A 57099-nucleotide genomic window follows, 5' to 3' on the forward strand; every position below is an offset into this window, starting at 1 on the left:
AAGCTTGTCCGAAATCCGGTTGAGATAGTCGACAAATATACCTGCCATCTTCCCTTCCCCGGTATCAAACGCGAGGGGGACCCGGGAGTCGTGAAGGCCGATGCGGAAAACCTCACGCCCCTGCAGCCATTGCAGATCGTCACTGCCAAGAACCGGTGCGGGTGATGGCTGGGGGGGATCCGCGGCAGACATTCCGGATACCAGCAGGCAGTACGCTACCAACAGAAAATAAAAGGCAATCCTCACTGGATATCCTCACCGGTTTGTCTACAGTTCAGGGAACCATACCCGTAAATTCTTCTGATTGCATTCAGCGGGTTACCCGATTTACGGTGAACAGACACGCAGTCATTGACCAAACGGGAGAACCAGCACAATGGACACCAGCAAGCACACGTTCAGCGCCCTTTTTGAACAGCTGGGCATACCCTCTGACAAGCAGAGCATCGAGGATTTCATTGCGAAACACTCACCCCTTCCTTCGGAAATTGCCCTGCAGGATGCCCCCTTCTGGTCCGAGAGCCAGTCCCACTTCCTGGAAGAAGGTCTGGAAGAAGACTCGGACTGGGCGGAAATCATTGATGAGCTGGACGCGCTGATGCGCCACTGATTCAACCCTCAGCGGGTTTCGACCCGCTGACAAATACCCTGTCGCGCCCGGCATCCTTGGCCAGGTAGAGAGCCCTGTCCGCACGGTCAAACGCCTCGTCCTCGTCGTCACCTTCTGCAAATTCGGCCACCCCGGCGGAAAATGTCACGGATACCGGCTCACCCCGGAAATGAAAAGGCAGTGCCGCAATGTGCTCTCTCATGCCGTCAAGAACCGATCTGGCGGTTTCCGATGGCGTTTCCGGCATCAGGACAACGAATTCCTCGCCACCAAAACGGGCGATGAAATCCGTCGTTCTGAGCCTGTCACTCAGGGCCTTGGCCACCAGCTGTAAAACCCGGTCACCGGCCTTGTGGCCGTAAGAATCATTGACCCGCTTGAAATAATCGATATCCAGCACACCAACGGTCAGTGGATGACGGTACCGCTGCCAGCGCTGGTATTCGAAGGCGAGACGCTCCTGCCAGGCTTCCCGGTTGGGCAACTGGGTCAGCACATCCCGCAACGCTTTCCGGCGCTCTTCTGCCAGTTCGTCCTTGACCTGTTCCGAGTGCGCCTCCACCGCCGCCAGTTTTTCATGCATCAGTTCCAGCTGTCGGGACAGGTTCTTCTCACGCTCCGACTCCTGGGTGCGGAAGCGCTCAACAGCACCACTGATGGATTCAATGTGCTGGCCCACCGATGCCTTCAACTGGCCGAAATCAGAACTGGATTCCACCTGTTCACCAAAACTCTGCAGCTCATCCCGGATTTCCCGATCCAGGGCCTGGGAAGCGTCCAGACGACCCGCCTGTGCCGCGGACTGATCGGAAAAACACTGTCGCAGCGACTCCAGCCGTTCATCCAGGCGCCGAAGAAAGGCTTCAAACTCTCTCTGGCTTCGGGTAACCGCGGCAATCACAAGTTCTGCAACACCGCTCAGCCCCTCACGCAGCTCATCCCAGTCATTACTGTTAAGAAGCGATTCCTGAAGCCGCCTGGCCCTGGCCTCGGACACCGGTTCAAGGGAAACCTGTCCCAGCATGTGCCCGAGCAGTTCACCAACCCGCCGGGCAATCCGCAAACGCTGCGTCGACTCCTCCGCCTCGACCTGGTCCAGCGCTGCTTCTTCCGGGCCCGAAGAAAGCGGCTCGCTGCCAGAAGATGCCTTCGGTGGACAGGTATCGCTTTCCCGGGCACCGAATAACTTGCCGAACATGCCGGTTTTGCCTGCCGGCTCCCCGGTGCCTGTCAGCCCGTTTTCAAGCACACCGGCCAGATCTGTTAGCCACGCCGTAAAGTGCAGTTGCAGGGTTTCCGGTTTGCGGAGCCTTTTCTCCAGTTCGCGAATACGACCCTTGCTGTCGGCAAACAGGCCGTGGCCGCGGAGCGTGGACAACAGCTGTTCAAGGGTCGTCCTGATACGGCGGGCGGAATCCGCTTTCTGTTCGTCCAGGGCAGACAGCTGACGATCAATCTGGTCCTGCAGCCTGTGCCAGCCCACTGAATCCGGAGCCTCATGGCGCAACTCGCTGCGCAATCGCGCCAGCATGCGATCCAGCTCCGGATTCTGCCCCTCGGCAGCCAGGCTTGTGCGAACCAGCATGCGCTGGAGCTGGTGCTTCTCGGTGCCCCAAAGGGATTCACGCTCTTCCGAGGATTCAAGCGCCTTCAGGTACTTCTCCTTCCAGTTTGAATCCGACGTCATTCAGCTATCCCCGCCTTTGTTACGGCCGCGGCGGGCACGTGGATGGCTATGGTCATAGACCTTTGCCAGATGCTGGAAATCAAGATGGGTATAGACCTGTGTGGTCGCAATGTCCGCATGGCCGAGCAATTCCTGCACCGCCCGCAGATCACCACTGGATTCCAGCATGTGACTGGCAAACGAGTGACGTAAAAGATGGGGGTACAGGCGTTGATCCGCCCCCTTGGCCAGGCCCCAGCGGCTGAGCCGCGACTGGATGCTGCGGGTGCTTAACCGGTCTCCCCGGCGGCTTACGAACAGGGCATTCTCGCCCTCGGGAGCCATGGCCGGCCGCACTCCGAGCCAGCTTTCAAGGGCTTCAAGGGCCTTTCGTCCCACCGGAAGGATCCGCTCCTTGCTGCCCTTGCCCAGTACCCGCACCTCGCCACCGCGAAGATCCACGGAGTGCAGGTCCAGCCCGGCCAGTTCCGACAGCCGCAGGCCGGATGAATACATCAGTTCGAAAATGCTCAGGTCGCGGATTTCCAGTGGGTCGTCAGGCGTGGCATCAAGCAGGTGGCTGAGCTGGTCAACGTCCGCTACCCTGGGAAGGCGGCGCCCGGCCTTCGGAGCCCGGATATCCAGGGCCGGATTATCCGTGGCCAGCCGTTCACGCAGCAGGAATTCGTAAAAGCCGCGGATCGCGGACAGGTGCCGGGCGATACTGCGCCCCCCGAGGCCCTGGCGGCTCAGCAGGGCAACGTAGCGCCGCAGGTCATGGCCGGTAATCGCCTGCAAATCCGGGGCCGGCTGTTGCCCGACCCAGTCAAGGAACCGTTTGAGGTCATCGCGATAACTGCTGCAGGTGCGCGGAGAGTGCCGCTTCTCCGAGGACAGATAACGCAGAAATCTGTCCAGCGGCTCCGAAAGCGCGGCAACCATGCCCATTTCATCAGCAGCCGGATACATGTTCAGCGAGACTCCGCCACCACATCCGTCACCGGTACTGCAGCCGTATGCCGCTGAAGGATCGGCGGCAGCAGCCGGCTCAGGGTATCGCTGATGTAGGTCAGGAAAAGTGACCCCATACTCTGGTCGAAATAGCCGGTTTCGCAGCTTCCAACCGCAAATACCCCGACCAGTTCGTCATGCCGCAAGGGCACCAGGGCGACGGAGGCAATGGGTTCTTCCCTGTCAGGGAACAGGAAGCTGCGCTCGCTTTCGCGGAACTGACCACACACCGCACGATCGCCCTCAAGCAGGCCACCGAGGCGCGCTTTGGCGACCTCCGGCGCAACCACGTGCAGAGCACCCTGTGCCGCCGCGGGCAGTTCGGAATCGGTAAACAGAATGACGGACGCCGCATCCAGGCCAAAATCACCACGGATACTGTCATCAATGGCAGCCGCCATGTCATTCAGGTTGCGGGCCTCGATCACCTGCATGAGCAGCCGCTTGCTCTTTTCAAACAGACGGTCGTTATGGCGTGCAATCGAAACCAGTTCAACCAGCTCACGGCGAAGCGTATCCCGCTGTTCCCGGAACAGGTGCACCTGACGCTCCACCAGTGATATGGCGCGGCCGCTGTCATGGGGCAATGTCAGGCTGCGCAGGAGTTCGTCCTGTTCAATGAAGAAGTCGGGATTGTCGCGCAGGTATTCTGCAACGGTTTCCGGTGTGAGCTCTCCGGCCTTCTTGTGGGCCGCTTGGTCTGTCATGCTGCTCTCCTGATGGTCAGGGCTTTGATGTAACTGGTTGGCGATGGCGATTCGGCTGCCGCTGCTGCCCCGGCCTGGAATCGGCCTGGCGGGTGTTCTTCCGACGTCGCGGGGACGGGTCTCCCGGCAGGCGAAGCTGGCCTTCAAAGACGCTGGCCGTGGGGCCATCCATCATAACAGGGGTCCCCTCACCCTGCCATTCAATCACCAGATGCCCGCCCTTGAGCTCCACATCCACCCGCGGATCAAGCAGGCCCCGCAGGCACCCTGCAACAACGGCGGCACAGGCACCACTGCCACAGGCCATGGTTTCACCGGATCCGCGCTCGAATACCCGCAAACGGGCGTGGGTACGGTCAACAATCTGCAGGAACCCGATGTTGGCCCGGGCCGGGAAGCGGGGATGATTTTCCAGCCGGGGGCCAAGTTCCAGGACCGGTGCGGTATCCACATCATCCACCAACAGCACCCCGTGGGGATTGCCCATGGACAGGGCGGTAAGCTCGACGGTATCACCGCCCACTTCCACGGTGTAGACATCCTTCCGCCGGTCGGCGGCAAAAGGAATGGCCGGGGGATTCAGCTCCGGCACCCCCATGTCCACCGTGACCATGCCGCCGCGACCAACCCTGAGCTCAATCACGCCCTTGGCGGTCTGTACCCGGATGACCTTCTTGTTGGTCAGGCGCTGGTCGCGGACAAAGCGCGCGAAACAACGGGCGCCATTGCCACACTGTTCCACTTCCGAACCGTCGCTGTTGAAGATGCGATAGCGGAAGTCCACGTCCGGCAGCCCCGGGGGCTCCACCACCAGCAGTTGGTCGAAACCGATGCCAAAATGCCGGTCTGCCAGTTCCCGGATCGTCTCGGGGCGCAGCCGGAACGGCTGACTGATGGCATCCACCACCATGAAATCATTCCCGAGACCGTGCATCTTGGTGAAGCTGAGCATGGGGCCCTGCCCGCGTCGAGCTTGACTCATAGCATCATCCCCACTCATTCCGGCAAACAGCTTTCAGGACCAAGCTGCTCGTCCAGGGTTTCCCTGCGGCGCACCACGTGCACCTGGTCGCCATCCACCATCAGTTCCGGCGGACGATTACGGGTGTTGTAGTTGGAGCTCATGACAAAACCATAGGCGCCAGCGGAGCGAACTGCCAGCAGATCCCCTGCCTGGAGTCGCATTTTGCGGTCCTTGCCCAGAAAATCGCCGGTTTCACACACCGGGCCCACCAGGTCCCAGCTCTTCTCCTCTCCATCGTTCCGGGGCGTGACCGGTATGATCGACTGCCAGGCGCTGTAGAGGGCGGGGCGGATCAGGTCATTCATCGCCGCATCAATAATGGCGAAATTCCGGTGCTCCGTGCACTTGAGGAATTCCACCCGGGTGAGAAGGATGCCGGCATTGGCGGCAATGGAGCGCCCAGGCTCCATGATCAGTTCCAGCTTCCGGTCACCAAGGCGCTCTGCCAGTGCCGTCACATAGTCCGACGGTTGTGGCGGCTGTTCCCGGTCGTAAGTGACACCCAGGCCGCCGCCCATGTCCAGGTGGCGGATCACAATGCCCTTTTCCGCCAGCGAATCAATCAGTACCAGCACGCGATCCAGGGCATCCAGGAACGGGGTTACCGAGGTCAGTTGGGAACCAATGTGGCAGTCCACACCCTGTATATCCAGGTTCGGCATGGCCGCGGCGCGCTCGTAAACGGCAGGCGCTTCGGCAATGTCGATACCGAACTTGTTTTCTTTCAGACCGGTAGAGATGTAAGGATGGGTACCGGCATCGACATCGGGATTCACCCGCAGGGAAACCGGCGCCTTCACGCCCAGCTCCCCCGCCACCTCGTTGAGCCGGTCCAGCTCGGTGTCGGATTCCACATTGAAACAGCGAACACCCGCCTCCAGCGCCCGGCGCATTTCCCAGCGCTGCTTGCCCACACCGGAGAACACGGTCTTGCCGGGCTCACCGCCGGCACGGATAACCCGCTCCAGCTCACCGGCGGAGACAATATCGAAGCCTGCTCCAAGCCGTGCCAGTACGTTCAGTACGGCGATATTGCTATTGGCTTTTACCGCGTAGCAGACAAGATGGGGACGGCCGGCCAGGGCATCATCGTACGCATGATAATGACGCTCCAGGGTGGCGCGGGAATAGACATAGGCCGGTGTGCCAAAGCGCTCGGCAATGGTTGCGACCGGTACATCTTCGGCGTACAACTCGCCGTTACGGTAATTAAAGTGATCCATGGAAATCCTGAGTCTGTTGGCGGGACACTAGCTGTCGCCGTTATCATCGTCCCGGCCCTGTTCTGTGTCGCTGGCCTGTTCAGTGGCGGTATCGTTTCCGGAAGGTGCCTCCCGATACAACGGCCCTTTCTGACCGCAGCCGGCAACAAACCCGGCCATCACCAGCAGGAACAGGATTGTCTGTACTGGCTTCATGAGAAGCTGCCCCTGTCATCTGTATGGGCGAAGTATACCTGACCGGAACCGCACCCGGCGAGACGCCAGGGGCACTGATTCGCCGGCTTACAGGTGCTGGTTCAGGGCATTCTCCAGTTCCGCACGGTAGTACAGGTACTGGATCGTCTGTATGTCCTGCTGGTAAACCCGGGGGTCGAGGTCGTGAGGCAGGTGAAGGTCGGTCAGGTACACCGGATAACGTTCAGGGCTCTGGCGCTGGGAACGAATGTAATGGGCCACCGCCGGAATCAGTTGATTGCCATACTCCTGCACCGTGAACTCCTGGTCGCCACAGAAGATGTCAAAACGGACCCGGGAATCCCCTTCCTGAATGCCGACCGCCTGCACATCAAGCCCCGGCAGGGGCAGATTACTGTCGGCATCAGGGCGACGCTCGGCACGCCACTGGCCATCGCGAAGCAACACCTCGTAACACCGGGGGCGACCGAAATCCGCTACCGCATCCAGTTGCCGCAACTGGCGACGCTCCGCCAGGTTCTCCAGAAACCGCAGTAACGGCACCAACAGATAGCGTCGGTTGACGTATCCCTGCTCCCAGGAAAACACGGAGCCAAGCTCATCGACAACCCACACCCGGGCCTTGTCACCACTGGCCCGGTAAAACACCTGGATGTTGCCGGGTTCGCTGGCATGACAGACTGTCCGCAATGGCAGGTCATCCAGCAGGGCATGGCGGTCAAACACCACCGGCACATAGGATTCCTGTGGCTTGGCCAGGTATTCCATCAGGGCTCCGCTGTTGTCCAGGGCAACAAAGCCCGGCTCGGTTCCGCTGAACCGAAGCACGAAGAAGCGCCGGTCCATCTCGATCACATAGCGCAGAGGATGAGGGCCGGCCCCACCCGCGAAGAAGTGACGCATGACATCGGTGAAAAGCTCATGAACCCGCCGCGCTATGGTGGCGCCGTGGCCCTTGTTGTGGCTGTGCACCATGATGTCAGGCAGCCGTTCCGGCGCTCCAGCCACCGAGGCCAGCACATTCTTCAGGCACTGGATCAGGGTATCACCGGCCGCGTAGTGCTGAAGACTGACCTCGTGCCAGCTGTTGAAGGTAACCTGGTCAATAGTATTCACCAGGTTTTCCCGGCCGCCACTGAAGCCCAGTGAGTCGTGCCGGGCGCTGAGCTTGTGCAGCCCCCGCTCGGTCAGGCGGGCCTGTGGGTCGAGGCCGACATTGACAAACAGCAGATTCCGCAGTGGGTGCACCGCCCTGGACAGCGCCTCCCGGCCTGCAGGTTCCACAGGAAAGGGCAGAAAGGAGCCCAGCGCATCGAGCATTTCCCGTAGCTCCGCCACGGATGCGGTACTGGTGCCGGCACGCACATTCAGACGGGTGGAACGGCTCAACAACCCGTTGCAGTAGCACCAGACCATCAGCTCGGTGAGATTTCCGGACCGGCGGATCACCGGCTGCCAGAAGGCATCCGAGGGATCCTCAAGATCCCGGTATAGCAACCAGCCTTCGTATCCTGCCGCTCCGCCCTGCTCCGACTGATGGTGAAAGGCCAGATTTTCCTCCGCCAGGGAAGGCGCCAGCCCGGGATTGATCTGCTCGATCTTGCCGGCCTTGCGCTGGAAGGCGGCATACAGCTTTCGCCCCAACAGGTTCATATCGTTACTGCTGATAGCCGCTCGGGTACCGTGGTCCCGGGCGAGACGCGACAACAGCCGGTAGCTGTGGGTCAGTTCCGCCACCACCGCCCGGCGCAATGTCACAACGTCCTCCGCACGCCAGCGGGTTCGGTTATCCAGGTTCTCCAGTTCCGCAGCCGACCAGCCCCAGTGATCAACCAGCGACTGCAACAGGCCGGTTCGCCAGCTGGAGCCCGGCTGGGCAGACCGGGTCAGGGGCAGGCCGGCTTTCAGGTAGAGACTCTGTCGCACCAGTGCCAGGCGCTCGGGAGCGTCTTCTCCCAGCAGCCAGTTCTCCAGCCGCTCGTAGAGCAAAACATAGGGATCAAGCCGGTCGGGATTGGTTTCCCCGGCATAGATTGCCGCCTTGAAAACCCGGGACAACAGCGGCTGCCCCTCGCTCCGGGCATAACATTCAATAAGCAGCAGTTTGAGAATCGATTTCCAGGGGGCATCAATGCCCTTGTACAACTGCCAGACACCAGCGCCCAGGAACTCCTCTTGCGGTATGGTCAACGCAGGCCCGAAATCAATGTACTCGTCACCCCGGATAAAACGACAGTCGATCAGCTGCCTGGCGCACTCGTCATAGCGCCCTTCATCTTCCACCGGAACCAGCCACCACAATGGGTAGCAACCTCCGAGGTGAATGCCGGTGCGATAGAATTCATCCAGCAGAAGATAATGCTGCGCGCTGCCACAGTTCTCGCCGGTGACTTCAGCGCGCTGCCGACCGGCCCGCCAGTCGGCGGCAGAAAACACGAAGACATGAAGCTCCACCCCCAGGGAAGATGCCCACTCGGAAAGATTTCCCGCCTTCCGTTCGAGGCAACGCACCCCGCGCTCGGAAAGGTCCGGGCGGTGACACAACCAGATATCCAGGTCGCTCGCCACCGAATGGCCCAATGTACCGGGGCTGCCCATCAGAAACAGGGCTTCCAGATCCGGCTTTCGTCGCCCTTCATCCTTGAGAGAGAAGGTCCGCGCCAGCCGCCTGGCCGCATTCAGCGTGGTTTCCGTAGGCCGGTAATGCCCCAGCCCGTAGGGGCAGTCGCTGTCGAGGTAACCCGGAAGCGCCGGATGGTTAAGATGAAACACCAGCGGCAGCACTTCAAGTACGGACTGTTGCCGGTAGGTCAGGGCTGAGTGGGCACGTTCCCACCGGTGCTGGTTGACAGCCACGAACCGGTCCCGCAGCCGGCGCAGCGTTTTTCGGTCTATACCCTCGTCAAAATCCAGGGCAATGGGAGCGGTATGGGTGGTCACGTCGACTCCGCGGGAGAGGTTCTTTCCGATATCATAATCAGTATGATGGACGCATCGTGGCAAAACCGGCAAAAAAATAAAAGCGGGACTACTTTTTGACACTCCCTGTAACACCCCGCGGCAAAACTGGCTGAGGTTATTGTGTCGTGAAAGAATTCTTTATCCGTCGAAACCGGTCTGACGCCCCCCCGGGCACTGAGCGCCGTACCCTGATCCGCATCAACGATGAAGGCGCCATTGTCTTTGCCGACCACCATGTGGAGTCGGTTCTGGGTTATGAAGCCAGCGAACTGGAAGGTCGCCCCGTGCAGTGCATTCTTGCCGCCCGCCAGGACGACCCCTTTGCCCCCGCCCATCGCCACCGCATTGAAAATGGCGAATCGATACTGATTACCTTCCGCCACAAAGAGGGTTTTTTCTTCACGGCCGGCCTCAGTCTGCGCATGGACATGCGCGATTCGGATCAGGCCGCCAGCGCCGGTATCAGACAGCGTGACCACTCTCCCGTTGACCACCGCCTGATACGGCTGATGGAACACTCGGCAAACCTGGGCCTGTGGGAACTGGACATCAACAGCAATGAAATGACCTGGACCGATGGCATGTATCGTCTGCTGGAGTTGCGACCCGGCAGCGACATCACGCCGGAGCAGGCTCTGTTCTATTGCCAGGCCAGCCAGGGCCGTATCCGCGCACTTATCCGGCGCTGCATCCGCAACGGCCAGCCCTTCTCGATGACCCTGGAGCTGCTGACCGCCAGGCAAAAGGTGCGTCAGGTGATGCTGACCGGTCGCGCCCTGAAAACCGGGGAACGGATTCAACGCCTGGGAGGCACCCTGATTGACCAGACCCGGGAGCAGCATCAGCTTCTTGCCCGCAGGCGAGCCGAGCAGCTAATGGGGGCCACCATCAACGCCACCGCCGATCTGGTAGTGGCGGTGGATCGTTCACTGAACCTGCTGCACTTCAACCAGGCCTTCAGCCACCAGTTCGAGCGGTCCTTCGGCCAGAAGCCGGAACCCGGCAACAACCTGGACGCCCTGCTGCAGGATTACCCCAACGAACGGCGGCTGATTGGACGGCTATGGGCCCGGGCCTTCGAGCGGGACAGCTTCGTGGTGGAAATGCCCATGGCCCAGCAGCACCAGGAACTTCCCCTGTACGAGATTCATTACCAGCGCCTGACCGACGATTCGGGTGAAGTGATTGGAGCGGTTCACGTTGCCCGTGATATCTCCGATCGGCTGCAGAACTCCTCGAGCAGTGAATACCGGATCCGGCATGACCCGGTAACGGGGCTGATGAATCGCAAGGCCTTCCTGGCCCGCCTGCAGCGCAGCCTGGAACAGAGAGCCGGGCGCGATGGCGGCGACAGCCTGCTGTATCTTGACCTGGACGGTTTTGATCACTTCAACGAGGTTGCTGGCAGTGGCACCTGCGACCGCTACCTGCGGGAGCTGGCTGGCAATCTCGGAGTCAGGGTCCGGCAACGGGATGCGCTGGCAAGACTGGCGGGGGATACCTTCGCGCTGCTGATTGAAAACTGCCCCGAGGCCCGGGCCCGCAAGATTGCCGACGGTATTCTGGAGCTCATCGGCGGATTTGTTTTCGATTGGCAGGGTAAACAGCTGCAGACAACGGCCAGTGGTGGCCTGTTGTTCCTCGAAAACGAGATGCCAATGGACCCGGAGCAACTGCTCACACAGGCGGCGGACCTGTGCCACACGGCGAAAACCTCCGGCCGGAACCGCATTCATGCCGCCCGGGCCATGTCACTGTCGATAGACGAAGGCACAACCCAGGGGGTGCTGGAACAACTCCAACGGGCACTCGACAGTGGTCATGTCAGGCTTGAATACCAGTCGCTGCGGCCGGTTGCCAGCGCCACCTGGGGCGACCATATCGAGATTCTTACCCGTATACCCGGCGAAACCCCGGACAGCCCGCCCCTCACTCCCGACGCATTCCTGCCGGTTGCTGAACGGTTTGATCTGGCCAAACGCCTTGATCGCCAGGTGATCCTTCAGACCCTGGCCTGGCTGGAGCAACATCCGCTACTGGAACCGAGGCTCAAGTACTGTGGCTTCAACCTGTCCCTGGCCAGCGTGCTGGATGACACCTTTGCCGACTTCATGGAGTCCGTGCTGAACGGCTCGTCCTTTGCCCCGGGATGTTTCTGCCTGGAAATCCGCGAAGCCCACGCCACCCAGTACCCGGATGATGTAGCCGTACTCTGCGACACCCTGCATCGCATTGGCTGCCGGGTGGCACTGGACGGGGCCGGGGCCTCGGTGGAAAGCTACGGCCTGGCGGCGAAGCTGCCCGTCGACATCATCAAACTGGACCACAAGATCATGCAACACCTGAGCGACGATCCGGTGCAGCAGGTGATGGTGGAGGCACTGCACAAGATTGCATCCGCGTCGGGAAAAGTCACGGTGGCGACCTTCATCGAGAACGACGACACCTTGCGCAAGGTGCGCACACTGGGCATTCATTATGGTCAGGGCTTCCGCCTTTACCGGCCCCGCCCCCTGGAGGAGCTGAAACCGGCAGAGGTCACCCTGACCACAGGGAAAATCGGCGGCTAGAGTGCTTTCCGGGCACGGGCCACGGCAGCACGGACCTGTCCGGGTGCCGTGCCCCCGAGGTGATTCCGTGCCTGAACCGAGCCTTCCAGGGTCAGCACATCGAATACGTCCTCGCCGATCACGTCCGAGAAGCGAGCCAGTTCTTCCGTGGTCATTTCTGACAGGTCCCGTCCTTCGGCCACACCAAAGGCCACGGCCTTGCCCACAATCTCGTGGGCATCACGAAAGGCGACGCCCTTCTTGACCAGGTAGTCCGCCAGATCCGTCGCGGTGGAGAAGCCCCGCTTGGCGGCCACCCGCATGTTGTCGGCCCGGGCCTCAATGGCGGGGATCATGTCGGCATAGGCCTTGAGGCAACCCTTGACGGTGTCCACCGTGTCGAACAGCGGCTCCTTGTCTTCCTGGTTGTCCTTGTTGTAGGCCAGCGGCTGGCTTTTCATCAGTGTCAGCAGACTGATCAGATGACCGTTCACCCGGCCGGTCTTGCCACGCACAAGCTCCGGCACATCCGGATTTTTCTTCTGGGGCATGATGGACGAACCGGTGCAGAAGCGATCCGGCAGGTCGATAAAATCAAACTGGGCGGAGGTCCAGAGCACCAGTTCCTCACTGAACCGGGACAGGTGAGTCATCAACAGGGCAGCAAAGCTGCAGAACTCGATGGCAAAGTCCCGGTCGCTGACCGAATCCAGCGAGTTCTCACTGGGACGGTCGAAGCCCAGCAGTTTCGCAGTGATGCTGCGATCAATCGGGTAGGTGGTACCGGCCAGTGCTGCGGCACCCAGGGGCATTACGTTCACCCGCTTGCGACAGTCCTGCAGCCTTTCGGCATCCCGTACCAGCATTTCGTACCAGGCCAGAAGATGATGGCCGAAGGTAACCGGCTGGGCAGTCTGCAGGTGGGTAAACCCGGGCATGATGGTCTCGGCCTCGCGCTCGGCCAGATCCAGCAGCCCCGTTTGCAGGCGCTTGAGCTCTTCGGCGATCACATCGATTTCGTCACGCAGATACAGGCGGATATCCGTGGCCACCTGGTCGTTGCGGCTGCGGCCGGTGTGAAGCTTCTTGCCGGTGACGCCGATCCGGTCCGTCAGCCGTGCCTCGATGTTCATGTGCACATCTTCCAGGCTCACCGACCACTCGAAGGTACCGGCTTCAATGTCGGCCTTGACCGCATTCAGGCCCTCAATGATGGTGTCTCGCTCTTCGGTGGTCAGCACGCCCACTTCCGCCAGCATGGTGGCATGGGCAATGGACCCGATTATATCGTGGTGATAAAGACGCTGATCAAAGCCAACGGAAGCGGTGAAACGCTCCACAAAGGCATCGGTGGGTTCGGTAAAACGACCGCCCCAGGGTTTCTCGGCGCTCTTGTTCTGATCCGTCATGGTCTATCTTTCCTGCTGACAGCCCGGCATCATTCTGCGGGAATGGGTAAATTGAACGTGGCGGGATTATAGCATTCTGCAGCTGTCCGTTGCCCTTCTCTGATTCAGGAAAACAGGATCCAGCAACAGCGGCCCAGGAACAGATTCAATGCCAGCAAGACAGAACAGGGAACAGCCGGTACCGGTACCCGTAGCGAACACCGCCGATTTTTACGTACCGGACCTGTGCCGGGTAAGGGCCGTGTTCATGCTGGTGGTGACCAGTGAACTGCTGGTACTGGTGATGTCCATTGTCCAGGCGGAGAACCACTGGATTGACTGGAACTACTTCGGGCTGCTGTCGCTTTTCGTACAATGGACCGTCCTGACCAGTGCAGCGCTGATCTGCCTGTTGCGACGATGGCTCTCGGGCCTGACCACCCTCCGTGCCACCGCCGTAATGGTCACCATCGTATTGCTGGATGTGCTGGCCTTCAGCCTGTTCGCTGACAGCGTGCTGCACCCACGTCCCGGAGTAGGGGCCTGGCAGGCGGTGGCCAAGAAACTGTTACTGGCCCTGCTGATTACCCTGATGGTGCTGCGCTACTTCTACCTGCAATTCCAGTGGCAGCAACAGCGGGAATCGGAGATGCAGGCCAGGCTGACGGCACTGCAGGCCAGGATTCATCCCCACTTCCTGTTCAACAGCATGAACACCATCGCCAGTCTGATTGCGGTGAATCCCGAGCGGGCCGAAGACGCGGTACTGGATCTTTCCGAACTGTTCCGGGCCAGCCTCCGAACCGGGGACCGCCTGATCCCGCTGGCTGCCGAGCTGGATCTGTGCCGGCGTTACCTGGCTATCGAGAAGCTGCGTCTCGAGGACCGCCTGACACTGGACTGGCACATTGAGGACGGCCTGGACCAGCAGGCCATACCGCCCCTGACCCTGCAGCCGCTGGTGGAGAATGCCATCTATCACGGTATACAGCCCCGCCCGACCGGTGGCACGGTGAAGATCGAAGGCTACAGAAAAGGACCATACGTCTATCTTCTGGTGCAGAACCCGCGACCGGCTCCCGACCACGGCAGCCATAACGGCAACCGCATCGCGCTGGCCAATATACAGTCACGCCTTCACGCCCTGTTCGGAGAACCTGCCGTGCTGAAACACAGCCATCAGAATGATATATATACCGTCACCCTTCGTCTGCCCTGGCAGAAAGCCAGTGGCAATGGTAAACCCGCAACAGGGAGCAAATAGGCAAGCATGGCCGATGCAAACAGCCGCAGCGTACTGATCGCCGACGACGAACCCCTGGCCCGGGAGCGCATCCGCAGGCTGGTAGAAGCCCTGCCAGGCTATGAAATCTGCGGTGAGGCCGGCGACGGCGAGGAGGTGCTGGGAGAGATTGCCCGGCAGGCGCCTGACATCCTGCTGCTGGACATTCGCATGCCCGGCATGGATGGCATGGAAGCCGCCGAGCGAATTGCCGCCCTGGAAGCGCCACCGGCCATCATTTTCTGCACTGCCTACGACCACTACGCCATACAGGCGTTCGACGTCCATGCAGTGGCCTATCTGCTCAAGCCGGTGCGCCGCGAAGCCCTTGCCGAAGCACTGAAACGCGCGGGCCGGGTCAATCGGGTGCAGATGCAGGCACTGGCGGAAAAAGATCCGGGTACGGATGGACAACTGGCCATCCGTACCCATCGCGGCACCGAGCTGATTGATCTGCAGAGCATCCTGTACTGCGAGGCCGACCAGAAATACGTCACCATCCACCATCTTCGCGGCGAGACAGTGACCGATTTCACCCTGAAGGAACTGGAGAACAACTATCCCCGGCACCTGCTCAGGATCCACCGTCATACCCTGGTTGGCGTGCGGTTCATCCAGGCCCTGCTGAAAACCAGTGATGGCCACAACGTCATCGATCTTACCGACCATCATGGTCGCCTGCCGGTAAGCCGGAGACACACCGCCTCGGTGAGGCAGTGGCTGAAGGAACACCGCCCGGGGTAGCCCCGCAGACCACATTGCGGAGGGACAATTGGCTCCACAATTGCCTTCACAAAGGTTACCCTTGGCATACCATTTTCCAGATCCGGCTACGAGTACCATGTCAAAACGAACCCTTCGCATTGCAACCCGCAGCAGCGCACTGGCGCTATGGCAGGCAGAATTCATCAAGTCCGAGCTGGAACGGCTCCACGACAACGTGGACGTCGAGCTGGTCAAGATCAAGACCCAGGGCGACAAGATTCTGGACGTGCCACTGGCCAAGATTGGCGGCAAGGGCCTGTTCGTCAAGGAACTGGAAGAAGCCATGCTGGCTGGCAGTGCGGACCTCGCCGTGCACTCCATGAAAGACGTGCCCATGGAGTTTCCGGAAGGCCTCGGGCTTGTAGCCATCTGCGAGCGGGAGGACCCCACCGATGCCTTCGTCAGCAATGACTTCGAGAATGTGGACGCCCTTCCCCAGGGTGCCGTGGTGGGAACCGCCAGCCTGCGCCGTGAAGCCCAGTTGCGGGCCTATCGCCCGGACCTGCAAATCCGCACCCTGCGGGGCAACGTCAACACCCGCCTGGCGAAACTGGACGCCGGCGATTACGACGCCATCGTGCTGGCCAGCTCCGGCCTTAAACGCCTGGGCTTCCACGACCGCATCCGCTACTGCCTGCCGGACAGCGTTTCCCTGCCCGCCGTCGGACAGGGCGCGCTTGGCATCGAGTGCCGGCTGGACGACGCCGAGCTGATCGCCATGCTGGAACCGCTGGACCACCGTGACAGTTCCGACCGGGTCAGGGCAGAACGAGCACTGAACCGTCGTCTGCAAGGTGGCTGCCAGGTGCCCATTGCGGCTTACGCTCTGCTGGAAGACGATGACACACTGTGGCTTCGGGGCCTGGTGGGCGCCGTGGACGGCACCCAGGTATTCCGGGTGGAAGGCCGGGCCCATCGCAGTGAAGGCGAACGCCTGGGGCGCGAGCTTGCAGAAGACCTGCTCGCCCTGGGTGCGGACAAGGTGCTGGCTGAAATCTATGGCCACACCCCGACCTGATTCGTTGCCGCTTGAGGACCGGCGGATCCTGATCTGCCGGCCACAACCGGAGGCCGACCGGCTGGCCGGGAGTTTCCGCAATGCCGGTGCCGTTGTACAGGTACTGCCCCTTATCGCACGGGAGCCTCTGCCTGAGGACCCTGCCACCCGCACGATTATCCTCAACCTGGATGAATATTCCCACGTGATTGCCGTCAGCCCCTATGCCGCCAGCCTGCTGCTGGAGTGGCTGGATACCTGGTGGCCACAGGTGCCGTCGGGCGTCCACTGGTACGGTGTCGGAGCGGGAACCGCTGCCGTCCTGGCCGGTTATGGCCTGAACACACGGCAGCCGGAATCCGGCCATAGCAGTGAGGATTTGCTACAGTTGCCTGAACTGTCCACCCTGAACCATGAGAAAGTCCTGGTCGTGCGGGGACAGGAAGGCAGGGAACTGATCCCGCAAACCCTGGAACAACGGGGCGCAAGGGTCACAGTGCTGCCACTTTATCGCCGTTACTGTCCCGACTATGATGAAACCACACTGAAAGCGATGCTGAACGACTTTTCGCCCGAGGTCATCGTCACACTGTCGGGAGAAACATTGAACAATCTCATCGCACTAAGTGAAAATACCGGCCATAATCTTGAAGAGACTTTGCTGGTCGTCCCGGTCGAGAGGATTGCCCAACAAGCACGTCTGGCCGGCCTGCGGCGAACGTGTATACCAGGAAGCCTTGCCGATAGCACAATTGTGGCTGCAGTTGCCGAACAACTTGCCAGCCCGGACGGTGGCTCCGGAAACACCAAGTAAGGATGCCCGTGACAGAATCAAAAGCACAACTGCCCGCCCCGATTGAAAAGCAACAAAAAACACGGCAACGGCTGTGGCCACTGTGGATCATCACGCTGCTGGCACTTGCCCTGGCAATAGCCCTGGCGCTCTGGAGCTGGCAGCAGTGGAATAACTACCAGTCCCTGCAGCAGTCCATCTCCAGCCTGGAAGAGGATACCGACCAGCTCGACCGGATGTATGGCCAGACCGGCAACGAGCAGAGTCAGCGCCTGCAGGCCCTGGAAGACAAACTGTCTGAACAGCGTGATCTCATTGCCACCCAGCAGCGCCAGATCGACCACAATGCCCGGGAACTGCTGGAAGCCGGTAACCGTACCCGCACCGACTGGCTGCTGGCGGAAGCCGAGTACCTGCTGCGGGTCGCCAATCAGCGCCTGATGATTGAAAAGGATATCCGGGGTGCCCTGGCGGCACTGGAGTCCGGCGACGAGGTACTGGCGGAGTCCGACGATATCGGCGTTTATCCGGTACGTCAGCAACTGGCAAAGGAAATCCTCGCGCTCAAGGGTATCGCAGACGTTGACCGCACCGGCCTCTACCTGAAGCTGGAAGCGGCTATCGACAGCGTACACCAGCTCACAGACAGCGCTCTTACCAATGACCGCGCTCCCGGTTTCGTCCCGGATGAAAACGACAGTAGCGCTGAAAACCCGGATTCCCTCCAGGGTCTGGTGGCTGAAGGCTGGGATAAAGCGAAGCACACGCTGTCGCAGGTCGTGGTGGTCCGCAGGCTTGATGAGCCGGTCAAGCCGCTGCTGTCGCCGGAGCAAAGCGCCTATGCCCGCCTCAATCTTCAGCTGATGCTGGAAGAGGCCGAACTGGCGGTACTCCGTGGCCATCAGGAACTCTATTCCCGCTCCCTTGCCAAGGCAAGCAACGCCATCAACAACTGGTACGACAGCACCAACAGCCGCATTATCGCCCTGTCCCAGAGCCTGGATGAACTCTCTGAAAAGAACGTGGACCCGGAACTGCCCGACATCAGCCGCTCCCTGGAACTGCTCAAAGCGCGGCTGGCGGGCCGGCTGGACAATGGCGATGAAGACAACCCGGAGAACAGCGGCGACGCTGAACAGGGAGATGACTCATGATCCGCATCCTGCTGGTCATCCTGATTGCCCTGCTGCTGGGCACCGGGCTGTCACTGGGGCTGCAGTACGACCTGGGTTATATCCGTATCAGCCTTGGCAACTATCTGATCGAAACCAATTTCTGGGTGGGGCTGGCGTTACTGGTGCTGCTGGTGATAGTCACCGTGCTGGCCATCAATCTGTTCCGTCGCCTGCGCCACGGCACCGGCATGGTTGCAGGCTGGCTGGCACGCAGCAACGAACGCCGTGCCCGGCGGCGTACCACCCAGGGGCTTCTGGCACTGGCCGAGGGCAACTGGCCCCGCGCGCGCAAATTGCTGACTTCCTCGGCGGAACACGCCGACACCCCATTGATCAACTATCTGGCCGCCGCCCAGGCATCGTTCGAATCCGGTGACCACGACGCTGTCGATGAATTGCTGCGCAAGGCTTTTGAAAGTACGCCCGGCTCTGACATGGCCGTGGGCATTACCCAGGCTCAGCTGCAGCTGGCTGGCAATCGCCTTGAACAGGCCCTGGCAACACTGCTGCGACTGCGCAAGCAGGCCCCCCATCATCCATTCGTGCTCAAGCTGCTGAAGAACACCTACGTGCGCCTGGAAGACTGGCGCGAGCTCGCCCGCCTGCTGCCGGAGATCCGCAAACGCAACCTGATGGAAAGCGAAGAACTGGGAAATCTGGAGCGGCTGGTGTGGCACAACCTGCTACAACGTGCCGCCGAGGAATGCCGCCGCCATTCCGGTGAGCCTTCCGCCTCCCTGGAGCCACTGACAAAGCTCTGGGATGAACTGCCGGGGTTCCTCCGCCGCGACGAACACACCATTCGCGAATATGCCCGACTGCTTGCTGATCTGGGCGATGAAGCCCAGGCGGAAACCCTCCTCCGGAAAGTGCTGCGTAACCACTGGGGTGACGACCTGATCAACCTCTACGGCCGGGTAAAAGGCCTGAAACCGGATGAACAGCTGTTGATTGCCGAGCAATGGCTGAAGGACCGACCCAATAACGCCGAACTGCTGCTGGCACTGGGCCGCCTGAGCCTGCGCAACGAACTCTGGGGCAAGGCCCGGGAGTACTTCGAAACCAGCCTGAAACTACGCCGCAGCCGCGAGACCATGGCCGAGCTTAGCCGCCTGAATGCCCATATGGGCGAGGGTGAGCATAGTGTGAAGTTGCTGATGCAGGGGCTGGTCAAAGACAGTGGCCTGCCGGATTTGCCGATGCCGAAGGCCTGATTGGGTAGGATTTGGCTGTCGGATTACGGCTTTGCCTAATCCGACCTACATTGGCTGGAGTTACGGGGAACACCCGTAGGTCGGATTAGCGCAGCGTAATCCGACATTGCAGAATCACCCCCGAGGCGCGTATTCCAGCACATCGGAGAAAAACGCTTCCTGGGGTAACCCTTCGTCCACCAGCGCATCCATCAGCGTGTAAACCATCGTCGGCGACCCACTGGCGTGGACTTCCACGTTATTCCAGTCCATACCTGAAGCCAGCACCGTGCGCACCAATTGGTCGTGGTGTCCGCTCCAGTCGTTGTCCTCGTCATCTCCTACTACCGGCAGGAAGGTGAACGGAGGCCACTCCTCCTGCCACTGCTGGGCCAGGGAGCGGAGATACATATCCTCGTGGCGACGAACGCCCCAGTATAGCTTCACCGGTTCGTTGTAGGACGTCTCCCGAAGGTAATCCACCAGGCTCTTCATCTGGGCAAAACCGGTGCCGGCTGCCACCAAAAGGAGCGGCTTCTGTGGTGCTGCAGCCAGACAGGCGCGGCCATGGGGCAGCTCAACAGTGACTTCCCCACCGGAGGTCAGAGCATCGATCACCCTCTGGGCAGAGACCCACTCCGGCGTGGCCTGGATATGCAATTCGATCAACTCTGCCGACGGGCTGCTGGCAATGGAGAAATAGCAGGGGTCGGTATCCGGCAGGTTGACCGACAGGTACTGGCCGGCATGAAACGACAGTTCCCGGCGACGGGGCAGTTGCAGTTCCACGCGGTATACATCGTGGCTGATGGAACGGACGTCCACCACCTTTGCCTGGAACTTGCGGGGCTGGTTGTCTCCGGATGCCATAACGGCGTGTATCTCCAGTTGAAGGTCACTGAGGGCCAGGGTGCGACACATCATCAGGCGCCCGGTGACCGGAATAAGTTGTTGATTACGGGTGTTCAGGGCGTCGCCACTGAGCAACCGGGCTTCACAGAGCTCGCAGACTCCGTTGCGGCAGGCGGCGGGAACGGCGATGCCCGCCTTACCTGCCTCTTCAAGCAGGGTCTCATCCGCTGCGGCGGAATACGTCAACGCAGACGGTGCCAGCCTGATACGAAAAATTTCGCCGGCCATATCAGTCGGGACGATCGGGCGTAACTTCAATCCCCAGGCTGTCCCAGATGTCATCGACACGCTTTTTGACGTCATCGGACATGGTAATGGGCGTGCCCCACTCACGGTCTGTTTCACCGGGCCACTTGCTGGTGGCATCCATGCCCATCTTCGACCCCAGCCCGGACACCGGCGAGGCGAAATCCAGGTAGTCGATCGGCGTGTTCTCCACCAGCGTTGTATCCCTGGCCGGATCCATCCGGGTTGTCATGGCCCAGATCACGTCTTTCCAGTCCCGCGCGTTCACATCGTCATCGGTGACGATCACGAACTTGGTGTACATGAACTGCCGCAGGAAAGACCATACTCCCATCATTACCCGTTTTGCATGGCCGGGGTACTGTTTCTTCATGGTCACCACTGCAAGACGGTAGGAACAGCCTTCCGGCGGAAGGTAGAAATCCACGATCTCGGGGAACTGCTTCTGCAGGATGGGGATAAACACCTCGTTCAGCGCAACTCCGAGAATGGCCGGCTCATCCGGTGGCCGACCGGTGTAGGTGCTGTGGTATATCGGGTCTTTACGGTGGGTCATGCGCTCCACGGTAAACACCGGGAACTGATCCACCTCGTTGTAATACCCGGTATGATCCCCGAACGGCCCTTCCGGAGCCATGTCATCCGGGTAGATAAAGCCTTCCAGCACGATCTCGGCACTGGCCGGCACCTGCAGATCACTGAGGCCACATTGCACCAGCTCGGTACGGCCACCCCGCAACAGTCCTGCAAAAGCATATTCCGACAACGAATCCGGCACCGGCGTTACCGCCCCCAGAATCGTGGCCGGGTCCGCACCCAGGGCAACCGCCACCGGATAGGGCTTGCCGGGGTTGGCCTTCTGGAACTCCAGAAAGTCCAGCGCACCGCCCCGGTGACTGAGCCAGCGCATGATCAGCCGGTTGCGGCCAATCACCTGCTGGCGATAGATACCCAGGTTCTGTCGCTCCTTGTGGGGGCCACGGGTAATCACCAATGGCCAGGTCACCAGCGGCCCGGCGTCCCCCGGCCAGCAGTGCTGCACCGGTATCTGGTACAGATCCACCTGATCCTTTTCAATCACCACATCCTGGCATGGCGCAGAGCGCAGCACCTTCGGGCTCATGCGCATCACCTGCCGGAACAGCGGCAGTTTCTCGATGGCGTCTTTGAAGCCTTTGGGGGGATCGGGTTCCTTGAGAAACGCGAGCAGCTTGCCGATGTCCCGCAGCGCGGTCACATTGTCCTGGCCCATACCCATGGCCACGCGGGTCGGGGTACCAAACAGGTTGGCCAGCACGGGCATGTCGTAACCCTTGGGGTTCTCGAACAACAACGCAGGACCACCTGCCCGCAGGGTGCGGTCGCAGATTTCGGTCATTTCCAGGTGGGGATCCACTTCCACTGAAATTCGCTTCAGCTCACCAAGCTTTTCAAGCTGGGATATGAAGTCCCTCAGGTCGTTGTATTTCATTGGCTGCTCCGGTTGATTCCGGCATTGTACGTGATTTTCGAATGTTCGGTTTGGATTCGCTGCCGGAAAATCAGGTGCAGGAACAGGATGGGGGATGCTTGTCCCAGACACGCCGTGAATACGTCCATGTAGGCTCCCATTTGCCATCCATGGCAAATGAGGGTCTGGGACAAGCATCCCCCACCCTGTTCAGAAAGCGCGAGTTATACGCAAGAACAACGAATCTCAAAGCGAACAGTCGGGTTTTGCAGAATCTGACTCAAAGTACGAGAGAGCAATCAGTAAGTGTGGTTCGCGCGCAATGAGTCAGATCGGCAACGCCGGGGATCGTCTCCCCGGACCGTGCATTGCCAGGGATGGCAATGCCGAGCCCCCATGGATGGGTTCACGGCGTGTCCGGGGAGACGATCCCCGGCGTTGCCAGCCCCCAAAGCTCAGTGCGCAAAGAAGGCCATAAGCAGAATCAACGCCGCTTCATCGAGTCAAAGAACTCGGCGTTGGTCTTGGTTTCCTTGAGCTTGTCCAGGAGGAACTCGATGGCCGCGGTGTCGTCGTCCATGGAGTGCAGCAGCTTGCGCAGAATCCAGATACGCTGGATATCCGCCTCACTCATCAGCAGATCCTCACGGCGGGTGCCGGAGCTGCGGATATTGATGGCAGGATAGGTGCGCTTCTCGGCAATCTTGCGATCCAGGTGGATCTCCATGTTGCCGGTGCCCTTGAACTCCTCGTAGATCACCTCGTCCATCTTGGACCCGGTGTTGACCAGCGCTGTCGCCAGGATGGTCAGGCTACCGCCCTCCTCCACGTTACGGGCAGCACCGAAGAACCGCTTCGGCTTTTCCAGGGCATGGGCGTCCACACCACCGGTCAATACCTTGCCCGAGGACGGAATCACCGTATTGTAGGCACGCGCCAGGCGAGTGATGGAGTCCAGCAGGATAACCACATCTTTCTTGTGCTCGACCAGGCGCTTGGCCTTCTCGATCACCATCTCGGCCACCTGCACGTGACGGGCCGGGGGCTCGTCGAAGGTGGAGGCGATGACTTCGCCGCGCACGGTGCGCTGCATCTCGGTCACTTCCTCGGGCCGCTCGTCAATCAGCAGTACCATCACATGGCACTCCGGATTGTTACGGGTGATGGACTGGGCAATGCTCTGCATCAGCAGCGTTTTACCGGCCTTGGGCGGAGAAACGATCAGGCCGCGCTGGCCCTTGCCAATGGGTGCCACCAGATCCAGAACACGGGAGGAGAGATCCTCGGTGCTGCCGTTACCCGCTTCAAGCATCAGGCGCTCATCGGGGAACAGCGGTGTCAGGTTCTCGAACAGTATCTTGTTACGGGCGTTATCCGGCTTGTCGAAGTTGATCTCGCTGACTTTCAACAGGGCGAAATAGCGCTCCCCGTCTTTTGGCGGGCGGATCTTGCCGGCAACCGTGTCACCGGTGCGCAGGTTGAAGCGACGGATCTGGCTCGGGGAGACGTAGATATCGTCAGGGCCGGCCAGATAGGAAGCGTCAGCAGACCGCAGAAAGCCGAAACCGTCCTGCAGAATCTCCAGTACGCCGTCACCGTAGATGTCTTCGCCGCTCTTGGCATGCTTCTTCAGGATGGTGAAGATCACATCCTGCTTGCGCGAACGGGCCAGGTTATCGAGGCCCATCTCTTGCGCAATATCGAGCAATTCGGGCATGGAATTCTGCTTGAGTTCAGTAAGATTCATAGGTTATTAGATTGTCAGGAATGGAAGTAAACGAACATTGGAATGACAGGGATGCCCCTGAACGGGTTGATCGGGTATACGTTGTCTAGGTGCTGGCCAGATGGAGCAACCGGTGTAGATGGTATCCGGAAAGGTACTAAAGCCAGAGACAGGAAGAACAACCGTTCGCCGGGCAACAGCGATCATCAGCCACCTCGTATATCAATGTCAAGTGGTGTTGCACACTTTTGGGCCTATTTCCGGTTTTCAGGCCTCCTGTACCCCACAAAATACGGCTTGCCCTCCCTCTGATGGGTTACTCCCCTTCCATTCACAGCCATCGATGCGGATACTGACAGGATGACTTTACAGACTCCGGAGTACTCCCATGAGCATCGACACCACGCGTGAAATGAAACCCCTGAACGTTGCCCTGTTAACGGTATCTGACACCCGTGGTGTGGAGGAGGACTCGTCAGGGCAGTTTCTGGAAGACAGCCTGACCGGCGCCGGACACCGGCTCATTGCCCGGCGCATTCTTCCTGATGACGTTTACCTGGTGCGTGCTCTGATGTCTGGCTGGATAGCGGACCCGGGCATCAACGTGGTGATTATCACCGGTGGCACCGGCTTTCATGAGCGCGACAGCACACCGGAAGCGGTGATCCCGCTGCTGGACAAGACCATTGAAGGTTTTGGCGAGGAATTCCGCCGCCTGTCCGCCAGTGAGATTGGCACCTCCACCATCCAGTCCCGTGCATTCGGGGGCATGGCCAATAACACCGTCATCTTCTGCCTGCCCGGTTCCACCGGCGCCTGCCGCACCGGCTGGAATGGCATCCTGAGCACACAACTGGACAGCCGCCACGGCCCCTGCAATTTCTCGGGACTGGCCCTGGGCAAGCCGGACAAGCCTTTCAGCCGTATTAACGAAGTCATTGGCGAGCGTTCGGAGCGATAATTCATGGCAAGTTCAGACCTGACCCCCGTTGACGATGCCATCAGCCGTCTGGTCACCCAGGCCCGTCCGGTTACAGACACCGAAACGGTGGCCCTTGAAAACAGCCTGGACCGGGTGCTGGCAAGGGACTACAGCGTTCCGGCAGACGTCCCCCCCGCTGACAACAGCGCGGTAGATGGTTACGCAGTGCGCGCCGGGGACGTCGCCGAAGCCACTGTGCTGCCGGTGTCTGGTCGAGTGGCCGCAGGCGAGGCACCCGGCTCCTTCCAACCCGGCACCGCCGTGCGCATTTTCACCGGTTCGGAAATTCCGGCAGGTGCGGATTCGGTGGTCATGCAGGAGCGGGTCACGGTGACCGAAGATGGCATCACCATCAATGCACCGGTCAGCGAAGGCCAGAATATTCGCCGCCGGGGGCAGGATCTGACCCAGGGTGAACTGGCACTGGCGAAGGGCACAAAGGTCCGGCCACAGGAAATGGGTCTGCTGGGCTCGATGGGTGTGGCCGAGATTGAAGTCTACAAGAAACTGAGAGTGGCCATTCTGACCACCGGTGATGAGCTGGTAGACCCGGGCCAGCCCCTGGCGCCAGGACAGATCTACAACTCCAATCGCTATACATTGCTGGGCCTGCTGGCGAAAGCCGGATGTGAGGTCGCACTCTGCGAGACCCTGGCAGACACCCGTGACGGAACCCGCAGCACCTTCGAGCGTGCGGCCGCGGAGGCCGACCTGATCATTACCAGCGGCGGCGTGTCGGTGGGTGAGGAAGACCATGTACGCGTGGTGCTGGAAGAGGCCGGCAGCCTGTCGCTGTGGCGCATGGCCATGAAACCGGGCAAACCCCTGGCTTTTGGCAGCATTGAGGGCACCCCGGTGCTGGGCCTGCCCGGCAACCCGGCCTCGGTGCTGGTTACTTTCCTGGTCGTGGGTATGCCGCTGATACGCGCCTGCCAGGGACGGCCGTCCATTTCACTCCCTGGCGAACAGATGCCCGCCGGATTTTCGGTCGGGAACCCTTCGGTTCGACGGGAGTACGTCCGCGCCCGCAAGGGTATCGGTGAGGACGGCCCTGTCGTCAACGCCTACCCCAATCAGAGCTCGGGCGTACTCAGCGCGGCCTGCTGGGCTGAAGGCCTGGCGGTAGTGCCGGAAAATACGGCCGTTGGTATTGGTGATACCATTACTTACTATTCATTTGCGGAGCTGCTGGAATAACCATGGCTGCAGATAACAACATTACCGTGAAGTTTTTCGCCCGCCTGCGGGAGGAGCTGGATACGGCCTCACTGACGGTCGAGGCCAGGCCTGGCCTGACGGCGGGCCAGCTGTTGCATGACCTGGCTGAAAGAGGGGGAAACTGGGCTCAGCTGGATGGCGCGCAGCCGGTGATGATTGCGGTCAATCAGCTGATGACCAAACCGGACAAGACATTGCACCCCGGCGATGAGGTGGCCTTTTTCCCGCCGGTAACAGGGGGCTGATGTGATTCGTATTGAGCAACAGGATTTTGATCCCGCCGAGGAATACCGGGCGCTCCGTGACAGTGGGTCCGGCACGGGTGCTATCGCGACGTTTACCGGGCTGGTCCGGGACAGCGGCGATATGGAGGGTGTGACGGGGCTGTTTCTGGAGCATTACCCCGGGATGACGGAGCAGGTTATCCAGGGGCTGATCCGTGAGGCGTCCGAACGCTGGGATGTGCGGGAGGCGCGGGTTATTCATCGGGTGGGGTATCTGCCGCTGGGTGAGCAGATTGTGTTTGTGGGGGTTTGCAGTGCCCATCGGGGGGATGCGTTTGCGGCCTGTGAGTTCATCATGGACGCTCTGAAGACGTCGGCGCCGTTCTGGAAGAAGGAGATCAGTGGCGACAGTGAGCACTGGGTTGAGCAGAAGGCTTCGGATCTGGACCGGTCGCAGAGTTGGGAGTAGTTCCTTCGGGCTTTTTTGCCAGACGGCAACTAATGCCAAGCCACCTTTCCGAAAAACGCTTTGAATACGTCCTTGTACGCTTGGGCTCCGCCATCCATGGCTCCGCACATTTTCGGAAAGGTGGCTCGGCATTACTTGCCTGGCTGGTTGCTTGCCTGAGGAGCGGCTTCCGTGCGATTTGCTCGAGGCAATAAAAAACCGCCCGTGAGGTCAACTCAGGGGCGGTTTTGACCGGTGGCGGCAATCAGAGATTGCTGTCCAGGAACGCAGCCAGCTGGGATTTGGACAGGGCGCCGACTTTGGTGGCGTCCACGTTGCCGTTTTTGAACAGCATGAGTGTGGGGATGCCGCGGATGTTGAATTTGGGCGGTGTCTGCTCGTTTTCGTCGATGTTCAGTTTGCAGACTTTCAGCTTGCCTTCGTATTCTTCGGCCATTTCTTCCAGTACCGGGGCGATCATCTTGCATGGGCCGCACCATTCTGCCCAGTAGTCCACCAGTACCGGTACGTCCGACTGCAGTACGTCCTGCTCAAAGGAGGCATCTGTAACGTTTACAATATTTCCGCTCATTTCAGTTTCCCGATTCTTGGTCATGGTAGGCGATACTTTACGCGATTGATCACGCGGATGTGAAGCGCTTCCTTTCTTCGGCATGCTTCGGATTACACTGACCCGCGGCGCACCATTGCGTTACACCACATATCGCTTATAGTAATCACAAGTCTGGCGGTTTCCGCCTGCCATCGCATTGTCGCTGGTTTTCAAACAGCCGTTGCCGGGGTGTCACCCGCGCGGTTTATCACGCTCTCTTCCCTCTTTATCAGGGCCTGGCAGAAGGAATTCAATACACGTGACGGCCAACTCCTCCGCCACCTCGCCAGAGCTGCTCGCAGCGATTGATATGGGCTCCAACAGTTTCCACATGGTGGTTGCCCGCCTTGTTCACGGTGAGATCCGCACCCTTGAGAAGATGGGCGAGAAGGTTCAGCTTGGTGCTGGCCTGGACAGGTACAACCGCCTTACCGAGGAAGCCCAGGAGCGTGCCATGGCGTGCCTCAGCCGGTTTGCCCAGAGGCTGCAGGGTATGCCACCGGAAGCGGTTCAGGTGGTAGGCACCAACGCACTCCGGGTGGCCCGTAACACCCAGGAGTTCATGGCCCGGGCGGAGGAGGTTCTGGGTTATCCGGTGGAGATCATTGCTGGCCGGGAGGAGGCCCGCCTGATCTATCTGGGCGTGTCACATACCCTGTCGGATGACAGTGGCCGGCGGCTGGTGATTGATATCGGCGGTGGCAGCACCGAGTTTATCATCGGGGAACGGTTCGAACCCCAGGACCTGGAAAGCCTGCATATGGGCTGCGTGTCGTTCCGCAACCGTTATTTTCCGGATGGCAAGATCACCCGCAAGCAGATGGACCGGGCAATAACCCATGCCGAGCAGGAATTGCTCAATATCCGCCAGCACTTCCGTAACAAGGGCTGGGAAAGCGCGGTGGGCTCATCGGGGTCGATCAAGGCCATCTCCAGCGTGCTGGCCAGCCTCAAGATCACTGACGGCATTATCACCCTCGAAGCAATGACCGAGCTCCGAAAACGCCTGGTGGATATGGGCAAGGTGGAGAAGCTCGGCGACCTGGGTGTGCGCACTGACCGCCAGAGCATTTTCCCGGCCGGGTTTGCCATTCTGATGGGGGCGTTCCAGTCGCTGCAGATCAAGGACATGACTTTTGCTGACGGCGCCCTCCGTGAAGGCCTGCTCTACGATATTGCCGGGCGGATCCAGCATGAAGATGTGCGGGAGCGCACCATCCAGGCCCTGCAGGAGCGCTATCACGTTGACCAGGAGCACGGTGCTGCCGTGGAGGAGACGGCGATTGTCGCCTGGCGACAGGTAGCCGATTCCTGGGCACTGAACACACCGGCAGACGAGGAGGTGTTACGCTGGGCCTGCCGGTTGCATGAGATCGGCCTGACCATTTCCCACAGCCAGTACCACAAGCATGGCGCCTACCTGCTGCGTTATTCCGATCTGCCCGGTTTCAGTCAGCAATTCCAGCGGGACCTGGCAACGCTGGTGCGAGGGCACCGGCGCAAGTTCTCGTCTGCGATCTTCGAGGGCCTGGCCCCGGAAGACATTCCCCGCCTGCGCTATCTCTGCGTTCTGGTGCGCCTGGCGGTATTGCTCCAGCACCCGCGCAACCACGAACAGCCACCGGAACTTCGCCTGCGCCCGTCCACCAATGGCCTGACGGTGGAGTTTCCTTCCGGCTGGCTGGATGATCGCCCACTTACCCTTGCCGACCTTGAAAACGAGCGTGACTACCTGTCCAAGCAGGATTTCACTCTGGAAGTCAAAGTCTAGGGCAACAGCTCTGCTTCGAGATCCTCCACGGTTTCGCTGGTTTCAAGCCACTCTGCTTCCACTTCGGCCAGACGGCTTTTGGCGGCGGCCTGCTGCCCCAGTAATTCCTTCAGCTTCTGTTTGCCCTGGTCGGCATACAGATCGGGGTCGGAAAGTTGCTGCTCCAGGGTCACCAGCGCAGACTGAAGCTTGTCCATTTCCTTCTCCAGCGCCGCCTGTTTCCTGCGATAGGGGCTGAGCTTCTGTCGGATCGCCGCTTCTGCCCGCTTGCGGGCCTTGCGGTCTTCGGCATTCTCACCGGCCGCAGCGCCCGCCGCCTGGGCCTGACTACTGGCCCCATCAACCCCGCCGGCTTCGCGCCTGGGTGCTTCGGTTTCATCCTTGCGCCGATCCGCCAGCCAGCGCTCATAATCTTCCAGATCACCGTCGTATTCAGTGACACGGCCGTCGTTCACCAGCCAGAAATCATCCACGGTGTTGCGCAGGAGGTGACGATCGTGGGAGACCACCACGATTGCCCCGTCGAAATTCTGCAGCGCCATGGTCAGCGCCTGCCGCATTTCCAGATCCAGGTGGTTGGTGGGCTCATCCAGCAACAGCAGATTGGGCTTCTGCCAGGCGATGACCGCCAGGGCCACCCTGGCTTTCTCGCCACCTGAGAACGAGCGGATAGGGCTCAGCGCACCGTCGCCATGAAAATCAAAGCCGCCCAGGAAGTTACGGATGCTTTGCTCAGATGCCCTGGGGGCGAGGCGCTGCAGGTGCAGGAAGGGACTGGCATCCAGATCCAGGGACTCCAGCTGGTGCTGGGCGAAATAACCTATGGCCAGGTGTTCCCCGGTGGTGCGTTCGCCCCGCAGCAGCGTGCGCTCACCCCGAAGGGCATCCATGAGCGTGGATTTGCCTGCACCATTGGGGCCCAAAAGGCCAATCCGGCTTCCCGGCAACAACGACAGGTTGATTCCCTCAAGAACCACTGTTTCGCCGTATCCGGCCGCACCGTTGCGGATGGACAGCAATGGATTGGATACCTTGTCGGCCACCGGAAACTCGAAACTGAACGGCGAGTCCACATGGGCCGGTGCGATTTTCTCCATACGCTCAAGGGCCTTGACCCTGCTCTGGGCCTGTCTCGCCTTGGTTGCCTTGGCCTTGAAACGGTCGATGAATCGCTGGATCTCGGCAATTCTGGCCTGCTGACGCTCATAACCGGCCTGCTGCTGGGCGATACGCTCACTGCGCTGGGTTTCAAAGGCTGAGTAATTACCCGTATACAGCTCCAGTTTTCGTTGATCGAAATGCACCAGATGTGTAGCCACACGATCCATGAAGTCCCGGTCATGGGAAATGAACAACAGCGTGCCTTCGTAGCGTCGAAGCCAGTTTTCCAGCCACAGGCAGGCATCCAGGTCCAGGTGGTTGGTGGGCTCGTCCAGGAGCAGCAGGTCCGAAGGGCGCATCAATGCCTGGGCCAGGTTGAGGCGAATCCGCCAGCCCCCGGAAAACGAAGAAACCGGCCGGTCAGCGTCGGCATCCGAGAACCCGAGCCCCCGCAGCAGGGATTCGGCGCGACGCGGCGCAGACCAGGCCTCGTGGACATCCAGCTCACCATGAATACGCGCAACCGCATGATCATCACCACGCTCTTCGGCAGCCGCCAGCTCTGCCTCCATTCGGCGCAGGTCGTGATCACCGTCCAGCACAAAATCCCTGGCACTGCGTGATGAGGCAGCCACTTCCTGGGCCATGTGGGCAATGCGACAGCCACCGGGTAAAGACACGCTACCCTGCTCCGGTGCAAGCTGCCCCAGCAATAACTGGAACAAACTGGATTTCCCGGCGCCATTGGCTCCGACTATTGCCACCCGCTGGCCAGGCTGAACGGTCAGGTTGACGGCTTCTAGCAACCAGACGCCACCCCGTTGTAAACTGAGATCGGTTATCGTTAGCATGACGTAATGGTATCAGGGAAAGTTGAATAGGGAACCGGCAGAGGCTCTATGTCGTGTAGTGGGGGCAAGATACCTGAGGATGCGGATCCGGAAAACCCGCTTTGGCAATTTGCCTGCCGGTTCTGGGCATTGCCCCGTGCGCAGCAAACGTGCCTGGAGCTGCAAGAGCTTGGCTGGAGTGTTACGCGGATTCTCTGTGCGGCCTGGCTGACATCCTGCAGACGCAGGTTTTCCGGGCACGAAGCTGACGCGGTAACAAGTTGGCGAAAGCAGGTGACCGAGCCGCTCAGGTCTGCGCGAAAATACATAACGAAAAACGACTCTCGCACTGCTAAGGTAAGGGAGTCCATAGCCCGCAGTGAACTTGAAGCAGAGCGGGTGGAGCTGGCACTGGCCTATCAGGCCCTGGTTTCAGATACATCCACAGGCTCGGGTGAAGAAGCCACGGCCAGTCTGGCCCGGAATAACCTTTTCGCTGCGGCACCGGAGAATACAATGGATAACGGGACCGGCAGAATGCTGGATACACTTGCCAGAGAACTGTCGACACTCTCAAATGGAGATAACAAGCCATGTTGATGAAATGGCTGATCCGGCTGGCCTTTCCCGCACTGGGTGTTCTTGTTGCGCTGATTGTCTTCGGCCTCAACGACCCGGCAACTACATCAACCACACCCGCTGAAACCGAAGCCAGCGTGGATATCCCCTCTTTTGAGGGACTGGTTCCCTCGCCCATACCCACCGAGGGACCGGATATCGTCTTCAAGTGGCAAAGCAGTGACGGTAGCTGGCATTACGCTGACAAACCACCGGCCCAGGGCCCCTGGAATGCCCTTGCCATAGAGAGAGGCGAAAACGAGCCCTTGCGCCCGCAGACCGCTGATCCGGAAACCGACTGGCAATCTCCCTACCGGGCCCCGTTTGCATTGACACCCGACACCGCGAACAACGGCAGCTAACGCTGCCGTTACTCCTCCCTTAACACTTGTTCAGTGGCATCCGGCGACAGAACCCGCTACCTTCTCTGCGTTCGTGATCATTCAACAGTAACGATAATTAAGGAACAGGCAATGAACAAAACCCTGATCGCACTGGCGGTTGCCGGTATCATGGCCGGCTGCTCATCTCCCCAGGATGCAACCCGGGACGACCCCGCACTGGACTCTACCGATGAAAAGGTAAGCTATGGCATGGGTCTGGTGATGGGAGAGCGCATGGGCAACGATCTGCCAGATCTGCAAATGGACCAGTTTCTGCAGGGCATTCAACATGGCCACGCTGGCGACGAAGAACAGACCCGCATGAGCCGCGAGGAAATCCAGGAAGCGCTGATGGCCTACCAGACCCAGCTCCAGGAGCAGGAATCGGCACAGACAGACGAACTCGCCACCAAGAACCGCGAGGCGGGTGAGGAATTCCTGGCCGAGAACGCAGAACGGGACGGTGTCGAAACCACCGATTCAGGCTTGCAGTATGAGATTCTTGAAGAGGGCGAAGGCGACAAGCCGACACCGGAAGATCGTGTCCGGGTTCACTATACAGGCGAGCTGATTTCAGGTGAGGTGTTCGACAGCTCACGGGAACGCGGTGAGCCGGTCACATTCGGCCTGAATCAGGTTATTCCGGGCTGGACCGAGGGCCTGCAGCTGATGTCTGAAGGCAGTAGGGCCAGGCTGTACATTCCCGCGGATCTGGCTTACGGCCAGGGCGGCAATCAGAGGATCGGCCCCAACGAGACGCTGATATTCGACGTGGAACTGCTGGAAATCAACCCGGAATAATGACATCACGCCGGCTTCTTCCCCCCATCATCTGTTGATGGCGGGGAAGAACCGGTACACACCGGATCACGCTGACGACATGACTTTGTCTGCGTGGGCGTTATGAAGATGCTCAATCAGATAATCTTCCATCTCAAAGCGGCTTTCCAGAGTCTCACCCAGCTCCGAGAGCTGCTGGAACAACTCGCGGACTTCGCTCTCGGTCAGTGACTGGCCATTGAGACGGTCATTGAAATTCAGTGCCGTTTCCGTGGTCTGTTCGATCTTCGGGTACAGTCTTGCGGCCAGTTCCAGGCCACCATCATTGAACTCCCTGGCTTCCTGTACCAACTGCTCGTAGATCTCGAAGTGCCCTGCTGATACGTAATCGACCAGTACCTCGCAGAGCCTCACGAATTTTTCACGCAGTGCCTCTGTTTGCGAGTAGTCCGTGGCACCGGACAAATCGCAATAGTGCACCAGCAACTCCTGCCTTTCTTTCAGCCAACGGTCAATCAGTTCGCTGACACCACCCCAACGCTCCCTGGCATTACGGCAATTATCCAACATGACGCCTATCTCCGGTTACCGGGTTCTGATTTGGTTCTTCTTGTTCTGACGAGTCTCAAGTTACCCCATGCTGACGGTCCGTCGCAACCGTTTCAGCCCTGTATCCAGCCAGACTTTTTGCGCGGCCTGAACAACAGGATGAGGCCTATGATAACCAGCAGGGTAAAAAAGACTGCGGTCCAGCCTGGGATGCTGAGCCCGAGAAAACGCCAGGTCACTTCGGCACAATCTCCCGTGCCCTTGAGAGCGGTAGCCAGCACTTCCATCCAGGGCATCACATCCAGCATATAGTCCACTGAGGGACCGCACGCCGGAACCTGGTCTGCAGGCAGGCTCTGCAGCCAGAGTTGACGACCGGCCACACCAAGGCCGGCCCCGGCGCTCAACGCCAGAAGCAGGCCGTAGATTCTGATTCCGAACCCCTGCGGGCCGTGCAGAGCTGCCAGCAGGCTGACCAGCCCCGCGGCCATGAAACCGAAGCGTTGCAGCCAGCAAAGAGGACAGGGCTCCAGCCCCATGAAGTGCTCCATGTAGAAGGCCACACCCAGCAGACCGGCGCAAACCAGAAATATCAGGAAAAAAACGGTTCTGGAATTCAAATGCGTACCTCTGATCAACATTCATGTCAGACAGTTCGTCCCGCCACAGGGGCGAGACCACCAGATGCTGCAACCCTGCATCGACCCTGCTATTCTCCCAGCAGCAATGGAGCCTGCGGGCGCCCAGCCCCTTAACCTTAACCCAATACGAACTTCAAGCCTATGACACTAAAGCCAAAGCACCTTTTACTGGCACTGCTGATCACCCTGCCCTTTGCCCCGGCAACCCTGGCCCAGGAAGAGGAAGATGCAGAACCGGAGGCCCAGGAGGAGCAGGAGCCGGGCATCACCGACTACATCGAGATGGACCCGCCTTTCGTGACCCATGTGGGCGAGCCGGGCAACAAGCTGACCTACCTCAAGGCATCTGTCACCATTCGGGCGTCCAGGGAGACCACTCGCGACGCCGTGGAAGCACACATGCCGAGGTTGCGCCACGAGCTGGTCATGCTGTTCGGGGAGCAGACGGATACCGGGCAATTGTCCGGAAACGAGAAGCAGCAGGCACTGCGTGAAGAAGCCGCCAACAGGATTAATGCGGTACTGGAAGAGCAGCAAACCGGCGAGAGCATCACCGGCGTGTTATTTACCGAATTTGTGGTGCAGAAGTAGATACCGGGCAATGGCCGCCCGGTTCAGGCAATGCGGGAAAACAGATCATCCACGGGCTGCGATTCTCTGGCAACCTGTTCGGCGTCTTCCCAACCTGCCTCCCAGGCGGCAATCACAACGTCACCCCGGTACGGGCAGCGGCTGCGGTCCATGCCCATGGAAGCAGCCATATAGCCCTGGCGGTAGGCCTTGTTCAGGGATTCCACATCCCATCCCAGCTTGATGTCTCTGGCCATGTCGGTTCTCCATTTACCTGTGCAGCCACCATCAAACGGTGCCTTTCTGCGTACAGAAATTAACAGTGCCCGCAGGGCCTGACAAACTTTTGTTACATTTCTGTGCGACAGGTCCGGAGAGAGTGTGAAACCGGGCCGGAACCACATTATTCACTTCAGGAACGCAGGTACTGCTCCAGAAATTCGGCAAAGGGCTGGTTGTCGCTTTGCTCCATGGCGGCCTGTTCTGCCAGGGAATCCCTGCTCATTTTCTCGAACGCCGCCATAACCTCATCTGGCAGGCCCTCACCCCGCAGCGTCTGCTGATGACGGCGGGAGATCTCGAGCCCCCACTCCCGGTGCCCCATACCGGAGCTTTCCATGGCATCCAGCACCCTCGCCGAAGGCACCTGGAGCGGGTCGTCCAACTTGGCCCGCTGGTCCCCAAGGGACCGACGGTAGGCATCATCGCCGTTCCAGCCGTCCAGCTGTTCCGCCAGCGGCTCCAGGCGATCCAGCAGGGCCCGGGCAGCATCACCCACGGCGATCGGCTCACCGGCACGGCATAGTCTCAGCTCCGGATTCCTGCCCCTGGCGACCACATCCTGGAAGTTGTCATCCAGGCGCTCGCATTCATCGTCGTCGATACGGGGGCTGTCAGACAGCAGGCAGTCCAGCAGAAACAGGTCCAGGAAATCAATCTGGCTTTCGTTGACCCCGACCGGAGAAAACGGGTCCAGATCCAGGCAGCGCACCTCAATGTATTCCACGCCGCGGGATTCCAGCGCCTGAATCGGCTTTTCCTCACGCTCGGTAGTCCGCTTGGGGCGCACGGCGCTGTAATACTCGTTCTCGATCTGCAGCACACTGGTATTGATCTGGATGAACTCGCCGTTGCGCCGGGTGCCGATTTCCTCATAAGGCGGCCAGGGGGTATGAATCGCCCGGGCCAGAGTGTCGGTGTAGGTCTTGAGCTCGTTGAAACAGATATTCAGCGAGGCCTGGGCATTGTTGTGATAGCCCAGGTCGCCCATGCGCAGTGAGGTGGCATCCGGGCCATACCAGGTGTCATCGCTGAACCTGGCCAGATCATGGCGCACACCCGCCACAAAGCTGGCATCCAGAGCCGGGGAGGCTCCGAACAGCAGCATCAGCAGCCAGCTGCGGCGGCGGAAGTTGCGAATCAGCCAGAAGTACTGGTCTGACTTGAAGTCCTGGAGACTTTGCTGGTTGCCAACCGCCTGCTGCCACAGGTTCCAGAAGCTGTCCGGCAGTGACAGGTTGTAATGGGCACCGGCAATGCTCTGCATCATGCGCCCGTAACGTACTGCCAGCCCCTGGCGGTAAACGTGCTTGAGACGCCCTATATTGGCTGTTCCGTATTCGGCGATGGGAATGCTTTCATCGCCGTCCAGCTCACAGGGCATGCTGGCCGCCCAGAAGACTTCGTCCCCCAGGTGATGCTGTACAAACCGGTGAATATCCCGGAGGGAGTCAAGCATGCCACGGGTGCTGTCAAACACTGGCGTAATCAGCTCCAGAAGGGCTTCGGAGTAATCCGTGGTGATACGAGGATGGGTCAGCGTGGAGCCCAGGGAGCGCGGATGCGGTGTCTGGGCAATAAAGCCGTTGCGATCGACCCGCAAGCCTTCTTTTTCCACGCCCTTTCTGAACCCTGTCCACTGACTGGCCGTGAACTGCTGAAAAAGCTGATGGCGGGATTCACCCATGAATGGCTCCTGCTTGAACGACTGCCGGGGCAACCGGCAGCCATAACGATTGTGTGAGTTGGCGCGGGTTAACGGCCGTCTTTGCGAGCTGATGCCAGCGCCTGCGCCAGTGCTCCCGCCATGGCACCCTTTTGCGGGCTGCCACTGCTTTTCTGGCGCTCATTCCTGGCAGCGGGTTTGCTCTTGCTGCCACTGCCTGCACGATGGTCTGACTTCTCGCCCGGCTGGTCATCCATACGCATGGAAAGTGCAATCCGCTTTCTCGGGATATCCACATCCATTACCTTGACCTTGACGATATCACCCGCCTTGACCACTTCCCTCGGGTCTTTTACGAAGGTGTTGGACAGCGCGGAGATATGTACCAGCCCATCCTGATGCACGCCAATATCCACGAACGCCCCGAAATTGGTAACGTTGGTAACCGAACCTTCCAATACCATGCCCGGTTTGAGATCACCGAGGGTTTCCACCCCTTCCTCAAAACTGGCAAACCGGAATTCTGGGCGCGGATCACGGCCAGGCTTTTCCAGTTCTGCAATAATATCCTTTATGGTCGGCAGACCAAACTGATCGGTCACATAGTCCTGCGGGTTCAGGGAACGCAGAAACGGGGCGTCACCGATGATGCCCTCAACCTTGCGATTATTCTTCCGGGCAATGGCTTCAACCACACCATAGGCTTCCGGGTGAACGGAGGACCGGTCCAGCGGGTTGTCGCCGCCGGCAATACGAAGGAAGCCCGCCGCCTGCTCGAAAGTCCGGTCACCCAGGCGCGACACTTTAAGCAACTGCTTGCGATCACGGAATACGCCATTGTGGTTACGGAAATCGACAATGTTCTCGGCAATGCTCTGGTTAAGTCCGGAAACCCTTGCAAGCAGGGGAATGGAGGCGGTATTCAGGTCGACACCCACGCCGTTAACACAGTCTTCCACCACCGCGTTCAGACTGCGGGCCAACTGAACCTGTGATACGTCGTGCTGATACTGACCCACGCCGATGGACTTGGGTTCAATCTTGACCAGCTCTGCCAGCGGGTCCTGCAGGCGGCGGGCGATGGATACCGCACCACGAATGGTCACGTCCAGATCCGGCAGTTCGCGGGAGGCAAACTCTGACGCGGAGTAAATCGATGCCCCGGACTCACTGACCACAATCCGCGCCAGTTTCAGTTCCGGATAACGCTTGCACAGGTCCGCCACCAGTTTTTCCGTCTCCCGGGAGGCGGTGCCGTTGCCGATGGCAATCAGCTCAATCTTGTACTGGCGACAGCAGTTGGCCAGCTGCTCGATGGACTGGTCCCACTGGTTGCGGGGTGCATGCGGGAAAATACCGCCATGGCCCACCACCTGGCCGGTGCCGTCGATGATGGCGACTTTCACACCGGTACGCAGGCCGGGGTCCAGCCCCAATGTCGGGCGGGGGCCGGCGGGCGCCAGCAACAACAGATCTTTCAGGTTGGCAGCGAACACGTTGATGGCTTCGGTTTCCGCCGCTTCCCTTACCTGCGCCATCAGGTCGGTTTCAATCTGGGTGGAGAGTTTTACCCGCCAGGTCCAGCGCACCACGTCCGACAACCAGCGATCGGCAGCGCGGCCATTATCACGGACATTCCAGCGGGCAGCGATACGCTGTTCGGCCGGATGCGGCTGGCGACGATCGTCTTCGGCATCTCCCACCACAATGGAATAGGTCAGCACGCCTTCGTTGCGGCCCCTCAGGATAGCCAGGGCGCGGTGGGAAGGGACCTTTTTCAGCGGCTCCACATGATCAAAATAATCACGGAACTTGGCGCCTTCCGTTTCCTTGCCCGCCACCACGGTGACCTTGAGCTGGCCCTGCTGCCAGATAAAATCCCGCAGGTCGCCCAGCAGCTCCGCATCCTCGGAAAAACGCTCCATGAGGATATAACGGGCGCCATCAAGCGCGGCTTTGGTGTCGGTAATGCCGGCGTCCGGGTTCAGGTAGCCCTCCGCCACCTGCTCCGGTTCCAGGGTCGGGTCGCTGTAAAGTGCATCGGCCAGGGGTTCCAGCCCAGCCTCACGGGCTATCTGGGCCTTGGTGCGCCGCTTGGGCTTGTACGGCAGGTAAAGGTCTTCCAGGCGGTTCTTGGTGTCGGCGGCGTCAATGCTCGCACGCAGCTCCTCCGTCAGTTTGCCCTGTTCATCGATGCTGTTGAGAATGGTGGAGCGGCGGTCTTCCAGCTCCCGCAGGTAACGCAGGCGATCTTCCAGCGTACGCAGCTGGCTGTCGTCCAGCGAGCCGGTCACTTCCTTGCGGTAACGGGCAATAAACGGAACCGTGGCACCACCGTCGAGCATTTCCACGGTGGCATTAACCTGCTGTTCACGAACACCCAGTTCGTCGGCAATCCGCCTGATGATACTGTTCATGCAACCTCATCTGATGCTTACGAGTCAAAGCGCAAAGGTACAGCGGGTTATTGCTGCAGGCAAGCAGACCGGGTGCGGTTGTCCAGGAATTGAACAAGGTCCTGCCATGGCATGGGGCGGGCGTAATAGTATCCCTGGATTTCGTCGCAGTGTTGCTGGCGCAGGAATTCCAGCTGGCCTTCGGTTTCCACGCCTTCAGCCACCACACTGATCTGCAGGCTGTGGGCCAGACTGATGATAGCGCGGATGATGTGTTCGGCATCCGCTGACTGCCCCAGTTCCTGGACAAAGGACTTGTCGATCTTGACCAGGGAGATGGGCAGGTGCTGCAGGTTACTGAGTGACGAGAAACCGGTACCGAAGTCATCCAGGGCAAAACTGATACCAAGCTGGTTGAGCTCCCGCAGGCATCGCTGGGCATATTCGGGATCGTGCATCATCGCACTTTCAGTCAGTTCAAGCTCCAGCAGGCTGGTGTCGATATTGGCATTGAAGATAATCCTGAAGATGGTTTCGGTCATCTTGCGGTCGTGGAACTGCCGGAATGAAAGATTCACTGCGAAGACCAGCCCCGGATGTCCCAGCTCCGAACACTCCTGCAGGCGCTTGCAGGCCTGCTCGATTACCCAGTAGCCGATAGGCACGATGAGACCACTGCGTTCGGCAACGGGAATAAATTCGTCCGGCCCCACCAGCCCCCTCTCCGGATGGTTCCAGCGCAACAGGCATTCCACCCCTCGAACTTCCTCCGTGGCCAGGTCAATCCTGGGCTGGTAGTACACCTCCAGCTCATTACCCCGCAGGGCATTGCGAAGGTCGGCCTCAAGCCGCAGCTGATACCCGGCGGTAATGTGCAACTGACGATCATAGAAGCGGTAGCTGGTGCCCGGGTCACGCTTGGCCTCGAACATGGCCCGGTTGGCACGCCGCAGGAGGTTCTCCGGGCTGTCCCCGGCTTCAGGATAGGTCGCGACACCCAGGCTGGCACTGACCACCACGTTCTGACTGTCGATACTGATAGGCTCTCCGAGGGCAGTTACAATCTTGCGGATAATCTGGGTGATATCCAGCGAGTCTTCCACCTTCTCGACAATAATGGCGAACTCGTCACCACCAATGCGCATCAGCGAATCGATACGCCGCAGGTTCTGGCGCAGGCGCTCGGCCAGTTTGAGCATGATCTGATCGCTCTTCTGGTAACCGAAGGATTCATTGAAGCTGCGAAAGTCATCGAGGTTGATGTGCAACAGGGCCAGCCGCTGGCTGGCCCGTTCAGCCCTCAGCAGCGCCTGTTGCAGGCGATCAAAAAACAGGTCGCGATTGATAAACCCGCTGGCAACCTCTCGGCCAAGCTGACCATGGGCAGACTCGGACAGCTGCTGCCGGTACCAGAGGCAACGGACCGACCGGCGCAGATTCCATCCATCCAGCGACTGACGGCAAAGATAGTCTGCCGCGCCATTGGCAAACAGCTCGGGCGCTCTCTCCGCTGCCGGCTCTGCGCTCAGGGCCAGCACCGGCTTGTCATTGCTGGACACCGAGAGGTATTGCAGGAAGGCATCTTCGGAGCCACCATGAAACACGCAGTCCCAGAGAATGACATCGAAGTGGGTATTGCGGATCAGGTCATCGCAGTCAATCAGGTCGGGACACCAGGTCAGATCCGGTTCCATTTCCCGGTCATCCGCCAGTAACGCTCCCAGCCACAGAAAATCCGAGTACTCGGGTGTCAGTACCAACAGGCGCACATGGCCGGAATTAAACGATTTTACAGCCAGGGTCATCAACAAGCGTCCCGTTCCTGGTGAGCAAACATCTCCATTCCCTCAAGAATAGCTGATAGATCCTCAAGGTACAGCAAGTCCTGCTGGTGTAGAATATCCGCTTCCTGAGTTCACCCATTTAAATCCGATTTGGCGCCCATATTTGTGAACATGCTCAACCCGCGACAAAGTGAAGCCGTTCGGTATGCAGACGGCCCCTTACTGGTACTGGCCGGTGCCGGCAGTGGCAAAACCAGCGTAATCACGCGCAAGGTGGCCTATCTGATTGAGCACCTGGGCATCCCGGGGCGGCACATTGCCGCGGTCACCTTTACCAACAAGGCAGCCCGGGAAATGAAGGAACGCGTCGGCCGCCTGGTAGACCGCAAGCTGACCCGGGGCCTGATTGTCTCCACATTCCATAACCTCGGGCTGAACATGATCCGCGAGGAACATGAACACCTGGGCTACCACCCCGGCTTCTCCATTTTCGATGCCGAAGACGCCAAGGCCCTGCTGCAGGACCTGATGATGCGGGAAGCCAGCGCGGATGCCGGCGACGAGCTGTCGGATGTCCAGATGACCATCTCGTCCTGGAAAAACGCCATGCGCAGCCCCCAGGATGCCTGGAGCCGGGCCGCGGATGAGCGGGAACAGCGCATTGCGATTATCTATCGCTACTACAACGAGTACCTCAAGGCCTACAACGCGGTTGATTTCGACGACCTGATCCTGCTGCCGGTGCAGTTGTTCCGCGACAACCCGGAGGTACTGCAGAAATGGCGCCGGAAAATCCGCTACATGCTGGTGGACGAGTACCAGGACACCAACGTGTGCCAGTACGAGCTGGTCAAACTGTTGGTGGCAGAGCGTGCCGCGTTTACCGTGGTGGGGGATGACGACCAGTCCATCTACGCCTGGCGCGGCGCGCGTCCGGAAAACCTGGCTCAGCTGAAGGAAGATTTTCCCAGCCTGAAGATCGTCAAGCTGGAGCAGAACTATCGCTCCACCGTCCGTATCCTTCGCTGCGCCAACACGGTCATCGCCAACAATCCCCACGTGTTCGAGAAGGCCCTGTGGAGCGACCACACCACCGGGGATGAACTGCGTATCGTGCGCTGCCGCAACGAAGACGCGGAAGCCGAGCGGGTGGCCACGGAAATCCTTGACCAGAAACTCAAGAAGGGCCAGGCCTTCCGGGATTTTGCGGTACTCTACCGGGGCAACCACCAGGCCCGCCTGCTGGAAATGAAGCTGCAGGCCTACCAGATTCCCTACCGCATCTCCGGCGGACAGTCGTTTTTCTCCAAGAACGAGATCAAGGACGCCATGTCCTACCTGCGGCTGCTGGTCAATCCGGACGACGATGCCGCTTTCCTGCGGGTGGTGAACGTACCCCGGCGGGAAATCGGCCCCCGAACCCTGGAACAGTTGAGCCACTATGCCCGCTCCCGCAACGTCAGCCTGTTCCGGGCGCTGGGCGATATGGGGGCGGAAACCCATGTCACCGAGAAAGGTCTCGACCGGCTGCGGCGCTTCGCCCACTGGGTGGATAACACCTGCGAGCGGTTGCACAGCGAAGATCCGATTCCGGTAATCAAGCAACTGTTCACCGATATCGAGTACGAGGAATGGCTGCACCTGCACTCCGGCTCGCCAAAGCAGGCTGAGAAACGGATGGAGAACATCTGGTACCTGGTGGAATCCATCCAGCGCATGCTCGATGACGGCAAGGGCACGGCGGACGAGATCGGCATCGAGGACGCCATCAGCCGCCTGATTCTGCGGGACATGATGGAGCAGCGGGAGGAAGAGGACGACAGCGACAAGGTCCAGTTGCTGACCCTGCACGCGTCCAAGGGCCTGGAATTTCCTCACGTGTTCATCATGGGCCTGGAAGAGGAAATCCTGCCCCACCGCTCCAGCATCGAGGAAGGCAACATCGAGGAAGAGCGGCGGCTGATGTACGTGGGCATCACCCGGGCCCGGGAAACCCTCACCCTCACCTTCGCCGCCCAGCGCAAGCAGTACGGTGAAAAACTGGAAACCATCCCCAGCCGGTTTCTGGACGAACTGCCGGAAGACGACCTGCGCTGGGAAGGCACCGGTGACCTGGATGTGGAAGCCAACCAGAAGAAAGGCAAAGCCACGCTAAGCGCGCTGCTGGGGGATCTGGGTACCTGACCACAACTCTTTGTCCGACAATATTTCAGAAAAACTGTCCGACAACTGCAACCTTTTTGACTCCTCGTCCGTGGTAGAGAGGGGTGGCTCCATCCGCCACCCCTCTCTACAAAAACAATTTCGAGGAGCAAAGGATGAGTTCAAAAGTACAACCACTCTACCGGCACATCGCCCTTGCCTTGGGCACACTGGCCCTCGCCGCCTGTGGCGGCGAATCCGACGATGATGACAACACCTCTGCCGGGAAAACCTCAGCGAATCAGCAAAGCGCTGCGGCCAATCAGGAAAGTACTGCCGCTGAAACAACGTTCAGGGAAGATTACTCACCCACCGGTGCATTCAGTGACCCGTTTGCGGAGCCCACCATTATTGTCGACGGTGAGACCGTGGAAACCGACGAAAAATGCGTGACCAACGCCGAAGGCCTGCAGGAGTGCAAACCCTCCGCCGGAACCGTGGCGCTCCTGGAGGATGGCCGCATTCTCTACCTGAATGCGCTTGAAGGTACCGAAGATGTGGAGCTCTCCATTGTTGCCGAGTTTGGTGAGGTATCCGTTAACGACCAGAGCCGGGTGCTGTCGCTGGGCGACGACGACCAGCCCGAGTGGCTGAAGCCAAGCCCGTTGCGAGCGGGAGCCAACCCCGACGGCAACGACAGTGAAACCATCTTCAACGACACCCTGCTGGATGGCACACTGGATACCGCGGATGACACCGACAAGAACGACGGTGCGCTGTTCTGCTCGGATGTAATCGGCATGGCCGATGGCAGTGTCATGGCCGTTGGTGGCACTGACTACTACACCGAGGCTGGCGCGGTGGAACTGGAAGGTATCAAGAACTCCCGCATCTTCGATGCTGAAACCAACACCTGGACCCAGACCGGCGACATGAACTACGGGCGCTGGTATCCCTCCCTGGTGACCCTGCCAGACAGCAAGGTGTTTGTGGCCAGCGGTGTGACCAAGCTGCTCAAACCCGTCTACCCGGAAGACCCGCTGAATTCGGGTCGCAACGTGGTGCAGACCGAAACCTTCGATCCGTGCAGTGGTACCTGGACCCAGAACCCGTCCACCGCCGACCGTTCGCTACCGCTGTATCCCCGCATGCACCTGCTGCCCAATGGCCATGTGCTCTACAATGCCGGCGGCCAGGCTTTCAATCCGTTTGGTGAGGGCTATGATCAGGCCTTGTGGAATATTGTGGCCACATTCAATCCGGCGGAACAGAGCTGGACCGATATCGGCTACGCCGGCCTGCCCCTGCGGCTGGACGAGGCCGGGCTGGCCGAGCTGAGCAGCACACTCAACATCACCAATCTCTCGCCGGAGCAGGGATCGTCTCTGCTGGGCGACCTGCTTGAGTCCGACGCCGACCTGCAGACCACCGCCAGCGAGCTGGACATCGACGAGGAAACACTGAAAACCGCCATTGGAGGTGGTATGCGCGGCTCCACTTCGTCCACCATGCTGCCACTCAAGCCGAACGAGAATGGTGAGTACACCGACGTTGAACTGCTAACCGCCGGCGGCGTGCCCAGCTACGCCCTGCTCACCAATCCGGGTGGATACCTGCCGACCGATCAGAGCCGTATCGACACGGTACGCACCAACGGTGACGAGATCGAATATGAATCCCGCCTGACCGAATCATTGAATCAGCCACGCTGGTATGGCACCAACGTGGTCATGCCTGATGGCACCGTCATGGTGTTCAGTGGTGGCGACCGTGACGGTGTGGCTGGACCCGGCCTGGAAGGCCCGATCATGACCGCAGAGAAGTTTGATCCCGAGACCGGCACCTGGACCGAAATGGCCATGGGCAAGCGCCCGCGCACCTACCACAACACCGCCATTCTGCTGCCGGACGGCCGGGTTCTGGTGGGTGGCCACGCGCCTATCAACACCGCGTATCTGTCTCATATCAATCTGGAAGATTTCGGCCTCTCACCCAACGACGGCCGCGACCCAAGCTTCGAGATCTATACACCGCCTTACGCCATGCGCAATGACCGCCCGGAGATTCTCTCCGCGCCGGAAACGCTGATGCCGGGCGATGAGTTCACCATCCGGGTGGACCAGGCCGAAGATATCGACAAGGTTCTGCTGACACGCCGTACGGTAATGACCCACCTGATTGACGGTGATCAGCGCACCATCGAACTGCCGGTACAAAGCCGCGAAGGCCGCAACCTGAACCTCAGGATGCCGGAAACCAGCAGCGTGGTACCTGCCGGCAAGTACATGCTGTTCGCCAGCAAGAATACCGAAGAAGGCCGTGTGCCATCAGTTTCTGCACCCATTACCGTTCAGACTGCCGAGGCAATGGAATGCAGTGCCGATACGGAAATGGCAGAGGCCAGCGCTGATTCAGACACCCTGCTCGTGCAACTCTAGGGGGAGCCATGAACGGAACTGACCAGAAGCGGCCAACCCCGAAGAGGCTGGCGGCCGTCTTTTCCGCTGCAGCGCTGATCATGGCGGAGCCAGGAATGGCTCACCAACCTCCGGGTGGCAATGCCGCCCCGGAGGCGATCACTCGCGCGACCATCGTCCACACCGGCAATATAAGCGCGATGACCGCCATGATTCTCGACGCACCGCAGCCGGCACTGATGATCCGTTATCAGGGTGATGAAACACTGACCGTTTACGACAGTGACAACAAACCCTTCCTGCGTTTCGCCCAAAGCCGGGTGGAAGCCAGTACCAGAAGCCGTCACTGGCAGACCCTGCCGCAAAGTGACATCTACGAGGCAGACGAAGACCGCCATTGGGTACAGGTCTCTGGCTCTGGCAGTTTTGGATGGGTAGACCCACGGCTGTCGGCGGATGACGATGCCGGCGAGGACAGCGTGACCGACTGGCGTATACCGCTGCAACAGGGGGACAGGGACGCGGCCATCACCGGCCGGTTATCCCGGCGGGCCCTGACCAGACAGGACACGGACGACCATCACTAACCAAAAAAGCCCCGCAGAGCGGGGCTTTTCGGTTCAATGCAGAGCAAAGAGGGCTTTTTATTCGCTCTCTTCAACCATGTACTCGACAGCCACTTCGATCTCTTCATCGGAACAGTCGGAACAGCCGCCTTTCGCGGGCATGCCTTTAAAGCCATTGATAGCGTGGTCAACCAAGGTGTCGAGGCCCTTGTCGATTCGATCCGCCCAGGCATCACTTTCACCCATGACAGGCGCGCCGGCAGCACCGGAGGCATGACAGGCGGAGCAAGCAGCATCGTAGACTTCGCTACCGGAGCGAGGCTCTGAGCTGGCCGACTCTTCGGATGCAGCCTCTTCTCCGCAGTCTTCTCCCTCCACGCAAACTTCACCGACCGGAGCGATACGGGAGCGGATTTCATCTTCAACATTTGCCATTACGGCACCTGTTGTCAGGCCGAAGCCAAGCAATACAGCAGCCAGGACTCTCTTCATCTTCACATTGCACCTCGCAATTGGGCGTTATAATAATCAGTCGACGCATTATAGCGACTGCGGCAGGGCAAAAAAACCAAACTGCAAAATGAAGTCCGATTTCAACCATTTTCGTTGCCATTTCGTAAGTCAGAAGGCCTTGCCCGGCTATTCCGGGTACCATGCACCAAACAGACTCCGAAGGTCGGAATTTATGACGGACGAGAAACCATCCCGCGCCCACCCCTGGCGTAAGCCTCTGCTTGTTACAGAGTTCTCTGCACTGGCGATACTTCTGGTTTCCATGGGCTGGTTTTCCAGCCGCACCGAAGACGGTGCTGTGCTCAGCCCTGCCTGGCTGCTGATCCCTGCAGCTGCCAGCCTGGCCGTTTTTATCAGTTTTATCGGCCTGATGTACCTGCGCTGGGTGGTGGCGGCCGCCGCCGAACGCCAGACGCGCCACAAAATTGTCTTTTCTCTGCTGGTGATCACATTGCTTGGTGTCTGGGCATATGGCATCGCCAACACATGGATCAGTCTCTCCAATACATAAGGACACGGCAATGCCAACATTATCCCCTTCACGGGCACTGCAAGCCGCCAGTTTCTTTCTTTGCCTTGGCGGCGCGACGCAAATAGCCACTGCCGCCGAAGACCAGACGGAAGCCGAGAAGAATTTCGAGGATGTGACCCCCGAAGAGTGTGCACTGATTGAAGATGGCGTACAAAGGCTGACTTGTTACGATGCCATCAACGACCCTTCAAAAGCCCGGGAGCAGGCATCCGAGGAAAAGATTGAGGCCATCGACGAAGCAACCGACGTCCTCGAATATGAGGAACTGGCGAATGCCGAGGACGAAGATGCCAGCGTTGAAAAGGTGGAGGAAGATGGCGACTCCGACAGTTCCGGGGTAATGTCTTCGATGCTTAACCGGTATGTGGCTGCCGAGAAGGCGATTTTCTCGTTCTCGGGCAGTTTTGTTGGCCACCGGCCAATGTATATCCTGCCAGCCACCTACATGAAAAATGCCAATCGGGATCCCAGCAGCCCGAGACTGGACGCGGCGAATTACGATTACGGTATCGATAATCAGGAAGCCAAGTATCAGATCAGCTTCAAGGTGCCGCTGCTGACCGGGTGGCTTGATGACCGCACCACGCTCTGGTTCGGCTACACCCAGAAGTCCTTCTGGCAGGTCTATAACACCGATGATTCGGCCCCGTTCCGGGAAACCAACTACGAACCGGAGTTCTTTCTGCGCTACGCAACTGACTACGACATTGGCCCCGGTACGCTCAGCGGCGTCTCCCTGGGTTTGAATCACGAGTCGAATGGCCAGTCTGAGCCACGTTCCCGCAGCTGGAACCGGATTGTTGCCTCTGCAGCCTACAGCTATGACCGCTGGTTATTCATGATTCAGCCCTGGTACCGGTTACCGGAGGCGTCCAGCGAAGACGACAATGAGGATATTGAGCGTTATGTGGGCCATGCGGATTATATGGCTATCTATAAGTGGAGCGAGGACAGGACGCTGTCACTGACGGTGCAGAATAATTTGCGGTCTGAAGACAACAAGACGTCTGTTGAGCTGGGGTACAGTTTTCCGATGGGGGATACCATCAAGGGGTATGGTCAGTATTTCAACGGGTATGGGGAGAGCCTGATCGATTACAATGAGCGGATTCAGCGGATTGGTATCGGGATTATGCTGAACGACTGGCTTTGATTTTTTCTGGCTTCTGGTGCAAGGCCAGTCAGGCAGGCACCCCTTTCAGAAACACGCTGTGAATACGTCCCTGTACGCTTGGGCTCCGCCATCCATGGCTCCGCACAGTTTCTGAAAGGGGCACCTGCCTGACTGCCCCCGAGCATCTGAGATAGGCCTTACTTGTTCAATCGCTCCATTTCCGCCAACAGCTCTGCCGTTTTTTCCTTCATTAACGGAATATCCCCTCTCGATTCCACATTCAGGCGAACCACCGGTTCAGTGTTGGACATGCGGAGGTTGAAGCGCCAGTCGTCGAATTCGATGCTGACGCCGTCGACGTGGGAAACGTCTTTGGCGCCGACGCTGTATTTGGCTTCAATGGCAGCGATGACTTTCGGGGGATCGGCGATGGTGCGGTTGATTTCGCCGCTGGCCGGGTAGGCTTCGATGCGGGCGTCGATGAGGGATGACAGGGTCTGGCCGGACTGGCTCAGGCGTTCGGCCACCAGCAGCCAGGGGATCATGCCGCTGTCGCAGTAGGCGAAGTCGCGGAAGTAGTGGTGGGCGCTCATTTCGCCGCCGTACACGGCGTCTTCGTCGCGCATGCGTTGTTTGATGAAGGCATGGCCGGTTTTGCTTTCGATGGCTTCGCCGCCGGCGGCCTTGACCAGGTCGATGGTGTTCCAGGTCAGCCTCGGGTCGTGGATGACCTTGCCGCCGCCGGTTTTGCGCAGGAACTGGTCTGCCAGCAGGCCGACGATGTAGTAACCCTCAATGAAGCGGCCGTTTTCGTCGAAGAAGAAGCAGCGGTCGTAATCGCCATCCCAGGCGATGCCCATGGCGGCCCCGTGTTCGATAACCGCTTCGGCGGTGGGGGCGCGGTTTTCTTCCAGGATGGGATTGGGGACGCCGTTGGGGAAGTTGCCGTCGGCTTCGTGGTGTACTTTCACGAAATCGAATGGCAGGTGCTGCTCCAGCTCGTCGATGATCAGCCCGGCGCCGCCGTTACCGGCATTGACCACGATTGTCATGGGCTTGAGCGTTCCCGCATCCACATATCCCAACAGATGATCAATGTAGGCGGTGGTCACTTCCAGCGGTTCGTATCGTCCCTGCTCCGGCGCATCGCCGAAGGGTTCCGGCACCCGGTCCCGGATGTCATTGAGGCCGTTGTCCGAGCTGATGGGACGGGAGTCCGGGCCTACCATCTTCATGCCGTTGTGGTCACGTGGGTTATGACTGGCAGTGACCATGATACCGCCGTCCATCTTGTAATGGCTGGTGGCAAAATAAACCACTTCCGTGCCACACAGACCGATGTCGAAAACGTCAGCACCAGCCGCCATGATGCCTGAGCTGAGGGCATCGGCAATTTCACGGCTGGACAGGCGGATGTCGTAGCCGACGATGACGCGTTTTGCGCCGGTGACTTCCACGTACGCGCGGCCTATGCGTTCGGCCAGCTGAGGATTGAGTTGCTCCGGCACACGGCCGCGCAGGTCGTAGGCTTTAAAGCAGGACAGGTCCATTGTCACTGTGGGTTACTCCCCTGCGGAAGACTGGAGCTGGATGTAATTCTGGATCCCCATCTTGCCGATCATGTCCAGCTGCGTTTCAAGCCAGTCAATATGCTCTTCCTCGCTGTCCAGAATGCTGCGGAACAATTCGCGGCTGGTGTAGTCCTGAACCTGCTCGCAATAGACGACGGCTTCTTTGAGGTCCTTGTGGGCAATCATTTCAAGTTTGAGGTCACAGGAAATCATCTCTTCGACATTCTCGCCGATCAGAAGCTTGTTCAGGTCCTGCAGGTTTGGAAGGCCTTCCAGAAACAGAATGCGCTCAATAAGCTGATCCGCATGCTTCATTTCATCGATAGACTCTTCATATTCCTTGTCTGCCAGCTTTGTGATCCCCCAATCCTTGTACATACGGGAATGGAGAAAATATTGGTTGATGGCGGTCAACTCGTTAGCGAGCACTTTATTGAGGAACTGGATGACTTTCTTGTCGCCCTTCATGACGGATCTCCTAGCTTGGATTTACATTCCTTACAAGGATAGCCCTTCAGAAGAGAAGAAAAAATCACAAATGGGAAAGGATTGCAGCTAATGCCAGATCAGGCCGGCTGGGCGAGCATATTTGCCATGGCCAGATAATCCGGTGTGCGGCTCTCACGAAGGATTTCTCTCGCGGTGCAGGCACAACGACCGCATTGGGTTCCCACCCCCAACTCTTTACCAAGCTGACGCATGGAACTGACACCACTATCTGCGGCTTCACGGATTTCTCGGTCTGTTACACCATGGCAAAGGCATACGTACATTCGGGTTTCTCACGGGCCGATGAAAGGTACTGATAATTATTGTCATTTGCATGCGGCTTTGCAACCCCTATGTGCACTTTTTGTGCAAATTATTGTATCCGTGCTCATCCAATACCCGTGAGGCGAAAAGCGAGCGGCAGGATCAGGGCCGTGAAAATACCGGTCAGTCCCATCCCCAGGGAGGCAAAGGCTCCCGCCATGGGCCCCAGCTCAAATGCCCTGGCGGTGCCGATTGCATGCCCGTTCAGGCCCAGTGCCAGCCCCAGGATGCGCGGGTCGGTTATGGAAAGCCAGCGGGCGAGCAAGTCAACAAACAGGGTTGCCATGATGCCGGTAATCAGCAATCCGCCCATCATCAGCGACACCGAACCGCCAAGCTGCTCGGTGATGCCGATGGCAATGGGAGCCGTCACCGACTTCGGCGCCAGCGATGCCAGCACCTCGGGAGAGGCCCCCAGCAAAGCGGCAATGACCACCGCATAAACCGCCGCCAGTGTGGCCGCCACCGGCAGGGTGAAAACAATGGGGCGCCACATTGCCCGGATGTGGTGCATCTGCTGGTACAGGGGCACACCCAGGGCCACCGTCGCCGGCCCGAGCAGGACCACCAGCCACTGGGCCCCTTCACGATAGTCACGGTAATCAATTGCCAGCACGGCGATCACCCCGCCCACCAGCATGGCGGATATCAGGATCGGCGGGAGCCATACCGGATGTTTCAGTAACCGGAACAGGCGGTTACCCGCAAAAAAGGCACCCAGTGTCAGCACAATCGCCAGCACCGGACTGGTGGACATCATGGCCAGCAGTTCCTGAAAGCGCCCGGAGAGCTCACTCATGGCTTTCACCCTTCTGGCCACTGAAACGCTGCATCAGCCAGAGCGTAGTAAGCACGCTCAGGAGCGTTCCAATCACCAGCGCCACACCCACCGCCAGCCATTGCCCGGCAAATTCATCGGCCACAAAGAACACGCCTACCACACCCGGCATGATCAGCAGCACCAGTACCGAAATCAGCGCCCGGCTTGCTCCAGCCAGGCTGTCGCTGATGGTGCCCCTGGCCATCAGTGTCAGGGTGAGCAGAATCATACCGATAACGCCGCCACTGACTGGCAATGCCAGCAACACCCTTACAGCCTCGCCGACCATAAAGTACACCGTCAGAATCAGAAAACCGCGCAACATCGCCATGGTTATTATTTCTCTGCTGAACATTTGATTTACACTGGTCCGGATAACTCCGGCCACACAACCCAGGAAGCCCAATGGCGCTCAAGGCAACTATCTTCAAGGCAACACTGAACATCGCGGATATGGACAGGCACTATTACGGTGACCACCACCTGACCGTTGCCCGCCACCCGTCGGAGAACGACGAGCGCATGATGATACGCCTGCTGGCCTTCATACTGAATGCCAGTGACACCCTGGAATTCACCAAAGGCATCAGCACCGACGACCAACCGGACCTGTGGCAGAAAAGCCTGAGCGATGAGATCGAGCTGTGGATCGAGCTTGGCCTGCCCGACGAGAGCCGCCTGCGCAAAGCCTGTAACCGGGCCGACCAGGTTATCCTCTACACCTACGGTGGCCGCGCGGTGCCCCTGTGGTGGGAGAAACATCAGGGTAAGCTGACGCGGTTCAACAACCTCACCATCGTTAACCTGTCACCGGAAGATACCGAATCCCTGGCCAGCCTTTCCGAACGTGGGATGAACCTGCAATGCACGATCCAGGACGGCACCGTCAACATCGGCAACGAGGAAACGCTTATCAGCGTGACACCCGAGCCTTTTTACCCCCGTTAAAAAATCAGTCTCCCGGGTCTACCAGAAAAGAGCAGTTTACGTTAAGGTAAACTTCAGCCAATTTTAACTAGGACCTTACCCGGTCCGCCAGGTTGGCTATACTGACATCAGCGACACCCTCACAAGGGGTGTTTTGTTCCTCAAGCCACTACCCCAGGAAGAGGATTATGACAACAACAAAAGGCAAAGTTGTTTATTCCCCGGTTTTTACCGACGGTGCGGAATTCCGTATTCCCACCTTCAAACTGCTCAAGCAGGACGGCTCGCTCTACAAGGGCGCCAAGGCCCCTGACCTGAACAAAGACAAGGCCCTGCGTATATATCGCGCCATGGTCACCACCCGGATTCTCGATGAACGCATGCTGGCCGCCCAGCGCCAGGGCCGGCTGAGTTTCTACATGCAGTGTACCGGTGAGGAAGCTGCCGTGATCGGCAGTGCCGCCGCACTGGACGACGCCGACATGATCATGGCGCAGTACCGGGAACAGGGTGCCCTCGCCTATCGCGGATTCAGCATCGACGAGTTCATGAACCAGTTGTTCGGCAACGAGCGGGACTACGGCAAAGGCCGCCAGATGCCGGTTCATTACGGTTCCAGCAAGCTCAACTACATGACCATCTCGTCACCCCTGGCCACCCAGATTCCCCAGGCCACCGGTTATGCCTATGGCCAGAAGCTGAAGGGTGAGAAACACTGCACCATCACCTATTTCGGCGAAGGCGCCGCCTCGGAAGGGGATTTCCACGCCGCCCTGAACATGGCTGCGGTTCACCGTGTTCCGGTGATTTTCCTTTGCCGCAACAACGGTTACGCCATTTCCACACCGGCCGCCGAGCAGTTCGCCGCCGATGGCGTGGCCCCCCGCGCCTATGGCTACAAGATGGATGTGATCCGGGTGGATGGTAACGACATACTCGCCATGCACGAGGCCACAAAAGCGGCCCGCAGTCTGGCGGTGGGGCACAATCGCCCGGTGCTGATCGAGGCCATGACCTATCGCCTGGCCGCACACTCCTCCTCCGACGACCCCTCCGGCTATCGCAGCAAGGACGAGGAAGCCGTGTGGCGGGAGAAAGACCCGATCCTGCGCATGCGCCTCTGGCTCGAGAAAAAGAAATGGTGGAGTGAGAACGACGAGAAGCAGCTTCAGGAGAACATGCGCCGCGAGGTGCTGGAAACCATGAAACGGGCGCAGAAACTGCCGCCACCGCCACTGGATACCCTTGTCAGCGATGTCTATGACGAGGTACCGCCGGTTCTGGCCGGGCAGTTTGAAAAACTCAAGGCCCATATCCGCCGCCACCCGGACGACTACCCGAAGAGCGCCGAACACGTGAAGGGAGGGGCCTGAGATGACACAGATGAACATGCTCCAGGCCATCAACAATGCCCTCGATACCGCCATGGCCGCCGACGAGCGGGTGCTGTGTTTCGGTGAAGACGTGGGTGTTTTCGGCGGCGTCTTCCGCGCCACCAGCAACCTGCAACAGAAATACGGCAAGGCCCGCTGCTTCAACACCCCACTGGTGGAACAGGGCATCATCGGCTTCGCCAACGGGCTGGCGGCCCAGGGTTCCGTACCGGTCGCCGAGATCCAGTTTGCCGACTACATCTTCCCGGCCTTCGACCAGATCGTGAACGAGTCTGCCAAGTTCCGCTACCGTTCCGGCAACCTGTTCAATGTGGGCGGGCTGACCATCCGCGCCCCCTATGGCGGCGGAATCGCCGGCGGGCTCTATCACTCCCAGTCACCGGAAGCGTATTTCGCCCACACACCGGGCCTGAAGATCGTGGTGCCACGCAATCCCCACCAGGCCAAGGGCCTGCTGCTGGCGGCCATACATGACCAGAACCCGACCCTGTTCTTCGAGCCCAAACGGCTCTACCGCGCTTCCGTCGGCGACGTGCCGGATGAAGACTACCGGCTGCCTTTGGGGGAAGCGGAAGTGCTCAAGGAAGGCACGGATGTGACCGTGCTGGGCTGGGGCGCCCAGATGGAAGTGATTGAACAGGCCGTGGAGGCGGCCGAGAAAGACGGCATTTCCTGTGAAGTCATCGACCTGAGAACCATCCTGCCGTGGGACGTGGAAACCGTGGCCAACTCGGTATTCAAGACCGGGCGCCTGGTGGTAACCCACGAAGCCCCGCTGACCGGCGGTTTCGCCGGGGAAATTGCGGCGACGATACAGGAGCGTTGCTTCCTGTACCTGGAATCCCCGATCGCCCGGGTGACCGGGATGGATACCCCCTTCCCGCTGGTGCTGGAGAAAGAGCACCTGCCCAATCACCTGAAGGTCTGTGAGGCCATCAGGTCGAGCGTGGAATTCTAGGTTGATATCAGGACAGGAGAGCAATCATGAGTGATTTTATACTGCCCGATATCGGCGAAGGTATCGTGGAGTGCGAACTGGTCAAATGGCTCGTCGCCGAGGGTGACATCATCGAGGAAGACCAGCCGGTGGCCGAGGTGATGACCGACAAGGCCCTGGTGGAGATTCCGGCGCCCTATAAGGGCAAGGTTACCCGCCTCTACCACAAGGAGGGCGATATCGCGAAGGTCCACGCCCCGCTGTTCGAACTGGTGGAAGAAGGTGGCGAGAGCGAGCAGAGCCCGTCGCCCCAGGCAAAAACCGATGAAGCCGCCAGCGAAGTGCCCACTGCGAAACAGCAGGCCAGCGCCAACAAACCGGACACAGACGACGCCACCGAGGACTTCATCCTCCCGGACATCGGCGAAGGCATTGTCGAGTGTGAGGTGGTGGAATGGCGCGTCGCCGAAGGTGACGAGATCGAGGAAGACCAGCCGGTGGTGGATGTGATGACCGACAAGGCCATGGTGGAAATCACCGCGCCCAAGGCCGGCCGCGTCACCAGGCTTTACCATAAACAGCAGGAGATGGCCCGGGTGCACTCCCCGCTGTTTGCGTTCATTCCCCGGGAGCGTGACGAGCCTGCCGAGGCAAAAGCGGCCTCAAAACCGGCACCGGAGCCCTCCCCGGCTACCGCAAGACCGGTCGCTACGGGAAACCGGCAACGCATTCCCGCCAGCCCCGCCGTGCGCCGACTGGTGCGGGAGCACAGCCTGAACCTGGCGGATATTGCCGGTTCCGGCAAGGATGGCCGGGTGCTGAAGGCGGACGTGCTGGCCCACCTGGATAAACCCAAGGGCCAGCAGCCGAGAGACGAATCACAGCCGGTCACCTCCGGCGAACGCAGGCGGCCGGAGCGCGAGCAGGAAGTTCGCATCGAGCCCATCAAGGGCATGAAAGCAGCGATGGCCCGCAGCATGGTCAAGTCGGCAACCACCATCCCTCATTTTATCTACAGTGAGGATATTGACGTTACCGACCTGCTCAAGTTGCGGGAGCAACTCAAGCCGGAAGCGGAAGCCCGTGGGTCCCGCCTGACGCTGATGCCCTTCTTCATGAAGTCCATGGCCCTGGCAGTTCAGGAGTTCCCGGTGCTCAACAGCCGCGTCAACGACGAGGTTACCGAGATTCACTACCTGCCCCAGTGCAATATCGGCATGGCGGTGGACGGCAAGGCGGGGCTGATGGTTCCCAACGTCAAGGGTGTTGAAAACCTCACGTTGCTGGGCATTGCCGATGAAGTCGCGCGCCTGACGGAGGCGGCCCGTTCCGGCCGTGTCAGCCAGGAGGACCTCAAGGGCGGCACCATCACCATCTCCAATATCGGCGCGCTGGGCGGCACCTATGCCTCACCCATTATCAATGCGCCGGAAGTAGCGATTGTGGCCCTGGGCCGGACCCAGAAGCTGCCACGCTTCGACGCCAACGGCCAGGTGGTGGAACGGGCCATCCTGACCGTAAGCTGGGCGGGAGACCATCGCATCATAGATGGCGGTACCATTGCGCGCTTCTGCAACCGCTGGAAAGGCTACCTGGAATCGCCGCAATCCATGCTGTTGCACATGGGCTGACGGGGCATCATGGCTGAGCAGAACACACAACTTCAGCAGTTCTACATACCTGAAGAGCAGTCGATCTACCTGCTCAGCCATGACGATGCCAAGAAGCTCAAGGACTGGGTGGCGCTGTGCGCCGACCAGCTCCGCCAACTGGGCTACCTGGACATTGAACTGATCGGCAAGGGCGCCTACGGATTTGTGTTTGCAGGCCGCCTGCCCTCACCCGACAACAAGGGCCCGGAGCACGTCTTCAAATTTACCCGCATCAACCTGCCCCAACATCTGCAGGACCGGCTGGAGGACGAGGCCTACATCCTCGAGCAGGTCCGCCACCCCAGGGTGCCCCGGCTGATTGCCTACCAGCGGGCACACAACCAGCCCATCCTGGTGATGGAACGGGCCGCCGGCCTTAACCTGGAGGAGGTTTCCCTGCGTGAAGGCCGCCTCAAACCCCGGGTGGTGATGCGCATCGCCGACCAGCTTGCGGACATCCTGCGCAACCTGCGCCGGGAGAACGGCCCAGCCGGCCGGCCCATCGTCCACGGCGACATCAAGCCCTCGAACCTGGTGTTCGATGCCAGCACCGAGAACATCGCCCTCATCGACTGGGGCTCATCCGTATTCGCGCAACTGGACGCCAACCAGCAGTTCCTTACCACCAACGTCATGGAGCTGATGTCCGACAACCTGCAGCAGACCAACGCCCGGCTGGGTGATGTCTACTTTATTGGCGAGGAGCAGCTCAATGGCGGGCTCTCGTCGCCCCGTTTCGATGAGCAGGGCGCAGCCGGCACACTCTATGCGCTGGCCTCGGGCCAGTCGTGCCGATTCGGCCACCAGGCCATTCCCGCGACCTCCCTGGGGCTACCCATGGAATTCGCCCGCATGCTCGACGGCATGCTGGCCCCGGACCCGGACACCCGCCGCAAGGCTGGTGACTACTACCTGAGCGAAATGCCCAGGATGGCGCGCACGGTGATGATTGATCTGCCCGAGCCACCCATTACG

At 59.6% G+C, this 57099-nt stretch carries 53 protein-coding genes (2 of these 53 only partly in view); 27 read left to right on the forward strand and 26 right to left on the reverse strand.

Annotated features, from left to right (window positions below):
• Positions 1-192, reverse strand: partial view of a transporter substrate-binding domain-containing protein gene (locus HLUCCO03_RS09625; protein WP_051603957.1) — the 5' portion only. 2553 nt of this gene lie to the left of the window's left edge; 192 of the gene's 2745 nt are visible here — the first part of the coding sequence; its start codon is at positions 190-192; the stop codon falls past the left edge of the window.
• A gap of 184 nt (positions 193-376) precedes the next feature.
• On the opposite strand from HLUCCO03_RS09625, the gene HLUCCO03_RS09630 reads away from it, so the two are divergent.
• Complete coding sequence (locus HLUCCO03_RS09630; RefSeq protein WP_027830761.1) at positions 377-610, forward strand: DUF2789 domain-containing protein; 234 nt, start codon at positions 377-379, stop codon at positions 608-610.
• 1 nt (position 611) lies between these two features.
• On the opposite strand, the gene HLUCCO03_RS09635 is transcribed toward HLUCCO03_RS09630, so the two are convergent.
• From HLUCCO03_RS09635 to HLUCCO03_RS09665, 7 genes are all read right to left on the reverse strand, one after another.
• Positions 612-2297, reverse strand: a complete 1686-nt coding sequence (locus tag HLUCCO03_RS09635) for a GGDEF domain-containing protein (protein ID WP_027830760.1) — start codon at positions 2295-2297, stop codon at positions 612-614.
• Positions 2298-3218, reverse strand: coding sequence for a tyrosine recombinase XerC (xerC, locus tag HLUCCO03_RS09640; RefSeq protein WP_027830759.1), 921 nt, complete (start codon positions 3216-3218; stop codon positions 2298-2300).
• Positions 3219-3247: 29 nt separating this feature from the next.
• Complete coding sequence (locus tag HLUCCO03_RS09645) at positions 3248-3994, reverse strand: DUF484 family protein (RefSeq protein WP_027830758.1); 747 nt, start codon at positions 3992-3994, stop codon at positions 3248-3250.
• A gap of 16 nt (positions 3995-4010) precedes the next feature.
• Complete coding sequence (dapF, locus tag HLUCCO03_RS09650) at positions 4011-4976, reverse strand: diaminopimelate epimerase (protein WP_051603761.1); 966 nt, start codon at positions 4974-4976, stop codon at positions 4011-4013.
• Between the two features lie 14 nt (positions 4977-4990).
• Entirely contained in the window at positions 4991-6241 is a 1251-nt protein-coding gene (lysA, locus tag HLUCCO03_RS09655) for a diaminopimelate decarboxylase (protein WP_027830757.1), read from the reverse strand.
• Positions 6242-6268: 27 nt separating this feature from the next.
• On the reverse strand, positions 6269-6436 hold the full coding sequence (locus HLUCCO03_RS09660; RefSeq protein WP_081813491.1) for a lipoprotein: 168 nt from the start codon (positions 6434-6436) through the stop codon (positions 6269-6271).
• An 87-nt stretch (positions 6437-6523) separates the two neighbouring features.
• Positions 6524-9376, reverse strand: coding sequence for a class I adenylate cyclase (locus HLUCCO03_RS09665; RefSeq protein WP_027830756.1), 2853 nt, complete (start codon positions 9374-9376; stop codon positions 6524-6526).
• Between the two features lie 146 nt (positions 9377-9522).
• Between HLUCCO03_RS09665 and HLUCCO03_RS09670 the strand changes: the two genes are divergently transcribed.
• Complete coding sequence (locus tag HLUCCO03_RS09670) at positions 9523-11967, forward strand: EAL domain-containing protein (RefSeq protein ID WP_027830755.1); 2445 nt, start codon at positions 9523-9525, stop codon at positions 11965-11967.
• Here HLUCCO03_RS09670 and argH read toward each other — a convergent pair.
• Positions 11964-13355, reverse strand: coding sequence for an argininosuccinate lyase (gene argH / locus HLUCCO03_RS09675; protein ID WP_027830754.1), 1392 nt, complete (start codon positions 13353-13355; stop codon positions 11964-11966). The two genes, HLUCCO03_RS09670 and argH, sit on opposite strands and share 4 nt — an antisense overlap.
• Before the next feature lie 148 nt (positions 13356-13503).
• Between argH and HLUCCO03_RS09680 the strand changes: the two genes are divergently transcribed.
• From HLUCCO03_RS09680 to HLUCCO03_RS09705, 6 genes are all read left to right on the forward strand, one after another.
• Positions 13504-14598, forward strand: coding sequence for a sensor histidine kinase (locus HLUCCO03_RS09680; RefSeq protein WP_051603760.1), 1095 nt, complete (start codon positions 13504-13506; stop codon positions 14596-14598).
• A gap of 6 nt (positions 14599-14604) precedes the next feature.
• Positions 14605-15360 (forward strand): LytTR family DNA-binding domain-containing protein, encoded by a 756-nt coding sequence (locus tag HLUCCO03_RS09685; protein WP_027830752.1) that lies wholly within the window; start codon positions 14605-14607, stop codon positions 15358-15360.
• A gap of 97 nt (positions 15361-15457) precedes the next feature.
• On the forward strand, positions 15458-16399 hold the full coding sequence (hemC, locus tag HLUCCO03_RS09690) for a hydroxymethylbilane synthase (RefSeq protein WP_027830751.1): 942 nt from the start codon (positions 15458-15460) through the stop codon (positions 16397-16399).
• Entirely contained in the window at positions 16380-17192 is an 813-nt protein-coding gene (locus HLUCCO03_RS09695) for a uroporphyrinogen-III synthase (RefSeq protein ID WP_027830750.1), read from the forward strand. Before hemC ends, HLUCCO03_RS09695 begins: the two co-directional genes overlap by 20 nt.
• A 2-nt stretch (positions 17193-17194) precedes the next feature.
• Positions 17195-18325: a uroporphyrinogen-III C-methyltransferase gene (locus tag HLUCCO03_RS09700; protein WP_027830749.1), complete on the forward strand. Its 1131-nt coding sequence runs from the start codon at positions 17195-17197 to the stop codon at positions 18323-18325.
• Positions 18322-19560, forward strand: a complete 1239-nt coding sequence (locus HLUCCO03_RS09705; RefSeq protein ID WP_027830748.1) for a heme biosynthesis HemY N-terminal domain-containing protein — start codon at positions 18322-18324, stop codon at positions 19558-19560. The genes HLUCCO03_RS09700 and HLUCCO03_RS09705 overlap by 4 nt, the downstream gene beginning before the upstream one ends.
• A 114-nt stretch (positions 19561-19674) precedes the next feature.
• On the opposite strand, the gene HLUCCO03_RS09710 is transcribed toward HLUCCO03_RS09705, so the two are convergent.
• From HLUCCO03_RS09710 to rho, 3 genes are all read right to left on the reverse strand, one after another.
• Positions 19675-20679 (reverse strand): 2Fe-2S iron-sulfur cluster-binding protein, encoded by a 1005-nt coding sequence (locus tag HLUCCO03_RS09710; protein WP_027830747.1) that lies wholly within the window; start codon positions 20677-20679, stop codon positions 19675-19677.
• A 1-nt stretch (position 20680) separates the two neighbouring features.
• The gene (gene ubiD / locus HLUCCO03_RS09715) at positions 20681-22168 is read right to left on the reverse strand and encodes a 4-hydroxy-3-polyprenylbenzoate decarboxylase (RefSeq protein WP_027830746.1); all 1488 of its coding nucleotides are present in this window, start codon (positions 22166-22168) and stop codon (positions 20681-20683) included.
• Between the two features lie 463 nt (positions 22169-22631).
• Positions 22632-23894 (reverse strand): transcription termination factor Rho, encoded by a 1263-nt coding sequence (gene rho, locus HLUCCO03_RS09720; RefSeq protein ID WP_027830745.1) that lies wholly within the window; start codon positions 23892-23894, stop codon positions 22632-22634.
• Positions 23895-24261: 367 nt separating this feature from the next.
• Here rho and moaB point away from each other — a divergent pair, with 367 nt between their 5' ends.
• The 4 genes from moaB to HLUCCO03_RS09740 are packed head-to-tail and all read left to right on the forward strand — an operon-like array spanning position 24262 to position 26766.
• Complete coding sequence (moaB, locus tag HLUCCO03_RS09725) at positions 24262-24834, forward strand: molybdenum cofactor biosynthesis protein B (protein WP_027830744.1); 573 nt, start codon at positions 24262-24264, stop codon at positions 24832-24834.
• Between the two features lie 3 nt (positions 24835-24837).
• Positions 24838-26052, forward strand: a complete 1215-nt coding sequence (glp, locus tag HLUCCO03_RS09730) for a gephyrin-like molybdotransferase Glp (RefSeq protein WP_027830743.1) — start codon at positions 24838-24840, stop codon at positions 26050-26052.
• A gap of 2 nt (positions 26053-26054) precedes the next feature.
• Positions 26055-26318 carry a molybdopterin converting factor subunit 1 gene (moaD, locus tag HLUCCO03_RS09735; RefSeq protein WP_036197229.1) on the forward strand — a complete coding sequence of 88 codons (264 nt, stop codon included), beginning with the start codon at positions 26055-26057 and terminating at the stop codon, positions 26316-26318.
• A gap of 1 nt (position 26319) precedes the next feature.
• Positions 26320-26766 (forward strand): molybdenum cofactor biosynthesis protein MoaE, encoded by a 447-nt coding sequence (locus HLUCCO03_RS09740; protein ID WP_027830741.1) that lies wholly within the window; start codon positions 26320-26322, stop codon positions 26764-26766.
• Between the two features lie 244 nt (positions 26767-27010).
• On the opposite strand, the gene trxA is transcribed toward HLUCCO03_RS09740, so the two are convergent.
• The gene (gene trxA, locus HLUCCO03_RS09745; RefSeq protein ID WP_007153552.1) at positions 27011-27337 is read right to left on the reverse strand and encodes a thioredoxin TrxA; all 327 of its coding nucleotides are present in this window, start codon (positions 27335-27337) and stop codon (positions 27011-27013) included.
• 280 nt (positions 27338-27617) lie between these two features.
• Between trxA and ppx the strand changes: the two genes are divergently transcribed.
• Positions 27618-29129 carry an exopolyphosphatase gene (gene ppx / locus HLUCCO03_RS09750; protein ID WP_027830740.1) on the forward strand — a complete coding sequence of 504 codons (1512 nt, stop codon included), beginning with the start codon at positions 27618-27620 and terminating at the stop codon, positions 29127-29129.
• On the opposite strand, the gene HLUCCO03_RS09755 is transcribed toward ppx, so the two are convergent.
• Positions 29126-31081 carry an ATP-binding cassette domain-containing protein gene (locus HLUCCO03_RS09755; protein WP_027830739.1) on the reverse strand — a complete coding sequence of 652 codons (1956 nt, stop codon included), beginning with the start codon at positions 31079-31081 and terminating at the stop codon, positions 29126-29128. The genes ppx and HLUCCO03_RS09755 overlap by 4 nt on opposite strands.
• 48 nt (positions 31082-31129) lie before the next feature.
• Here HLUCCO03_RS09755 and HLUCCO03_RS09760 point away from each other — a divergent pair, with 48 nt between their 5' ends.
• The 3 genes from HLUCCO03_RS09760 to HLUCCO03_RS09770 all read left to right on the forward strand — a co-directional run bounded on the left by HLUCCO03_RS09760 (position 31130) and on the right by HLUCCO03_RS09770 (position 32862).
• Complete coding sequence (locus tag HLUCCO03_RS09760; protein WP_027830738.1) at positions 31130-31660, forward strand: TIGR02444 family protein; 531 nt, start codon at positions 31130-31132, stop codon at positions 31658-31660.
• A complete protein-coding gene (locus tag HLUCCO03_RS09765) occupies positions 31654-32040 on the forward strand; it encodes a hypothetical protein (protein WP_027830737.1) in 387 nt (128 codons plus the stop codon). The genes HLUCCO03_RS09760 and HLUCCO03_RS09765 overlap by 7 nt, the downstream gene beginning before the upstream one ends.
• Positions 32041-32151: 111 nt before the next feature.
• Complete coding sequence (locus tag HLUCCO03_RS09770; RefSeq protein WP_027830736.1) at positions 32152-32862, forward strand: FKBP-type peptidyl-prolyl cis-trans isomerase; 711 nt, start codon at positions 32152-32154, stop codon at positions 32860-32862.
• 66 nt (positions 32863-32928) lie between these two features.
• Here HLUCCO03_RS09770 and HLUCCO03_RS09775 read toward each other — a convergent pair whose 3' ends face one another.
• Both HLUCCO03_RS09775 and HLUCCO03_RS09780 read right to left on the reverse strand, forming a co-directional pair.
• Entirely contained in the window at positions 32929-33411 is a 483-nt protein-coding gene (locus tag HLUCCO03_RS09775; RefSeq protein WP_027830735.1) for an Rsd/AlgQ family anti-sigma factor, read from the reverse strand.
• 92 nt (positions 33412-33503) lie between these two features.
• Positions 33504-34010 carry a disulfide bond formation protein B gene (locus HLUCCO03_RS09780; RefSeq protein ID WP_027830734.1) on the reverse strand — a complete coding sequence of 169 codons (507 nt, stop codon included), beginning with the start codon at positions 34008-34010 and terminating at the stop codon, positions 33504-33506.
• 162 nt (positions 34011-34172) lie between these two features.
• On the opposite strand from HLUCCO03_RS09780, the gene fliL reads away from it, so the two are divergent.
• Positions 34173-34622: a flagellar basal body-associated protein FliL gene (gene fliL, locus HLUCCO03_RS09785; RefSeq protein WP_027830733.1), complete on the forward strand. Its 450-nt coding sequence runs from the start codon at positions 34173-34175 to the stop codon at positions 34620-34622.
• Positions 34623-34645: 23 nt separating this feature from the next.
• On the opposite strand, the gene HLUCCO03_RS09790 is transcribed toward fliL, so the two are convergent.
• The 4 genes from HLUCCO03_RS09790 to HLUCCO03_RS09805 form a co-directional block, all read right to left on the reverse strand.
• Positions 34646-34858, reverse strand: coding sequence for a ribosome modulation factor (locus tag HLUCCO03_RS09790; RefSeq protein WP_027830732.1), 213 nt, complete (start codon positions 34856-34858; stop codon positions 34646-34648).
• A gap of 155 nt (positions 34859-35013) precedes the next feature.
• On the reverse strand, positions 35014-36567 hold the full coding sequence (gene gshA / locus HLUCCO03_RS09795) for a glutamate--cysteine ligase (protein WP_027830731.1): 1554 nt from the start codon (positions 36565-36567) through the stop codon (positions 35014-35016).
• A gap of 68 nt (positions 36568-36635) precedes the next feature.
• Complete coding sequence (locus HLUCCO03_RS09800; RefSeq protein ID WP_027830730.1) at positions 36636-38963, reverse strand: Tex family protein; 2328 nt, start codon at positions 38961-38963, stop codon at positions 36636-36638.
• Positions 38964-39010: 47 nt separating this feature from the next.
• Positions 39011-40747, reverse strand: a complete 1737-nt coding sequence (locus HLUCCO03_RS09805) for a GGDEF and EAL domain-containing protein (RefSeq protein ID WP_027830729.1) — start codon at positions 40745-40747, stop codon at positions 39011-39013.
• Between the two features lie 144 nt (positions 40748-40891).
• Between HLUCCO03_RS09805 and rep the strand changes: the two genes are divergently transcribed.
• The 3 genes from rep (at position 40892) to HLUCCO03_RS09820 (ending at position 45872) form a co-directional block, all read left to right on the forward strand.
• Entirely contained in the window at positions 40892-42910 is a 2019-nt protein-coding gene (gene rep / locus HLUCCO03_RS09810; RefSeq protein ID WP_027830728.1) for a DNA helicase Rep, read from the forward strand.
• Positions 42911-43044: 134 nt separating this feature from the next.
• Positions 43045-45306 carry a galactose oxidase-like domain-containing protein gene (locus HLUCCO03_RS09815; RefSeq protein ID WP_036197219.1) on the forward strand — a complete coding sequence of 754 codons (2262 nt, stop codon included), beginning with the start codon at positions 43045-43047 and terminating at the stop codon, positions 45304-45306.
• Positions 45307-45314: 8 nt separating this feature from the next.
• Entirely contained in the window at positions 45315-45872 is a 558-nt protein-coding gene (locus tag HLUCCO03_RS09820; protein WP_027830727.1) for a hypothetical protein, read from the forward strand.
• 57 nt (positions 45873-45929) lie between these two features.
• Here HLUCCO03_RS09820 and HLUCCO03_RS09825 read toward each other — a convergent pair whose 3' ends face one another.
• Positions 45930-46343, reverse strand: a complete 414-nt coding sequence (locus HLUCCO03_RS09825) for a c-type cytochrome (RefSeq protein ID WP_027830726.1) — start codon at positions 46341-46343, stop codon at positions 45930-45932.
• 193 nt (positions 46344-46536) lie between these two features.
• On the opposite strand from HLUCCO03_RS09825, the gene HLUCCO03_RS09830 reads away from it, so the two are divergent.
• Positions 46537-46875 carry a hypothetical protein gene (locus HLUCCO03_RS09830; RefSeq protein WP_027830725.1) on the forward strand — a complete coding sequence of 113 codons (339 nt, stop codon included), beginning with the start codon at positions 46537-46539 and terminating at the stop codon, positions 46873-46875.
• A 10-nt stretch (positions 46876-46885) separates the two neighbouring features.
• Positions 46886-48049, forward strand: a complete 1164-nt coding sequence (locus tag HLUCCO03_RS09835) for a phospholipase A (RefSeq protein WP_051603759.1) — start codon at positions 46886-46888, stop codon at positions 48047-48049.
• 158 nt (positions 48050-48207) lie between these two features.
• Here the strand turns inward: HLUCCO03_RS09835 and HLUCCO03_RS09840 are convergent, their stop codons facing one another.
• The 5 genes from HLUCCO03_RS09840 to HLUCCO03_RS09860 form a co-directional block, all read right to left on the reverse strand.
• The gene (locus HLUCCO03_RS09840; protein ID WP_027830723.1) at positions 48208-49560 is read right to left on the reverse strand and encodes a phosphomannomutase/phosphoglucomutase; all 1353 of its coding nucleotides are present in this window, start codon (positions 49558-49560) and stop codon (positions 48208-48210) included.
• 12 nt (positions 49561-49572) lie between these two features.
• Complete coding sequence (bfr, locus tag HLUCCO03_RS09845; RefSeq protein WP_027830722.1) at positions 49573-50049, reverse strand: bacterioferritin; 477 nt, start codon at positions 50047-50049, stop codon at positions 49573-49575.
• Positions 50050-50147: 98 nt separating this feature from the next.
• On the reverse strand, positions 50148-50354 hold the full coding sequence (locus tag HLUCCO03_RS09850) for a bacterioferritin-associated ferredoxin (RefSeq protein ID WP_081813490.1): 207 nt from the start codon (positions 50352-50354) through the stop codon (positions 50148-50150).
• Positions 50355-50458: 104 nt separating this feature from the next.
• Entirely contained in the window at positions 50459-51193 is a 735-nt protein-coding gene (locus HLUCCO03_RS09855; protein WP_027830721.1) for an LrgB family protein, read from the reverse strand.
• Complete coding sequence (locus HLUCCO03_RS09860) at positions 51186-51545, reverse strand: CidA/LrgA family protein (protein ID WP_027830720.1); 360 nt, start codon at positions 51543-51545, stop codon at positions 51186-51188. Before HLUCCO03_RS09860 ends, HLUCCO03_RS09855 begins: the two co-directional genes overlap by 8 nt.
• A gap of 74 nt (positions 51546-51619) precedes the next feature.
• On the opposite strand from HLUCCO03_RS09860, the gene HLUCCO03_RS09865 reads away from it, so the two are divergent.
• The 5 genes from HLUCCO03_RS09865 to HLUCCO03_RS09885 form a co-directional block, all read left to right on the forward strand.
• Positions 51620-52162 carry a YaeQ family protein gene (locus HLUCCO03_RS09865; protein WP_027830719.1) on the forward strand — a complete coding sequence of 181 codons (543 nt, stop codon included), beginning with the start codon at positions 51620-51622 and terminating at the stop codon, positions 52160-52162.
• A 167-nt stretch (positions 52163-52329) separates the two neighbouring features.
• Positions 52330-53514, forward strand: a complete 1185-nt coding sequence (locus tag HLUCCO03_RS09870) for a thiamine pyrophosphate-dependent dehydrogenase E1 component subunit alpha (protein WP_027830718.1) — start codon at positions 52330-52332, stop codon at positions 53512-53514.
• A gap of 1 nt (position 53515) precedes the next feature.
• Positions 53516-54493 (forward strand): transketolase C-terminal domain-containing protein, encoded by a 978-nt coding sequence (locus HLUCCO03_RS09875; RefSeq protein ID WP_027830717.1) that lies wholly within the window; start codon positions 53516-53518, stop codon positions 54491-54493.
• Positions 54494-54519: 26 nt separating this feature from the next.
• On the forward strand, positions 54520-56103 hold the full coding sequence (locus HLUCCO03_RS09880) for a dihydrolipoyllysine-residue acetyltransferase (protein ID WP_027830716.1): 1584 nt from the start codon (positions 54520-54522) through the stop codon (positions 56101-56103).
• A 9-nt stretch (positions 56104-56112) separates the two neighbouring features.
• Positions 56113-57099, forward strand: partial view of a protein kinase gene (locus HLUCCO03_RS09885; RefSeq protein WP_036197216.1) — the 5' portion only. Its footprint extends 861 nt past the window's final position; the window shows 987 of its 1848 coding nt (coding positions 1-987); the start codon lies at positions 56113-56115; its stop codon lies beyond the right edge, outside the window.

The sequence above is a fragment of the Marinobacter sp. HL-58 genome (assembly GCF_001314605.1).
GTDB lineage: Bacteria > Pseudomonadota > Gammaproteobacteria > Pseudomonadales > Oleiphilaceae > Marinobacter.

Bases quoted from the DNA above. Each gene is read 5' to 3' on its own strand.
- rho (WP_027830745.1), bottom strand. From the start codon at position 23,894: ATGAATCTTACTGAACTCAAGCAGAATTCCATGCCCGAATTGCTCGAT.
- hemC (WP_027830751.1), top strand. From the start codon at position 15,458: ATGTCAAAACGAACCCTTCGCATTGCAACCCGCAGCAGCGCACTGGCG.
- glp (WP_027830743.1), top strand. From the start codon at position 24,838: ATGGCAAGTTCAGACCTGACCCCCGTTGACGATGCCATCAGCCGTCTG.
- HLUCCO03_RS09760 (WP_027830738.1), top strand. From the start codon at position 31,130: ATGTCGTGTAGTGGGGGCAAGATACCTGAGGATGCGGATCCGGAAAAC.
- ubiD (WP_027830746.1), bottom strand. From the start codon at position 22,168: ATGAAATACAACGACCTGAGGGACTTCATATCCCAGCTTGAAAAGCTT.
- HLUCCO03_RS09755 (WP_027830739.1), bottom strand. From the start codon at position 31,081: ATGCTAACGATAACCGATCTCAGTTTACAACGGGGTGGCGTCTGGTTG.
- HLUCCO03_RS09875 (WP_027830717.1), top strand. From the start codon at position 53,516: ATGACACAGATGAACATGCTCCAGGCCATCAACAATGCCCTCGATACC.
- HLUCCO03_RS09835 (WP_051603759.1), top strand. From the start codon at position 46,886: ATGCCAACATTATCCCCTTCACGGGCACTGCAAGCCGCCAGTTTCTTT.
- bfr (WP_027830722.1), bottom strand. From the start codon at position 50,049: ATGAAGGGCGACAAGAAAGTCATCCAGTTCCTCAATAAAGTGCTCGCT.
- HLUCCO03_RS09830 (WP_027830725.1), top strand. From the start codon at position 46,537: ATGACGGACGAGAAACCATCCCGCGCCCACCCCTGGCGTAAGCCTCTG.
- HLUCCO03_RS09630 (WP_027830761.1), top strand. From the start codon at position 377: ATGGACACCAGCAAGCACACGTTCAGCGCCCTTTTTGAACAGCTGGGC.
- HLUCCO03_RS09825 (WP_027830726.1), bottom strand. From the start codon at position 46,343: ATGAAGAGAGTCCTGGCTGCTGTATTGCTTGGCTTCGGCCTGACAACA.
- HLUCCO03_RS09865 (WP_027830719.1), top strand. From the start codon at position 51,620: ATGGCGCTCAAGGCAACTATCTTCAAGGCAACACTGAACATCGCGGAT.
- HLUCCO03_RS09870 (WP_027830718.1), top strand. From the start codon at position 52,330: ATGACAACAACAAAAGGCAAAGTTGTTTATTCCCCGGTTTTTACCGAC.
- HLUCCO03_RS09775 (WP_027830735.1), bottom strand. From the start codon at position 33,411: ATGTTGGATAATTGCCGTAATGCCAGGGAGCGTTGGGGTGGTGTCAGC.
- HLUCCO03_RS09765 (WP_027830737.1), top strand. From the start codon at position 31,654: ATGTTGATGAAATGGCTGATCCGGCTGGCCTTTCCCGCACTGGGTGTT.
- HLUCCO03_RS09695 (WP_027830750.1), top strand. From the start codon at position 16,380: ATGGCCACACCCCGACCTGATTCGTTGCCGCTTGAGGACCGGCGGATC.
- HLUCCO03_RS09700 (WP_027830749.1), top strand. From the start codon at position 17,195: ATGCCCGTGACAGAATCAAAAGCACAACTGCCCGCCCCGATTGAAAAG.
- HLUCCO03_RS09770 (WP_027830736.1), top strand. From the start codon at position 32,152: ATGAACAAAACCCTGATCGCACTGGCGGTTGCCGGTATCATGGCCGGC.
- HLUCCO03_RS09705 (WP_027830748.1), top strand. From the start codon at position 18,322: ATGATCCGCATCCTGCTGGTCATCCTGATTGCCCTGCTGCTGGGCACC.
- fliL (WP_027830733.1), top strand. From the start codon at position 34,173: ATGACACTAAAGCCAAAGCACCTTTTACTGGCACTGCTGATCACCCTG.
- dapF (WP_051603761.1), bottom strand. From the start codon at position 4,976: ATGAGTCAAGCTCGACGCGGGCAGGGCCCCATGCTCAGCTTCACCAAG.
- HLUCCO03_RS09800 (WP_027830730.1), bottom strand. From the start codon at position 38,963: ATGAACAGTATCATCAGGCGGATTGCCGACGAACTGGGTGTTCGTGAA.
- moaD (WP_036197229.1), top strand. From the start codon at position 26,055: ATGGCTGCAGATAACAACATTACCGTGAAGTTTTTCGCCCGCCTGCGG.
- HLUCCO03_RS09880 (WP_027830716.1), top strand. From the start codon at position 54,520: ATGAGTGATTTTATACTGCCCGATATCGGCGAAGGTATCGTGGAGTGC.
- HLUCCO03_RS09805 (WP_027830729.1), bottom strand. From the start codon at position 40,747: ATGACCCTGGCTGTAAAATCGTTTAATTCCGGCCATGTGCGCCTGTTG.
- HLUCCO03_RS09660 (WP_081813491.1), bottom strand. From the start codon at position 6,436: ATGAAGCCAGTACAGACAATCCTGTTCCTGCTGGTGATGGCCGGGTTT.
- HLUCCO03_RS09680 (WP_051603760.1), top strand. From the start codon at position 13,504: ATGCCAGCAAGACAGAACAGGGAACAGCCGGTACCGGTACCCGTAGCG.
- HLUCCO03_RS09815 (WP_036197219.1), top strand. From the start codon at position 43,045: ATGAGTTCAAAAGTACAACCACTCTACCGGCACATCGCCCTTGCCTTG.
- HLUCCO03_RS09820 (WP_027830727.1), top strand. From the start codon at position 45,315: ATGAACGGAACTGACCAGAAGCGGCCAACCCCGAAGAGGCTGGCGGCC.
- HLUCCO03_RS09855 (WP_027830721.1), bottom strand. From the start codon at position 51,193: ATGAGTGAGCTCTCCGGGCGCTTTCAGGAACTGCTGGCCATGATGTCC.
- HLUCCO03_RS09860 (WP_027830720.1), bottom strand. From the start codon at position 51,545: ATGGCGATGTTGCGCGGTTTTCTGATTCTGACGGTGTACTTTATGGTC.
- argH (WP_027830754.1), bottom strand. From the start codon at position 13,355: ATGACGGATCAGAACAAGAGCGCCGAGAAACCCTGGGGCGGTCGTTTT.
- HLUCCO03_RS09790 (WP_027830732.1), bottom strand. From the start codon at position 34,858: ATGGCCAGAGACATCAAGCTGGGATGGGATGTGGAATCCCTGAACAAG.
- trxA (WP_007153552.1), bottom strand. From the start codon at position 27,337: ATGAGCGGAAATATTGTAAACGTTACAGATGCCTCCTTTGAGCAGGAC.
- xerC (WP_027830759.1), bottom strand. From the start codon at position 3,218: ATGGTTGCCGCGCTTTCGGAGCCGCTGGACAGATTTCTGCGTTATCTG.
- HLUCCO03_RS09850 (WP_081813490.1), bottom strand. From the start codon at position 50,354: ATGTACGTATGCCTTTGCCATGGTGTAACAGACCGAGAAATCCGTGAA.
- gshA (WP_027830731.1), bottom strand. From the start codon at position 36,567: ATGGGTGAATCCCGCCATCAGCTTTTTCAGCAGTTCACGGCCAGTCAG.
- HLUCCO03_RS09645 (WP_027830758.1), bottom strand. From the start codon at position 3,994: ATGACAGACCAAGCGGCCCACAAGAAGGCCGGAGAGCTCACACCGGAA.
- HLUCCO03_RS09840 (WP_027830723.1), bottom strand. From the start codon at position 49,560: ATGGACCTGTCCTGCTTTAAAGCCTACGACCTGCGCGGCCGTGTGCCG.
- moaB (WP_027830744.1), top strand. From the start codon at position 24,262: ATGAGCATCGACACCACGCGTGAAATGAAACCCCTGAACGTTGCCCTG.
- HLUCCO03_RS09685 (WP_027830752.1), top strand. From the start codon at position 14,605: ATGGCCGATGCAAACAGCCGCAGCGTACTGATCGCCGACGACGAACCC.
- HLUCCO03_RS09710 (WP_027830747.1), bottom strand. From the start codon at position 20,679: ATGGCCGGCGAAATTTTTCGTATCAGGCTGGCACCGTCTGCGTTGACG.
- HLUCCO03_RS09635 (WP_027830760.1), bottom strand. From the start codon at position 2,297: ATGACGTCGGATTCAAACTGGAAGGAGAAGTACCTGAAGGCGCTTGAA.
- lysA (WP_027830757.1), bottom strand. From the start codon at position 6,241: ATGGATCACTTTAATTACCGTAACGGCGAGTTGTACGCCGAAGATGTA.